At 69.9% G+C, this 48,197-nt stretch carries 47 protein-coding genes; 17 read left to right on the top strand and 30 right to left on the bottom strand.

Annotated elements, in window-relative coordinates:
- Window positions 1–157 precede the first annotated feature (157 nt).
- The 6 genes from AVR91_RS13050 to AVR91_RS13025 form a co-directional block, all read right to left on the bottom strand.
- Window positions 158–1,480, bottom strand: coding sequence for an MCE family protein (locus AVR91_RS13050; protein WP_063275105.1), 1,323 nt, complete (start codon window positions 1,478–1,480; stop codon window positions 158–160).
- 8 nt (window positions 1,481–1,488) lie between these two features.
- The gene (locus AVR91_RS13045; protein WP_016332769.1) at window positions 1,489–2,337 is read right to left on the bottom strand and encodes an MlaE family ABC transporter permease; all 849 of its coding nucleotides are present in this window, start codon (window positions 2,335–2,337) and stop codon (window positions 1,489–1,491) included.
- Window position 2,338: 1 nt separating this feature from the next.
- Window positions 2,339–3,124 (bottom strand): MlaE family ABC transporter permease, encoded by a 786-nt coding sequence (locus AVR91_RS13040; protein ID WP_125688226.1) that lies wholly within the window; start codon window positions 3,122–3,124, stop codon window positions 2,339–2,341.
- Between the two features lie 91 nt (window positions 3,125–3,215).
- Window positions 3,216–3,977: a glucose 1-dehydrogenase gene (locus AVR91_RS13035; protein WP_063275043.1), complete on the bottom strand. Its 762-nt coding sequence runs from the start codon at window positions 3,975–3,977 to the stop codon at window positions 3,216–3,218.
- A 16-nt stretch (window positions 3,978–3,993) separates the two neighbouring features.
- Entirely contained in the window at window positions 3,994–4,878 is an 885-nt protein-coding gene (locus AVR91_RS13030; protein WP_063275042.1) for a 3-oxoacyl-ACP reductase, read from the bottom strand.
- Window positions 4,879–4,949: 71 nt separating this feature from the next.
- Complete coding sequence (locus AVR91_RS13025; protein ID WP_063275041.1) at window positions 4,950–5,141, bottom strand: ferredoxin; 192 nt, start codon at window positions 5,139–5,141, stop codon at window positions 4,950–4,952.
- A 103-nt stretch (window positions 5,142–5,244) separates the two neighbouring features.
- Between AVR91_RS13025 and AVR91_RS13020 the strand changes: the two genes are divergently transcribed.
- The 4 genes from AVR91_RS13020 to AVR91_RS13005 all read left to right on the top strand — a co-directional run bounded on the left by AVR91_RS13020 (window position 5,245) and on the right by AVR91_RS13005 (window position 10,181).
- Window positions 5,245–6,426 (top strand): acyl-CoA dehydrogenase family protein, encoded by a 1,182-nt coding sequence (locus AVR91_RS13020; protein ID WP_063275040.1) that lies wholly within the window; start codon window positions 5,245–5,247, stop codon window positions 6,424–6,426.
- A 9-nt stretch (window positions 6,427–6,435) separates the two neighbouring features.
- Entirely contained in the window at window positions 6,436–7,509 is a 1,074-nt protein-coding gene (locus AVR91_RS13015; protein WP_063275039.1) for an acyl-CoA dehydrogenase family protein, read from the top strand.
- On the top strand, window positions 7,506–9,017 hold the full coding sequence (locus tag AVR91_RS13010; RefSeq protein ID WP_063275038.1) for a long-chain-fatty-acid--CoA ligase: 1,512 nt from the start codon (window positions 7,506–7,508) through the stop codon (window positions 9,015–9,017). The genes AVR91_RS13015 and AVR91_RS13010 overlap by 4 nt, the downstream gene beginning before the upstream one ends.
- A 66-nt stretch (window positions 9,018–9,083) precedes the next feature.
- Window positions 9,084–10,181: an alpha/beta hydrolase family protein gene (locus AVR91_RS13005; RefSeq protein ID WP_063275037.1), complete on the top strand. Its 1,098-nt coding sequence runs from the start codon at window positions 9,084–9,086 to the stop codon at window positions 10,179–10,181.
- On the opposite strand, the gene AVR91_RS13000 is transcribed toward AVR91_RS13005, so the two are convergent.
- On the bottom strand, window positions 10,133–10,738 hold the full coding sequence (locus AVR91_RS13000; RefSeq protein ID WP_063275036.1) for a TetR/AcrR family transcriptional regulator: 606 nt from the start codon (window positions 10,736–10,738) through the stop codon (window positions 10,133–10,135). The genes AVR91_RS13005 and AVR91_RS13000 overlap by 49 nt on opposite strands.
- 63 nt (window positions 10,739–10,801) lie before the next feature.
- On the opposite strand from AVR91_RS13000, the gene AVR91_RS12995 reads away from it, so the two are divergent.
- A complete protein-coding gene (locus tag AVR91_RS12995) occupies window positions 10,802–11,239 on the top strand; it encodes an SgcJ/EcaC family oxidoreductase (RefSeq protein WP_063275035.1) in 438 nt (145 codons plus the stop codon).
- Here the strand turns inward: AVR91_RS12995 and AVR91_RS12990 are convergent.
- From AVR91_RS12990 to AVR91_RS12980, 3 genes are all read right to left on the bottom strand, one after another.
- Window positions 11,223–13,916 (bottom strand): bifunctional acetate--CoA ligase family protein/GNAT family N-acetyltransferase, encoded by a 2,694-nt coding sequence (locus AVR91_RS12990; RefSeq protein WP_063275034.1) that lies wholly within the window; start codon window positions 13,914–13,916, stop codon window positions 11,223–11,225. The two genes, AVR91_RS12995 and AVR91_RS12990, sit on opposite strands and share 17 nt — an antisense overlap.
- 2 nt (window positions 13,917–13,918) lie before the next feature.
- Window positions 13,919–15,091 (bottom strand): acetoin utilization protein AcuC, encoded by a 1,173-nt coding sequence (locus tag AVR91_RS12985; RefSeq protein WP_016332757.1) that lies wholly within the window; start codon window positions 15,089–15,091, stop codon window positions 13,919–13,921.
- Between the two features lie 211 nt (window positions 15,092–15,302).
- Window positions 15,303–16,151 (bottom strand): sulfurtransferase, encoded by an 849-nt coding sequence (locus AVR91_RS12980; RefSeq protein ID WP_063275033.1) that lies wholly within the window; start codon window positions 16,149–16,151, stop codon window positions 15,303–15,305.
- A 108-nt stretch (window positions 16,152–16,259) separates the two neighbouring features.
- Between AVR91_RS12980 and AVR91_RS12975 the strand changes: the two genes are divergently transcribed.
- The 3 genes from AVR91_RS12975 to galE all read left to right on the top strand — a co-directional run bounded on the left by AVR91_RS12975 (window position 16,260) and on the right by galE (window position 19,228).
- A complete protein-coding gene (locus AVR91_RS12975; RefSeq protein ID WP_083715628.1) occupies window positions 16,260–16,979 on the top strand; it encodes a metal-dependent transcriptional regulator in 720 nt (239 codons plus the stop codon).
- Window positions 16,976–18,157 (top strand): galactokinase, encoded by a 1,182-nt coding sequence (gene galK, locus AVR91_RS12970; RefSeq protein ID WP_063275032.1) that lies wholly within the window; start codon window positions 16,976–16,978, stop codon window positions 18,155–18,157. Before AVR91_RS12975 ends, galK begins: the two co-directional genes overlap by 4 nt.
- A gap of 117 nt (window positions 18,158–18,274) precedes the next feature.
- Window positions 18,275–19,228, top strand: a complete 954-nt coding sequence (gene galE / locus AVR91_RS12965; RefSeq protein ID WP_143253999.1) for a UDP-glucose 4-epimerase GalE — start codon at window positions 18,275–18,277, stop codon at window positions 19,226–19,228.
- 164 nt (window positions 19,229–19,392) lie between these two features.
- Here the strand turns inward: galE and AVR91_RS12960 are convergent, their stop codons facing one another.
- The 3 genes from AVR91_RS12960 to AVR91_RS12950 form a co-directional block, all read right to left on the bottom strand.
- Window positions 19,393–20,442, bottom strand: a complete 1,050-nt coding sequence (locus AVR91_RS12960) for a DUF4192 domain-containing protein (protein ID WP_063823167.1) — start codon at window positions 20,440–20,442, stop codon at window positions 19,393–19,395.
- Between the two features lie 149 nt (window positions 20,443–20,591).
- Window positions 20,592–21,446, bottom strand: coding sequence for a M23 family metallopeptidase (locus tag AVR91_RS12955; protein ID WP_038516271.1), 855 nt, complete (start codon window positions 21,444–21,446; stop codon window positions 20,592–20,594).
- A gap of 290 nt (window positions 21,447–21,736) precedes the next feature.
- Window positions 21,737–23,548 carry a Xaa-Pro dipeptidyl-peptidase gene (locus AVR91_RS12950; RefSeq protein WP_063275030.1) on the bottom strand — a complete coding sequence of 604 codons (1,812 nt, stop codon included), beginning with the start codon at window positions 23,546–23,548 and terminating at the stop codon, window positions 21,737–21,739.
- 83 nt (window positions 23,549–23,631) lie between these two features.
- On the opposite strand from AVR91_RS12950, the gene AVR91_RS12945 reads away from it, so the two are divergent.
- A complete protein-coding gene (locus AVR91_RS12945) occupies window positions 23,632–25,197 on the top strand; it encodes a DUF4139 domain-containing protein (RefSeq protein ID WP_063275029.1) in 1,566 nt (521 codons plus the stop codon).
- A gap of 81 nt (window positions 25,198–25,278) precedes the next feature.
- Here AVR91_RS12945 and AVR91_RS12940 read toward each other — a convergent pair whose 3' ends face one another.
- The 3 genes from AVR91_RS12940 to AVR91_RS12930 are packed head-to-tail and all read right to left on the bottom strand — an operon-like array spanning window position 25,279 to window position 27,157.
- Window positions 25,279–25,710: a CBS domain-containing protein gene (locus AVR91_RS12940; protein WP_016332748.1), complete on the bottom strand. Its 432-nt coding sequence runs from the start codon at window positions 25,708–25,710 to the stop codon at window positions 25,279–25,281.
- Window positions 25,711–25,739: 29 nt separating this feature from the next.
- The gene (locus AVR91_RS12935; RefSeq protein WP_063275028.1) at window positions 25,740–26,240 is read right to left on the bottom strand and encodes a hypothetical protein; all 501 of its coding nucleotides are present in this window, start codon (window positions 26,238–26,240) and stop codon (window positions 25,740–25,742) included.
- The gene (locus AVR91_RS12930; protein ID WP_063275027.1) at window positions 26,237–27,157 is read right to left on the bottom strand and encodes a neutral zinc metallopeptidase; all 921 of its coding nucleotides are present in this window, start codon (window positions 27,155–27,157) and stop codon (window positions 26,237–26,239) included. The genes AVR91_RS12935 and AVR91_RS12930 overlap by 4 nt, the downstream gene beginning before the upstream one ends.
- Before the next feature lie 85 nt (window positions 27,158–27,242).
- On the opposite strand from AVR91_RS12930, the gene AVR91_RS12925 reads away from it, so the two are divergent.
- Window positions 27,243–29,249: a prolyl oligopeptidase family serine peptidase gene (locus tag AVR91_RS12925; protein ID WP_063275026.1), complete on the top strand. Its 2,007-nt coding sequence runs from the start codon at window positions 27,243–27,245 to the stop codon at window positions 29,247–29,249.
- 65 nt (window positions 29,250–29,314) lie between these two features.
- Here the strand turns inward: AVR91_RS12925 and AVR91_RS12920 are convergent, their stop codons facing one another.
- Together AVR91_RS12920 and AVR91_RS12915 are read right to left on the bottom strand one after the other, a co-directional pair.
- Window positions 29,315–29,629, bottom strand: coding sequence for a DMT family transporter (locus tag AVR91_RS12920; protein WP_063275025.1), 315 nt, complete (start codon window positions 29,627–29,629; stop codon window positions 29,315–29,317).
- Complete coding sequence (locus AVR91_RS12915; RefSeq protein ID WP_063275024.1) at window positions 29,629–30,276, bottom strand: FMN-dependent NADH-azoreductase; 648 nt, start codon at window positions 30,274–30,276, stop codon at window positions 29,629–29,631. Before AVR91_RS12915 ends, AVR91_RS12920 begins: the two co-directional genes overlap by 1 nt.
- 94 nt (window positions 30,277–30,370) lie before the next feature.
- On the opposite strand from AVR91_RS12915, the gene AVR91_RS12910 reads away from it, so the two are divergent.
- Complete coding sequence (locus tag AVR91_RS12910; RefSeq protein ID WP_063275023.1) at window positions 30,371–30,955, top strand: TetR/AcrR family transcriptional regulator; 585 nt, start codon at window positions 30,371–30,373, stop codon at window positions 30,953–30,955.
- Here the strand turns inward: AVR91_RS12910 and AVR91_RS12905 are convergent, their stop codons facing one another.
- On the bottom strand, window positions 30,956–31,354 hold the full coding sequence (locus AVR91_RS12905; protein ID WP_063275022.1) for an SRPBCC domain-containing protein: 399 nt from the start codon (window positions 31,352–31,354) through the stop codon (window positions 30,956–30,958).
- Window positions 31,355–31,409: 55 nt separating this feature from the next.
- On the opposite strand from AVR91_RS12905, the gene AVR91_RS12900 reads away from it, so the two are divergent.
- Genes AVR91_RS12900 through AVR91_RS12890 form a run of 3 tightly spaced genes read left to right on the top strand, consistent with a single transcriptional unit; the run spans window position 31,410 to window position 33,473 of the window.
- On the top strand, window positions 31,410–32,009 hold the full coding sequence (locus AVR91_RS12900) for a CGNR zinc finger domain-containing protein (protein ID WP_063275021.1): 600 nt from the start codon (window positions 31,410–31,412) through the stop codon (window positions 32,007–32,009).
- Window positions 32,010–32,027: 18 nt separating this feature from the next.
- Entirely contained in the window at window positions 32,028–33,077 is a 1,050-nt protein-coding gene (locus tag AVR91_RS12895; protein ID WP_063275020.1) for a DUF2293 domain-containing protein, read from the top strand.
- 39 nt (window positions 33,078–33,116) lie between these two features.
- Window positions 33,117–33,473, top strand: coding sequence for a DoxX family protein (locus AVR91_RS12890; protein ID WP_063275019.1), 357 nt, complete (start codon window positions 33,117–33,119; stop codon window positions 33,471–33,473).
- Here the strand turns inward: AVR91_RS12890 and AVR91_RS12885 are convergent.
- From AVR91_RS12885 to AVR91_RS43775, 4 genes are all read right to left on the bottom strand, one after another.
- The gene (locus AVR91_RS12885; RefSeq protein WP_063275018.1) at window positions 33,461–34,111 is read right to left on the bottom strand and encodes a hypothetical protein; all 651 of its coding nucleotides are present in this window, start codon (window positions 34,109–34,111) and stop codon (window positions 33,461–33,463) included. The genes AVR91_RS12890 and AVR91_RS12885 overlap by 13 nt on opposite strands.
- Window positions 34,112–34,192: 81 nt before the next feature.
- On the bottom strand, window positions 34,193–37,009 hold the full coding sequence (locus AVR91_RS12880) for a vitamin B12-dependent ribonucleotide reductase (protein WP_063275017.1): 2,817 nt from the start codon (window positions 37,007–37,009) through the stop codon (window positions 34,193–34,195).
- 34 nt (window positions 37,010–37,043) lie between these two features.
- Window positions 37,044–37,532, bottom strand: a complete 489-nt coding sequence (gene nrdR, locus AVR91_RS12875; protein ID WP_034311932.1) for a transcriptional regulator NrdR — start codon at window positions 37,530–37,532, stop codon at window positions 37,044–37,046.
- Window positions 37,533–37,832: 300 nt separating this feature from the next.
- Window positions 37,833–38,327: a LysM peptidoglycan-binding domain-containing protein gene (locus tag AVR91_RS43775; RefSeq protein WP_063275016.1), complete on the bottom strand. Its 495-nt coding sequence runs from the start codon at window positions 38,325–38,327 to the stop codon at window positions 37,833–37,835.
- A 318-nt stretch (window positions 38,328–38,645) separates the two neighbouring features.
- Between AVR91_RS43775 and lexA the strand changes: the two genes are divergently transcribed.
- Complete coding sequence (gene lexA, locus AVR91_RS12865) at window positions 38,646–39,362, top strand: transcriptional repressor LexA (RefSeq protein WP_037343289.1); 717 nt, start codon at window positions 38,646–38,648, stop codon at window positions 39,360–39,362.
- An 82-nt stretch (window positions 39,363–39,444) separates the two neighbouring features.
- Here the strand turns inward: lexA and AVR91_RS12860 are convergent, their stop codons facing one another.
- The 4 genes from AVR91_RS12860 to AVR91_RS12845 all read right to left on the bottom strand — a co-directional run bounded on the left by AVR91_RS12860 (window position 39,445) and on the right by AVR91_RS12845 (window position 42,881).
- Window positions 39,445–40,458: an SdiA-regulated/phytase-like domain-containing protein gene (locus tag AVR91_RS12860; protein WP_063275015.1), complete on the bottom strand. Its 1,014-nt coding sequence runs from the start codon at window positions 40,456–40,458 to the stop codon at window positions 39,445–39,447.
- A 111-nt stretch (window positions 40,459–40,569) separates the two neighbouring features.
- Window positions 40,570–40,788, bottom strand: a complete 219-nt coding sequence (locus AVR91_RS12855; protein WP_063275014.1) for a hypothetical protein — start codon at window positions 40,786–40,788, stop codon at window positions 40,570–40,572.
- Window positions 40,789–40,906: 118 nt separating this feature from the next.
- Window positions 40,907–42,340, bottom strand: a complete 1,434-nt coding sequence (hflX, locus tag AVR91_RS12850) for a GTPase HflX (protein ID WP_016332733.1) — start codon at window positions 42,338–42,340, stop codon at window positions 40,907–40,909.
- A 43-nt stretch (window positions 42,341–42,383) separates the two neighbouring features.
- The gene (locus tag AVR91_RS12845; protein WP_016332732.1) at window positions 42,384–42,881 is read right to left on the bottom strand and encodes an ArsR/SmtB family transcription factor; all 498 of its coding nucleotides are present in this window, start codon (window positions 42,879–42,881) and stop codon (window positions 42,384–42,386) included.
- Window positions 42,882–42,942: 61 nt separating this feature from the next.
- Here AVR91_RS12845 and AVR91_RS12840 point away from each other — a divergent pair, with 61 nt between their 5' ends.
- The gene (locus tag AVR91_RS12840) at window positions 42,943–44,187 is read left to right on the top strand and encodes an MFS transporter (RefSeq protein ID WP_063275013.1); all 1,245 of its coding nucleotides are present in this window, start codon (window positions 42,943–42,945) and stop codon (window positions 44,185–44,187) included.
- Here AVR91_RS12840 and dapF read toward each other — a convergent pair.
- Genes dapF through AVR91_RS12825 form a run of 3 tightly spaced genes read right to left on the bottom strand, consistent with a single transcriptional unit; the run spans window position 44,184 to window position 46,604 of the window.
- Window positions 44,184–45,008, bottom strand: coding sequence for a diaminopimelate epimerase (gene dapF, locus AVR91_RS12835; RefSeq protein ID WP_076153667.1), 825 nt, complete (start codon window positions 45,006–45,008; stop codon window positions 44,184–44,186). The two genes, AVR91_RS12840 and dapF, sit on opposite strands and share 4 nt — an antisense overlap.
- Before the next feature lie 10 nt (window positions 45,009–45,018).
- Complete coding sequence (gene miaA, locus AVR91_RS12830; RefSeq protein ID WP_143253987.1) at window positions 45,019–45,921, bottom strand: tRNA (adenosine(37)-N6)-dimethylallyltransferase MiaA; 903 nt, start codon at window positions 45,919–45,921, stop codon at window positions 45,019–45,021.
- Window positions 45,918–46,604, bottom strand: coding sequence for a class III extradiol dioxygenase subunit B-like domain-containing protein (locus AVR91_RS12825; RefSeq protein WP_083737538.1), 687 nt, complete (start codon window positions 46,602–46,604; stop codon window positions 45,918–45,920). The genes miaA and AVR91_RS12825 overlap by 4 nt, the downstream gene beginning before the upstream one ends.
- Before the next feature lie 235 nt (window positions 46,605–46,839).
- On the opposite strand from AVR91_RS12825, the gene AVR91_RS12820 reads away from it, so the two are divergent.
- Entirely contained in the window at window positions 46,840–48,153 is a 1,314-nt protein-coding gene (locus AVR91_RS12820) for a DUF349 domain-containing protein (RefSeq protein ID WP_063275011.1), read from the top strand.
- Window positions 48,154–48,197: the final 44 nt, after the last annotated feature.

Genomic DNA, 48,197 nt, shown 5'->3' with positions numbered 1-48,197 from the left:
AAGTGGCTTTCGCGACACGGCCGAAGCGCACTGGCGGCGCCTGGCGAGGCCAAACCGCGCCCGAGCCCGAAGCAACGGTCCGTGAAGGCCTCCTTCCCTACGCTCAAGGTAGGGAAGGAGGCCTTCACGGACCCGGACCCCACGTTCGGCACAGTCCTCATCGCAGTTCCACCTCCGCCCCGCGGTACAGCGGCCCCACCAGCAGGCTGCCCCAGTTCGGCACCTGGTCCGGCGTCGTGCCCATCGCCGGCGACACGAGCAGGTCGATCAGCCGCTGCTCGTCCGGCGAGTTCACCACCGAACCACCCGCGTTCCCGCCCGCGGGAATGGTCCCGTTCGAGGGCAGGCTGCCGTCGGGGTCGCGCGGCGGCGCGGGCTTCGACGATCCGTCGTCGATGGCGCCGTCCGGCGGGTACTGCGGCCAGCGGCCCGGCGGCGGGACCTCCGGGTAGCACCGGGGGCCGCGTTTGTCGTTGTACTTCGGCTCGTCGACGCCGGGCAGGTACTTGCCCCGGCTCGGCGTGAACTCGATCGTCACCCGGCTGACCTCGGGATGCGCGGTGCCCTTGCCGAACGCGAGTTCCGCGCGCGGCACCGATCCGGCGAGCTGTTTGAGCAGGCACGGGTACTCCGGCGCGTATTTCGCGAGGACGTCCAAAGTGGGCTGGAGGTTGGTGGTGAGGCGGATCAGGTTGTCCTGGTTGACCTTCAGGAAGCTCGTCAGGTCGATGGACGCCGCCGTCACGGTCGAGTAGACGTCGGCGAGACCGCGCTGGCTCTCCACCAGCGTCTTGCTCGTGGTGGTCAGATCCGAAAGCGCCGCCAGCAGATCCGGCGCGGCCTTGTCGTAGATCGCGGCGGCGTCGGCGACCCCGGTGATGTCGGCCTTGAGATCCGGCAATGACGGGTTCACTTTGCCCAGATACTCCGAAAGTCCGGCCATCGTCGCGCCGAGCTGCTTGCCCTGACCGTCCAAAGCGGACGCGACGGCGTTGAGCGTGCTGGCCATCTTCTCCGGCTGGACGGCCTGCAGCAACGGCATCACGTTGCCGAGCACGGTTTCCAGCTCGATCGCGCTGCTGCTGCGGTCCTGCGGGATGACGTCGCCCTCGGCGATGTGCCGCTCCGGCTTCTCCGGTACCTGCAAAGCGACATACCGCTCGCCGAACAACGTCTTCGGCAGCAGCCGCGCGGACACGTTGGACGGGATGACCGACGTCTTGTCCGGTTGCAGCGCCAGATCCATCGTCGCGCGGTCACCGTGGGCCTGGATCGACCGGACCTCGCCGACGACCATCCCCCGCACCTTGACGTCCGCGCCCTCGCGCATCTGGTTGCCGATGCGGTCTGTCTCCAGTTTCACCAGGGTCACCGTGGTGAAGGCCTTCTGGTAGAAGGCGATGGTGGTGACGAAGAACAGCACGACCACCACGAGGAAGATCAGCCCCAGCACCTGGTGCCGGAGCCGCTGCAGCAGCATCCTCCTGTTCACCCGGAAATCCTCACTGTCGTGGTGGCGCCCCAGATCGCGAGGCTCAGGAAGAAATCGAGCACCGAGATCAGCACGATCGACGTCCGCACCGCGCGGCCGACCGCGACGCCGACCCCGGCGGGCCCACCGCTGGCCGTATAGCCGTAATAGCAATGGGACAGGATGACGAGCACGCTGAAGATGATCACCTTGAGGAACGACCAGAGCACGTCCTCGGGCGGCAGGAACAGCGTGAAGTAATGGTCGTAGGTACCCGCGGACTGGCCGTAGAGCCAGATGGTGATCTGCCGCGAGGCGAGATAGGACGAGAGCAGGCCGACGGCGTAGAGCGGGATGACCGCGGTGACGCCGGCGATCACCCGCGTCGTCACGAGATACGGCATGCTCGGCACGCCCATCACTTCGAGCGCGTCGATCTCCTCGGAGATCTTCATCGCGCCGAGTTGCGCGGTGAACCCGCATCCGACGGTGGCCGAAAGCGCGAGCCCGGCCGAAAGCGGCGCGACCTCACGGGTGTTGAAGTAGGCCGAGATGAATCCGGTGAGCGCGGCGGTGCCGAGCTGGTTCAGCGCCGAATAGCCCTGCAGGCCGACGATGAGACCGGTGAACAGCGTCATCCCGATCATCACGCCGAGCGTCCCGCCGATCACCGCGAGCGCGCCGGTGCCGAAGCTGACCTCGGTCAGCAGGCGGAAGATCTCGCGGCCGTAGCGCCGGATCGTGCGCGGGGTCCAGGCCAGCGCGCGGAAGTAGAACGACAGCTGGCCGCCGAAACCTTCCAGCATCGCACCGGGACGCGCGATGATTTCGAGCGTCCGGTCGGAGACAGCGGGTTCGCCTGCCATGTCACATCGCCTTCGGCGGCACGATCCGCAGGTAGATCGCGGTCAGCACGACGTTGATCAGGAACAGCAGCAGGAACGTGATGACCACGGCCTGGTTCACCGCGTCGCCGACGCCCTTCGGCCCGCCCGCCGGGTTCAGCCCGCGGAACGCCGCGACCACCCCGGCGACGAAGCCGTAGAGGAACGCCTTGATCTCGCTGATCCACAGGTCCGGCACTTGCGCGAGCGCGTTGAAGCTGGCGAGGTACGCACCCGGCGTGCCGCCCTGCATGACGACGTTGAAGAAGTAACCGCCGAGCACGCCGACGACGCTGACCAAACCGTTCAGCAGCACCGAAACCACGATCGCGGCGAGCACGCGGGGCACGATCAGGCGCTGGATCGGGTTGACCCCGAGTACCTCCATCGCGTCGATCTCTTCGCGGATCTTGCGGGCGCCGATGTCGGCGCAGACCGCGCTGCCGCCCGCACCGGCCACCAGCAGCGCGGTGATCAGCGGGCTCGCCTGCTGCACGATCGCGAGCGCGCTCGCCGCGCCGGTGAACGACTGCGCGCCGATCTGCTGCGTCAGCGAACCCAGCTGCAACGCGATGACCGCGCCGAACGGGATCGCCACCAGTGCTGTCGGCAGGATGGTGACACTGGCGAAGAACCAGCACTGCTGGATCCATTCGCGGAACTGGAACGGTCGTTTGAAGATCGCGCGCAGCACTTCCCACGACAGGGTCGCGAGCCTGCCGACCTGTGTGAGCGCACCCGTACCGGGGACGGACACCGTCGCTCCCACAGAACCTCCCAGTCGCCTGCCCCGAGTCTTACTCCACCTGTCAACGCCCCATTGCGTTAGCGGTGTTCACTTTGCTCTCGGCACCTCCGCGTCAGAACTTGAGAGCGTGCGTCGCGGTCGCGCCGCCGTCGGCGACGAACTCCGCGCCCGTGCTGTACGAACTTTCGTCACTGGCCAGGAACAACACGAGTTTCGCGATGTCCTCCGGCTGCCCGACGCGGCCGAGGGCGACCTTCTTGCCCACCCACGACATGTCGACTTTCTGCCCGCCCGCGGCGGCGGCGACCATCGGGGTGTCGATCGCGCCGGGGTGGACCGAATTGACCCGGATGTTCTTCGCACCGAGTTCGAGCGCGGCGACCTTGGTCATCCCGCGGATCGCGAACTTGCTCGCGGTGTAGGCGACGAGGAACGGCATCCCGGCGAGCCCCTCCACTGAGGACACGTTGACGATGGAGCCGCCTCCGGCCCCGGTCATCGGTTCAACGACCGAGCGCATCCCGAGAAACGCCCCGATCTGGTTGACCCGGATGACGCGCTCGTAGTCGGCGAGCGTGGTCTTGCCCAGTTCCGAGAAGTGCAGGATGCCCGCGTTGTTGACCAGCACCGTCGGCGGGCCGAACTCCGCGTGGGTGCGCTCGATCGCCGCGCCCCATTCGGCCTCGTCGCCGACGTCGAGGTGCTGGTAGACGGCCGATTCGCCGAGATCGGCGGCGAGTTTCTTGCCGTCGAGGTCGTTGATGTCGGCGATCACCACACGCGCGCCCTCGGCGACGAACAGCCGTGCGGCCGCCTCGCCCTGTCCGCGGGCGCCGCCGGTGATCAGCGCTACCTTGCCGTCGAGCCTGCCCATCGTCATCTCCTCTGATTCACGGCAGCGACATGATCTCGGAGGCGGAGAACATCCGTTCCGGGTCGCGGTCGGCGAAGTAGCCGCCCACGCTGGTGGCGAGTTCGTCGGCGGTCCAGGTGCCGTTGACGGTGTCGAACCGCTGTTCCACCGACGGCGGCCGCATCAGCGCGACCATCCCGCCGTAGACGAGGAACACCTGGCCGTTGACGCGATCGGCGTCCGGCGAGCAGAGGAAGGACACGAACGGCGCGACGTGGTCGACCGAAAGCGGGTCGATCCCCTCCGGCGCGTCGGCGCCGAAGACGCCTTCGGTCATCGCCGTGCGGGCGCGCGGGCAGATCGCGTTGGCGCGGACACCGTAGCGGGAGAGGCCGCGCGCGGTGGAGACGGTCAGCGCGGCGATGCCCGCCTTGGCCGCGCCGTAGTTCGGCTGGCCGGGGGCGCCGAGCAGGAACGACTCCGACGCGGTGTTGACCACCCTGCCGTACACCGGCGCGCCGTCCACTTTGGACTTGTCACGCCAGTACGCCCCGGCGTTGCGCGAAAGCAGGAAATGCCCGCGCAGGTGGACGCGGAGCACCGTGTCCCATTCGTCGTCGGTCATCGAGAAGAGCATCCGGTCGCGCAGCACGCCCGCGTTGTTGACCAGCACGTGCAGCCCGCCGAAGTGGTCGACGGCGGCGGTGAGCAGCGCGTCGGCCGTCGCGGATTCCGACACGTCGCCGGTGACCGCGATGACCTTGCCGCCCTCGGCCTCGATCTCGTCGGCCACCGCCTGTGCGGCGGCGGACACGTCGTTGACCACGACCGACGCTCCCGCGGCGGCCAGCGCCAGCGCCTCGGCCCGGCCGAGTCCCGCGCCGGCGCCGGTCACGATGGCCGTCTTGCCGTCCAAACTCACTCCAGGCCTCCTTGCCTCTCCGCACACACTAGAATCTGTTCTTGCTCGATGCAAGCATTAAATGAACGGTGCTAACCACGTATGAGCAGGGCGTTCTTCGGACAGCTCGCCACAGCTTGAGTAACACGTTCTACTTGATTCTGCGGAACTTCTCCCGACGCGAGGACCAGCTCCTCGTCGTCGTCGAGATCGAAGACCTCGGGCGCGAAGCCGACACAGATCGCGTTCGCCTCGCAGAGCGAGCGATCGACGCCGATCTCCATATTCCCTCCTCGCCGCCACACCTGGTACAACTAGAACAGGTTCTACCCTACCGCCGCGAGCGGCCATGGCACCAGTAACGAGCACCGACGGCAGAGGTGACGGATGCGGATCGACTACACGCCGGAGCAGCGGGCACTGGCGGGCGAACTCCGGGAGTACTTCGCCGGGCTGATGACCCCGGAGCGCCGCGAAGCTCTGGCCGGCGACGGCGGCGAGTACGGCAACGGCCTGGTGTACAAGGAAATCGTTCGCGACCTCGGCCGTACGGGCTGGCTCGCGATCGGCTGGCCGCGCGAGTACGGCGGGCAGGACCGGCCGATGCTCGACCAGCTCATCTTCACCGACGAGGCGGCCGCGGCCGGGGTGCCCGTCCCGTTCCTCACGGTGAACACCGTCGGACCGACGATCATGCGTTACGGCACCGAAGAACAGAAGGCGTTCTACCTGCCGAAGATCGCCGCGGGCGAGCTGCACTTCGCGATCGGCTACTCCGAACCGGGCGCGGGCACCGATCTGGCGGCGCTGCGCACCCGCGCGATCCGCGACGGCGACGACTACGTCATCAACGGCCAGAAGATGTGGACGAGCCTGATCGAGTACGCCGACTACATCTGGCTGGCCGCCCGCACCGATCCCGACGCGCATCGGCACAAGGGCCTGAGCATGCTGATCGTGCCGACGTCGGCCCCCGGTTTCTCCTGGACGAAGGTGCACACGGTCGCCGGACCGGGCACGAGCGCCACCTACTACGACGACGTCCGCGTCCCGGTGACCTCCCGGGTCGCCGGGGAGAACGAGGGCTGGCCGCTCATCACGAACCAGCTCAACCACGAGCGGGTCGCGCTGACCTCGGCCGCGCCGATCCAGACGTCGCTGCGCGAGGTGCGCGCCTGGGCGCAGACCACGAAGCTGCCCGACGGCACCCGCGTCGCCGACCAGCCGTGGGTGCGGCTGCACCTGGCGCGGATCCACGCCCACGCCGAGTACCTCAAACTGCGGAACTGGCGGATCGCCTGGGCCGCCGCGAGCAGCGAGCTGGGCCCCGAGGAGGCGTCGGCGACCAAGGTGTTCGGCACGGAGTTCGCGACCGAGGCCTACCGGCTGATGATGGAGATCCTCGGCGCGGGCGCGGTGGTCCGCGAGGGCTCCCCCGGCGCCCAGCTGCGCGGCCGCGTCGAACGGCTGCACCGCTCGTCGCTGATCCTCACCTTCGGCGGCGGCGCCAACGAGATCCAGCGGGACATGATCGCCGCGACCGCCCTCGGCCTGCCCGTCACGCGCTAGGAGATATCGATGGACTTCACGCTCACGGAAGCGCAGCGGGACCTCGCGTCGCTCACGCGCCGGATCCTGACGGACAAGGTCACCCCAGAGGTGCTGGGACCACACGGTTCCGGCGGCTTCGACGCTCCACTGTGGACTTCCTTGGCCCAGGCGGGCGTGCTCGACGCGGCGCTCCCGCAGTCGGTCGGTGGAGGCGGGTTCGGGCTGCTGGAGCAGTGTTCGGTACTGGCCGAAATCGGCCGCGCGGTCGCGCCCGTGCCGTATCTGACCTCGGTGGTCATGGGCGCGGCGGCGGTCGCGGAATTCGGGGACGGACAGCTCGCCGAACGCTGGATCGTCCCGGTCCTGCGCGGTGACCACGTCCTCGCGGTGGCGTTGCCGGATTACGGCGTGCCGTGCGGTTTCACCGCCGAGGCCGACGGCGACGGCTGGCGGCTGACCGGCGCGCAGACCGCGGTGGCGTCGGGCGCGTTCGCGCACGGGTTCCTCGTCGAAGCCGCCATCGACGGCGGTCGTCAGGTGTTCCTGCTCGACCGGGACGCCGCGACGGTCTCGCCGCAGCGGACCGTCGATCATGCCGACGCGGCGCTCGTCGAACTGTCCGGCGCGAAGGCCACGGCCTCGCTGGGCGACGTCGGCGAATGGCTGCGGCTCCGGGGCACGGTCGGCGTCTGCGCGCAGCAGCTCGGCGTCGTCGAACGGGCGCTGGAGCTGACCGCGGCGTACGCGCGGGAACGCAAGCAGTTCGGGCACCTGATCGGGAGCTTCCAGGCGGTGCGGCAGCGGCTCGCCGACGCCTACGTCGACGTCGAAGCCGTCCGGCTGACGTTGTGGCAGGCCGCCTGGCGGCTGAGCGAAGGGCTTCCGGCGGCCGAAGAGGTCGCGACCGCGAAGTTCTGGGCGGCCGAGGCCGGGCACCGTGTCGCACACACCGCCGTGCACATCCACGGCGGGGTCGGCATCGACGTCGACCACACGCTGCATCGCTACTTCGTCGCGGCGAAACGGCTCGAGTTCACCCTCGGCGGGGCGACCGCGCAGCTGGGCGGGCTCGGCGATCTCCTGGCCGCGGCCCCGGCATGACCCCCACGGTCACGGAACTCCTGCTCGCGCGGGCGGAGGACCGCTCGACCGGGTTGCTGTTCGAGGACCGGCGCTGGACCTGGGCCGAACATGTCCAGGCCTGCGCCGGCCACGCGGCCGCGCTCGCCGGGGCCCTGCGTCCCGGCGGACATTTCGGCTTGCTGGCGGACAACGTCCCCGAGTTCTCGTTCCTGCTCGGCGGGGCGGCGCTCTCGGGGCACGTGCTGGTCGGCCTGAACCCGACGCGCCGGGGCGCGGCGCTGGCCCGTGACATCGCGCTGGCCGACTGCGAGCTGGTGTTCGCCGAGGAGAAGTACCTTCCGCTGCTGTCCGAAGCCGGCGTTCCGGTGCTTCCGCTGAGCGATCTCGAACCGGCCCGCGAGGCCGTCGTGCCGGTGACCGCGAAACCCGAAGACCTGCTCATGCTGATCTTCACCTCCGGCACCAGCGGCGACCCGAAGGCCGTCCGGTGCACCCACGGCAAGATCGCCTACCCCGGCGAGATGCTGGCGACGCGATTCGGTCTGTCCACAGAGGACACCGTCTACGTGTCGATGCCGATGTTCCATTCCAACGCCATCATGGCGGGCTGGTCGGTCGGGCTCGCGGCGGGTGCGGGGATCGCGCTGCGACGGCGGTTCTCCGCCTCCGGCTTCCTTCCGGACGTCCGGAAGTTCGGGGCGACATACGCCAACTACGTCGGCAAGCCATTGTCCTATGTGCTCACCACCCCCGCACGGGACGACGACGCCGACAACCCGCTGAAACTGGTCTACGGCAACGAAGGCGCGGAAGCCGACCTCGCCGCCTTCGGCAGGCGGTTCGGCTGCCACGTGGTCGACGCCTTCGGCTCGACCGAAGGCGGAGTGAACTTCGGCAGGGACGCCACCACCCCGCCGGGTTCGCTCGGCCGCCTGCTCGACGGCGTGGCCGTCCTTCATCCGGAGACCGGGAAACCCTGTCCCCCGGCGGAATTCGGCGAAGGCGGGAAGTTGCTCAACGCCGCCGAAGCGGTCGGCGAACTGGTCAACACCGGTGGCCCCGGATTCTTCGCCGGGTACTACGGCGATCCCGAGGCCGAGGCCGAGCGGATGCGCGACGGGATGTACCACACCGGCGACCTGGCGTACCTCGACGCGGACGGTTACTGCTATTTCGCGGGCAGGCTCGGCGATTGGCTGCGTGTCGACGGCGAGAACCTCGGCACCGCCCCGATCGAACGCGCGCTCCTGCGGCATCCCGCCGTCAGCGAGGCGGCCGTGTACGGCGTCCCGGATCCGCGAGTCGGCGACCAGGTGATGGCCGCACTGGTCTGCCGGGCACCGATCGACGCGGACGAGTTCGCCGCTTTCGTCGCCGCACAAGGTGATCTGGGTCCGAAGCAGCGACCGAGGTTCGTCCGCGTGCTCGACGCGCTGCCGCGGACGGCCACGCACAAGGTGCTCAAACGGGAACTGGCCGCGGACGGCACGACCGACGCCTGGGAAGTCCGCTACCCCCGGCGCTGATCCCAGGGTCGGGACCGGTGATCTTCCCGATGTCCGCGGCCGGGCGCGCTCCCTACGTTCGGTGCCATGAAACGAACAACGCGCCGCATCGGCGTCCTCGCCACCATGCTCGCCCTCCCCGCCGTCCTCCTCGCACCGTCCGCGTCGGCGGCGCCCGTCCGCTTGAGCCTGCCCGCGCCGACCGGCCCGTTCGCGGTCGGCAGCACCGACCTCCACCTGATCGACCACTCCCGCCAGGACCCGTGGGTTCCCGGCACCACAAGGGAATTGATGGTCACCGTCCGGTACCCGGCACTGCCGAGCGGGAAGCCGAAAGCACCGTACATGGCGCCAGGCGTCGCGAAGGTGGTAGCCGAAGGCGACGCCGCCAAACTGGGCATGCCGTCGGACCGCCTCGACTACCGCTTCCCCACCCACTCCCGCGTCGGTGCGCCCGCGATCGGCGGCAAGCGGCCTGTCGTGCTGTATTCGCCCGGGGGCACGTTGTCGCGTTCGCACGGCACCACGCACCAGGAACAGCTCGCGAGCGAGGGCTACGTCGTGGTGGCCATCGACCACACCCACGAAGCGGAAGCGGTGGAGTTCCCGGGCGGCCACGTCGAGAAGAAGGCCCTGCCGCCGTCGAGTATCGAGGTGTCGAAACGCGTGATCGAGACCCGCGTACGAGACACGCGTTTCGTCCTCGACTCGCTCGGCCTCACCCAGGCCGGCATGTTCGGACACTCCGCCGGCGGATTCACCGCGGGCGAGACCATGGTGAGCGATCGGCGCGTCGTCGCCGGGGCGAACCTGGACGGCAGTATGGCCCACTCACAGTCTCAGCGGATCTTCGGCCGTGTCGCCGACGAGGGACTGGACCGGCCCTTCCTGCTGATGAGCGCCGGCGACCACAGCGCGGCGTCGGACGCGTCCTGGCAGGAGTTCCAGCGCAATCAGCGCGGCTGGACCGGGGAAACGCGGCTGCCGGACGGTGAGCACTTCAGCTTCACCGACTATCAGACTCTGCTGCCGCAACTGGGGAACGCCCCGGCCGCGTTCGTCGGCACCATCGACCCGGCGCGAAGCGTCGCCGTCCAGCGTGCCCGGCTCTCGGCGTTCTTCGCCGAGCACCTGCGTCACCGAAGCAGCGACGCGACCAAGGTCTCCTTGAGCCAGGCTTCGTAGTCGTCGTGACTCCACCCGGCCTCGGCGACGAGGCTGGTGTGGACGTCGGCGCTCATCAGCGCCACGGCGATGTCCGTGGCCCTCGGCGCCAGGCTGCGGCCGCTCTTCCGGACGCGGTCCATGACCATCTCGACGCCGAGCCGGTTGCGCCGCGCGCCCTCCGCCTGGGTCGCGGCGATGTCCGGATCGACGGCGGCACCGGAGCTCAGCATCGCGACGATGTCCCCGCAGCGTTCCCGGACCTGGCGGGCGACCGTGGCCAGCAGGCCGAGCAGCGCGACCGGATCCTCGGTCCGCTGCGCCTCGGCGACGAGGTCGGGAATCCCGGCCTCGTCGTCGAGGAGGTCGACGAGACCGCCGAGGACACCGGCCTTCGACCCGAAGTGCGCGTAGATGGTCTGCGGGGCGACCCCCGCTTCCTGGGCGATGAGGCGGATCGGCGTCCGCGCGTACCCACGCTCGGCGAACAGGCCGCGGGCCGCCGTCAGGATCGTGCGCAGCGTCAGCGCCTCACGCCGATCGCGCAACCGGACGATGCCGGGAAGGTCCGCCGACATGTATGCTCCTCGAAAGTTGGAACGTTGTTCTAAATAATGGATCGTTGTTACAGGAGGATAGCGATGACCACCGAGGAGATCATCACCGCACTGGAATGTGCCTGGAACGCGGGCGACGGCGAGGCGTGGGCGGCGAACTTCGCCGAGGACGCGGATTTCGTCGACGTCGTCGGCCGGATCCAGCGCGGCCGCGCGACGATCGCGCGCGAGAGCCAGAACATCTTCGACACCATCTACCGGGGAAGCACGCTGCGGATCCGCCAGGTGTCGAGCCGCCCGCTCGGCGGCGGGTTCGACCTCGTGCACACCGCGACCGTGCTGACCATCCCCGCCGGCCCCCTCGCCGGGGAGAAACAGGCGGTGCAGACGAAACTCGTCCGTGACGGGCGGATCGTCGCGTTCCACAACACCATCCGGGGCGATATCGCGACGTTCACCCATCACGACGAGGACCTCGCGGCCCGCGCGCCCCAAGAGTGGGAGCTCAAGCAGGGGCGTTGATCGGCCGCAGCCGTCGCGGCCCGGTGTCGGGACGGGACGGTGGCGGGCCGAGCACGATCCGGGCGTTGGCCACGAAAGCGCCGTCCGGCGAGGCGAGGATCGGGTCGAGCGTCATCGACCGGACCTCGGGGTTGTCCTCGGCGAGCGCCGCGACGCGCAGCACGATGTCCTGGAGCGCGGCCAGATCCGCCGGTTCGTCGCCGCGGTAGCCGGTGAGCAGCGGTGACGTCCGCGGTTCGCGCAGCAGGGTGGCTGCGTCGACGTCGGTCAGCGGGACGGCGCGGTAGGCCCGGTCCCCCAGCAGCGTGCTGACCAGACCGGAGAGCCCGAACGACACGAGCGTGCCGAACGACGGGTCGTCCTGCAGCCCGATCACGCAGGACAGCCCCTTGGGCGCCATCCGCTGGACGTAGACGTCGTCGTCGCCGGAGATCTCCCGCAGGTCGAGGTACGCCCGGCGCACTCCGTCCACAGAGGACAGATCGAGCCGCACCCCGGCGAGGTCCGGCCTGCCGCGCAGCCGTTCGTCGACGGCCTTGAGGGTGACCGGGAAGCCCAGGTCCTTGGCCGCTTTCACCGCTTCGTCCGCGGACGTCACGACCCGGAACGGGACGACGTCGATGCCGTAGCAGCCCAGGAGCCGGACCACGTCGTCGTCGGAGAGCAGCGTGGTCTTGCCGTCCTCGGCCGCCAGCAGTTCGCCGACGATCACCTGCGCCTGCTCGGCGTGCAGGCCGGCGGGCCGCACCAGGTTGCCCTGCGGCCGCTGCCGCCAGGCGGCGTAGCGCACGACCCGCGCGAGCGCGTTCACCGCGCGTTCCGGGCTCGGGTACGACGGGACCGAACCCCGCGTCGGCACGCCGTCCTCCGACAGCACGGCCAGCTCGTCCGGCACACCCTCGACGGCGAGGAAGGTCGACACGATCGGCTTGTTCTTGTCCATCTCGACCACGGCTTCTCGCAGCGCACGGGCGTAGGCGGTGCCGGGGATCGCCAGAGGCGGCACGAAGACCACGACGAGCGCGTCGGTCTCCGGGGAGTTGAGCGCCTCGCGCACGGCGGCGGCGAATTCCTCCGGGCTCGCCTGCGGCCCGACGTCGACCGGATCGGCGGTCAGCCGGAGACCGTGTGCCCGCGCGGTGTCGGCGGCGAGCAGCCCGATGGCGCTGGAGTTGCCCACGATGGCGATCCGCGGGCCGGCGGGCAGCGGCTGGTGGGCGAAGACCAGCGCGGTGTCGAAGAGTTGCGCGAGGGTGTCGACGCGGACGACGCCCGCCTGCTCGAACAGGGCCTGGACGCTGGACTCGTCGACCTCCGCCGAGGTCGCGGCGAGCTGCGGGCGGACGGCGTGCCTGCCGGATTTCACCGCCACCACCGGCTTCGTCCGCGCCAGCCGCCGCGCGAGCCGCGCGAACTTGCGCGGGTTGCCGAACGATTCCAGGTACAGCAGGACGAGGTCGGTCGCCGGATCGGTCTCCCAGTACTGGAGCAGGTCGTTGCCCGAGACGTCGGCCCGGTTCCCCGCCGAGACGAAGGTGGAAAGCCCGAGGCCGCGTGCTTCGGCGTCGGCCAGGATCGCGGTGCCCAGCGCGCCGGACTGGCAGAAGAACCCGGTGCGGCCACGCGCGGGCAGCCGGGGCGCGAGGGTGGCGTTGAGCCGGACCGAGGCGTCGGTGTTGAGCACACCCAGCGCGTTCGGGCCGACGACGCGCATTCCGTGCGCCCTGGCTTCCCCGACCAGCCTCAGTTCCGCGTGCAGCCCGTGCGGCCCGGCCTCGGCGAACCCGCCGGAGACGATCAGGAGGGTCTTGACCCCCTTGGCCAGCGCACCGTCCAAAACGGACTCGACGGCCTCGGCGGGGACGGCGACCAGCGCGAGGTCGACGTCTTCCGGGATGTCCACGACGGACGGATAGGCACGGACACCGCGGACGGATTTGTGCTCCGGGTTGACCGGGTAGACCGTGCCGGCGAAGTCGGCGCTGAGCAGGTTGGTCAGGGCGACGTAGCCGATCTTCGTCGGATCGGTGGACGCGCCGATCACCGCGACCGACTTCGGATGCAGCAGGTTGTGCACGCTGCGGGCCTCCGCGGCCTGCTCCCGGGAACGGGCGACCGCGAGCGACTCCTCGGTCGGGTCGATGTCGAACTCCAGGTGCAGCACGCCTTCTTCGATCTCGCGGCTGACCTGGTAGCCCGCGTCACGGAACACCCGGACCATGCCCGCGTTCTCGGCGAGCACCTCGGCGACGAAGCGGCGCAGCCCGGATTCCGAGGCGGCCGCGGCCAGATGCTCCAGCAGGATCGACCCGAGCCCGCGGCCCTGGTGGGCGTCGTCGACGACGAACGCGACCTCGGCCGACGGTCCCTGTTCGAGCCGTTCGTACCGGCCGACCGCGACGATGTCGTCGCCCAGCAACGCGACGAACGCGACCCGGTCGTGGTGGTCGACGACGGAGAACCGTTCGAGGTCGCGCTGCGGGATCCGCGGATAGGCACCGAAGTACCGGAAGTACCGGGTGCGTTCGGACAGCCGGCCGTGGAAGGCGACCAGCCCGTCGGCGTCGCTCGGGATCACCGGGCGCAGGTGCACCGTGCCGCCGTCGGAGAGCAGGACGTCGGCCTCCCACTCACGCGGGTAGTCGTAGGGGTCGCGCTTGGTGTCCTCACTGGCCATGTTCAGTCCCTCGGATCGTCCGGATCGAGGCCGTGCAGGGGGAAGATCGCGCGGCGGGTGTCGCGGATGGCGATGTCCACCGGCTCGTCCTCTCCGTCCCCCCAGGGGACGAAGGCGGTGTCGCGGTCGTCGGACATGCCGGGCGGGATCTCGGCCTTCGGCGCCGCCCTGGTGATCGACGCGACCCAGTTCGGCGGCAGCGACGTCGCCGGGTCGACGTCGCGGTCGAGCACGGTGGCGAGCAGATGGGTCCAGGACCGCGGCACCACCCGGATCAGCTGGTAGCCACCGCCGCCCACGGCCAGCCAGCGGCCGCCGGTGTGCGTCTCGGCCAGTTCGCGCAACCGCCGGTAGATCGCGCGATGGCCGTCCACGGAGAGCGAGAGATCCGCCAGCGGGTCTTCCTCGTGCGAGTCGACGCCGCACTGGGTGACGAGGATCTGCGGCCGGAACTGCTCCAGCAGCGACGGCACCACCGCCTCGAACGCCCGCAGCCAGCCACCGTCACGGGTGCCGGGCGGCAGCGGCAGGTTGACCGAGGTGCCCTCGGCCCCACCCTTGCCGATCTCCGCCGAGTAGCCCGTACCCGGCCACAGCGTGAACGGGTGTTGGTGCAGCGAAACGGTCAGCACCCGCGGGTCGTCGTAGAACGCCGTCTGCACACCGTCGCCGTGATGGACGTCGGTGTCGACGTACGCGACGCGCTCGAAGCCGTGGTCCAGCAACCACGAGATCGCCACCGAGCAGTCGTTGTAGACACAGAAGCCCGACGCCTTGCCCGGCATCGCGTGGTGCAGCCCGCCGGCGATGTTCACCGCCCTGGTCGCCTCGCCCTCGGCGATCTTCCGCGCGGCCAGCAGCGTCGACCCGACGACCAGCGCGGAAGCCTCGTGCATCCCGGTGAACACCGGGTTGTCCTCGGTGCCGAGCCCGTGCGCGAAGTCGGCACCGGTCATCGGCGCCTGCCGGACGGCCTCGATGTACTCGCCGAGGTGCACGCGGCGCAACTCGTCCTCGCCCGCCGGGCCGGGGATCAGCAGTTCGACCCCGTCGAGCACGCCGAGTTCGGTGGCGAGCCGGATGGTCAGTTCGAGCCGCACCGGATTGAACGGATGCTCGCCGCCGAGGTCGTAACCCAGCAGCGAGGAGTCCCATACGACGGCCGGTGCTCGCATGGTCCGAACTCTAGTGCCCTGCGCCGGAAATACGGTGCTTATCCCGGTGGATCCAGGTTTCCGACGGCAAGGCGCCGGTTCGTCCTCGTACCGGGTCGTACTCGGGCGAACCGGCGACGCGGCCGTCGGGAAGCTGGGCCGCCGGGATACGCGCCGGATTTCCGACGCAGGGCACCAGTGCCCGAACGCGGCTCGTGCGCCGTTCCGCGGGTCAGCCGGGCAGATCCCCCGTGGCCACCGGGCGCTCCGGATCGCGGGACCAGTGCGACCACGAACCCGCGTACAGCGCGGCCGGCTCCGGGTGACCGGCGACCTCCAGCGCGAGCACGACCGACGAGGCGGTGACGCCCGATCCACAGTAGACACCGACCGGTGTCTCCGGGGCCACGCCGAGCCCCTCGAACCGCTCGGCCAGCTCCGAGGCGTCCCGCCAGCGGCCGTCCTCCCCGACGTGCCCGGAGAAGGGCGCGTTGACCGCGCCGGGGATATGCCCGGCGCGCGGGTCGATCGGCTCGGTCTCCCCCGCGTACCTCGGCCGCGCCCGCGCGTCGAAGAGCAGCCCGTCCCTGGCGAGCGTGGCGGCCTCGGCCGCGTCGAGCACCGGCATGCCGCCAGGCTCGACGACGATGTCGCCCTCCTCGGGGGACGGGACCTCGTCGGTGAGCGGGCGCTCTTCCCCGGCCCACGCGGCGAACCCGCCGTCCAGCACGGCGACCTCGGTGTGCCCGGCCCAGCGCAGCAGCCACCACGCCCGGGCCGCGACCGAACCGTCGGAGTCGTCGTAGACCACCACCGGGTGACCGGCGCGGACGCCGGCCGCCCGCAGATGCCGCTGCAGCGTCTCCGGTTCGGGCAGCGGGTGACGGCCGCCCTCCCCCGGCTCCCCGGCGAGCGCCGTGTCGAGATCGACGTACACCGCGCCCGGGAGGTGTGCCTCGCGGTAGGAATCGGCGCCGGGCGGCCCGGCGAGCCGCCAGCGGACGTCGAGGATTACTGAGCGTGCGGATTCCGGCCCGGAGAGCTGCTCGGCGAGTTCGCTGGTGGTGATCATGGGGCGCATGGGCCCATCTTCCCGTGACACACGGCTCCATGCCCAGCTTGGGGGACTTTTCCCGCCTCGGCGCTTGTTCTCCCCACGCCTGCGTCGCTGTCGGTGCCAGCGACTACGATGAGCAACGCGGACGAAGGGGACAGCGTGAACGATCTCATCGACACCACAGAGATGTACTTGCGTACCATCTACGAGCTCGAAGAAGAAGGTGTCGTCCCGCTGCGGGCCCGGATCGCGGAGCGGCTGCAGCAGAGCGGCCCGACCGTGAGCCAGACCGTCGCCAGGATGGAGCGCGACGGACTGGTCGTGGTCGCGGACGACAGGCACCTGCAGCTGACCGAGCACGGTCGCGAACTCGCCATCGCGGTCATGCGCAAGCACCGGCTGGCCGAGCGCCTCCTGGTCGATGTCATCGGCCTGGAATGGGAGCACGTCCACAACGAGGCCTGCCGCTGGGAACACGTGATGAGCGAGGCCGTCGAGCGCAAGCTGGTCAAGCTGCTCGACCACCCCACCACGTCGCCCTACGGCAACCCGATCCCGGGGCTGGACAAGCTCGGTGACGGCGATCCCGCCCCGCCCGCCGAGGCCGACCTCGTGCGGCTCGACGAGTTCGCCCGCATGGGTGGCGGCGAGGTCGAGATCCGCCGTATCGCCGAGCACGTGCAGCTGGACGAGACGCTGATGACGGAGCTCAAGTCGGTCGGCATCGTGCCCGGCAGCCGGGTGAAGGTCGGCAAGACGGCGCCCGGCGGGACCATCGAGGTCACCGGCGGGACCAGCACCGCGCAGGTGCCCGTCTCGGCGTTGCACGCCGTGCTGGCGCAGGCCAGGTGAGCGCCGCGTCCGACGCCGCGGAGACCTTCCAGGCCCTCCACGGCCGGGCTCCGGCCGGCGTCTGGTCCGCACCGGGCCGGGTGAACCTGATCGGTGAGCACACCGACTACAACGACGGTTTCGTGCTGCCGTTCGCCCTCCCGCACCGGCTCGCCGCTGCGGCGACGCCGCGCGAGGACGGTGTGCTGACCGTGGCCACCCTCGGCTCGGACGGCCGGGTGCAGGAATCCGGCCCGCTCACCATCGCAGATCTGCGGCCCGGCTCGGTCGAGGGGTGGGCCGCGTACCCGGCCGGGGTCGCGTGGGTCCTGCGGGACCAGGGCCTCGGCGGCGGCGCGGACGTGGTGATCGCGGGGGACGTGCCCTCGGGGGCGGGCCTGTCCTCCTCCCACGCGCTCGAATGCGCGGTCGCGCTCGCCCTCCTGGGGCTGGCGGGCATCACCCCGGGGACCGGCGCGGGCGCGCCGACCCTGCACGAGGTGGCCCGCTGGGTGCAGCGTTCGGAGAACGACTTCGTCGGGGCGCCGACCGGCCTGCTCGACCAGACCGCTTCCCTGTGCTGCACGGAATCGAACGTGCTGTTCCTCGACGTCCGCTCCGGCGAGATGGAGCAGGTGCCGTTCCCACTGGAGGAATCCGGCGTCCGGATCCTGATCATGGACAGCCGCACGAAACATTCGCACGCCGAAGGCGGCTACGGCGAACGTCGCAGGGGCTGTGAACGCGCCGCGGAACTGCTCGGGGTGAAGGCGCTGAGGGACATCGGCGTCGACGGGCTGGACACCGCGCTCGCCAAGCTGCCGGACGAGCTCGTGCCGCTGGTGCGCCACGTGGTGACGGAGAACCAGCGCGTCCTCGACACCGTGGACCTGTTGCGCGCGGGCCGGATCACCGAGATCGGCCCTCAGCTGGACGCCTCGCACATGAGCATGCGCGACGACTACCGGATCTCCACCCGCGAGCTCGACCTCGCCGTCGATTCGGCCCGCGAGGCCGGGGCGCTCGGCGCGCGGATGACCGGCGGCGGCTTCGGCGGATCGGCGATCGCACTGGTCCGGGAGTCCGATGTGGACACCGTGGGCCGAGCGGTGAAGGCCGCGTACGAAGCCGCGGATCTGCGCCACCCCAGGCTGTTCACCGCCGTGCCGTCGCGTGGCGCGGGCCGCGACGGGCTTTAGCCGCCGCACCACCCCCGGGCGCGCAGCGTGCCCGGGGGCGAGGACACTGGGCCGCGACCGCATCCGCAGCAGAAAGGCGCGAACGTGACCGACGAACCGACCAAGACCCTGAAGCTGATGGTGACGGGCGGAGCCGGTTATGTGGGCAGTGTCTGCGCGGCCCGCCTCATCGAGGCCGGGCACGACGTCACCGTGGTCGACGACCTCTCCACCGGGCACGCCGACGCGGTGCACCCGGACGCGACCTTCGTCGAGGGCGACGCCGCCGAGGTCGCCGGGCGCCTGCTCGGCGACGGCTTCGACGGTGTCCTCCACTTCGCCGCCAAGTCGCTGGTCGGCGAATCGATGACGGATCCGGCGAAGTACTGGGAAGGCAACGTCCTGACCTCGCTCCGCCTGCTCGAAGCGATGCGCGACCACGGCACGAAGCGGCTGGTGTTCTCCTCCACCGCGGCCACCTACGGCGAACCCGAGTCCTCCCCCATCCCGGAGACGGCGCCGACCCAGCCGACCAACACCTACGGCGCGACGAAGCTGGCCATCGACCACGCGATCACGTCGTTCTCGCGCGCCCACGGCATCGCCGCGGTCAGCCTCCGGTACTTCAACGTCGCCGGTGCCTACGGCTCCTTCGGCGAGCGGCACACCACCGAAACCCACCTGATCCCCCTCGTGCTCCAGGTCGCCACCGGGGACCGCGAGCGGATCCAGATCTTCGGTGACGACTACCCGACCGCGGACGGCACCGCCATCCGCGACTACATCCACGTGGTCGACCTCGCCGACGCGCACCTGCTGGCCCTGCGGCACGCGGCTGACGGCGAACACCGCATCTACAACCTCGGCAGCGGCACCGGTTTCTCGGTGCTCGAGGTGATCGAGGCCTGCCGCCGGACCACCGGTCACGAGATCCCCGCCGCGGTCGCGCCGCGCCGCGCGGGCGACCCGTCGGTGCTCGTGGCCTCCAGCGAGCGGGCCGGTGACGAACTCGGCTGGAAGCCCGAGCGCACCGACCTCGACGGCATCGTGGCCGACGCGTGGGCGTTCACCCGGTCCCGCCGGAACGTCTGAGTGCCTGTTGGTGAACCCGCGTCCGCGATCGACGTCGGCAGGGCGCGACCTGGTCGTCCACGTCACGGATGCGTACGAGGCGCCCTGCCACCGCGATAGCGGGGCCTTCGGCCGGGCGGGTTCACGCGTCTGGCGACTTTCCGGACGTAACCTCAGCTCCGCCATCAGGCTCTGAGCCTGATCTCCGGTGGCCCTTCGGCCTGCTGCCGCAGGACCACCTCGATCAGGTCGGCCGGCGGCACCATCGCGTTGAGGGCCGTGCTCAGCAGCTTCGCCAGCCCGTGCCCGGGGTCGGCCTCACCGGCCCTGGCCAAGGCCATCCCGGCGGTCGCCAGGTCGCCTCGGACATAGGCGGCGTGCGCCTTCAGGACGAGCGCCTCGGCCGCTTCGGGTGCCGGGAGCTCCCGGGCCAGGGTGAGCCAGAGGTCCTCCGCCGCGCGGGCGAGCGCCGAATCCGCCGGGACGGCCGTGAGCAGGCAGGCGCCACGGACCTCGACCAGGGAAAGCGCCCAGGCCAGCCGGACGGCCTGGTCGTCGGTGATCACCCGGTCCCCGCCGTCGGCACGGGTGAGGGCGGCGTTCACCTCGGCGACTCCGGCCGGGACGGGATCTGCCCCTCGCCACGGCGGATCGGCCATCCTGGTGAGGAGATCGGCCCGTCTGGCGAGGGTCTCCGGCTCGACGGGGTCGAAGAGCCGCTCGACCTCGTCCCGGCTCGTATGGGTGACGTGCCCGGCACCGGTGACGACCGCGGCGGCCACCGAGTCACGAGGATCCGGCAGGAGACCGCCACAGGTTCTTTCCCGGTAGCAGCCCCAGCGCACGTCGGCGGCGATCCGGGGCGCCCACACCGAATGCGTCACCGAGATCTCGTACTCGGCCAGCGCGGCTTCCAGGCGGCGGACGAACCGGCGGCGCGGGGGCCGTCCCGCCTTGTTCGCGGTGCCACCGCCGACCACCGCGAGGGTGGCACCGGTGTGACCGGACACGGCGAGCCTGATCGCCAGGTCACGCGCCTGGTCTTGTTCCAGGCCGGGCGGCGGCAGGTCCACGCGCATGACGAGGCCTTGTTTCATCCGTCCCGGGCCGCGCAGGCCGAAGACGACGACGGAATCCTCGGGGTGGAATCCGAGGAGGTACGGGATCGCGGCGAGCAGGTCCGCCGGATCCGTGAGATCGACCTTGGTCCTGCCGGTCGGGGTGGAAGTGGTCATGCCCCCACCCTGCGGCGGGAATGGGGCCGCTGGGTGGGGGCAGGACAGATCTGTGGACAGCCGGGACCGTTGTGGACAACCGCCGCGGGACCGATCGAGGGACGCCGATCCTGTCGGTGGGTTGCCCTACAGTGCCCGGCCCCACGGGATCAGTCGCAGTGTTCGAACGGGCTCTCGTAGGCGTTCGACCCGACCGAACCGCCCCACTTGACGCAGGTCGAGGCGGCCGTCTTCTTCACCGGCCCGGCGTAGTAGGTGAAGCTGCCGGAGTCGGTCACACGAGCCGAGCCCTGCACCTCGAGGAACGCCGAAACCGGCGAAGCGGTGCCGAGCGAAACGGCCTTCAGCGTGGTGACGCAGTTGGCCTTGGTCGAGGCGTTGTACAGCAGGTACGCGGTCCCCGAACCGTTCGCGAGGCCCTGGGAGTCGACGACCGAGAAGCCGCTGCCGCACACCTCGGTGGCCTCGTAGGGGTTGCCGCCGCACGAGTTCTTGCTGGTGAAGTTCGTGTGGCCGTAGTACGGCACCGCGACCCCGTTCAGCACCGCCTTCTGTGCCACCCCGTTGAGCCGCTCTTCGAAGTGCAGGTGGGGGCCGGTGACGCCACCGGTCGCGCCGGCCGTGCCGATCTGCTTGCCGAGGCTGACGGCCTGGCCGACCGAGACGGACTGCGTCGAAAGGTGGGCGTACCGGGTACGCCAGCCGCCGCCGTGGTCGATCTCGACCCAGCGCCCGTAGCTCGTGCTGCCTTCGTTCGCGACCCGGGTGACGGTGCCGCCCGCCGACGCCAGCACCGGCATCCCGGTGATCCCCGACTTCTGGAAGTCGACCGAGTTCGCCGGGCTGTGCCCGCTGAACGTCGCCGCCGTGACCGTGACGCCGCATTTGAAGGGGACCTGGAAGTTCGGGGCGGCCGATGCCTGCGTCGTACCGGCGAGGGTCAGGCCGAGCGCGGGGAGAACGGCGGCCGCGGCGAGCACTGCGAAACGGCGCAACCTGGACATGGAGACCTCCATCAGGTGGGGAAGCCGGACAGGACGGAGCAAAGCCGGGGGAAATACATTTTCCGTACAAGCCCGAGGTCGGGTCGGCGTTTTCCCACCGGATTCCGGCGGTGGTCGATGGCCACGGTGTGACGTTGCGAAAGCCACTTTCGCAACGTTGGAGGTTGCGAAAGTGGCTTTCGCAACACGCCCTCAGCCTCAGCGCCGCCAACGGCACATCGGCGACGTAGTGAAGGCCTCCTTCCTTACCTTGAGGGTAGGGAAGGAGGCCTTCACGGAAGTCGCCTCGCTCAGCCGAAGGCGGCACGCAGCGCGGGCTTGCCGCCCGCCACCGGCAACACCAGCGAAGTGCGGTTCAGTTCGACCGAGACACCGGCGCCCGGCTTCGGGCGGAGCGTGTAGTCGTGGTCGCTGGACGCCACCAGGAACTCGATCTTGTGCCCGGCCGCGAGCAGGTAGTCCTTCGCGACCAGTTCCACCTCGACCTTGTAGTTCTCCCCGGGGGTGATCGGGTCGGTGCGGGCGGGGTCGCGCCGGTTCTGCGGGTCGGTCCAGCCCCGGGTGATCACCTTCGCCGTCCCGTCCGGAGCGCGGTCGAGGAGCACGGCGGTCACGTTCGCGGCCGGCTTGTCGAAGGACAGCGACAGGTCGGTCTTCACGGTTCCGGAAAGCCGCACGGGCTGCTTCGCCGCGGTGGTCGAGTACAGCAGGCGGTTGCCCGACGACGCGGCGGCCGCCAGCTGTTCGATCGTCTTGCTCGCGTCGTCCGCCAGCGTCTCGACGGCGGCCTTGCCCGGGACGGGGTTACGCGTGTCGAGCTTGCCCTTCGAAGAACCGCCGGGCCACGGGTAGAGCTTGACGTCCTGGGTGCCGGGCAGCGGCCACTCCGGCTCGTCCACCCACGACTTGTCCTCACGCTGGATGGTGGCCTTCGGCTCGCGCTCGATGCCGTTGTCGATGCCGTAGAGGTAGTGCGACATCCACTTGTTCAGCGTGGCGAGCCAGACGTCGCGGCGGAGGCTGTACGGGTCGGCGTGCCCGGCCTGGTGCAGCCAGATCTTGTGCTCGACCCCGCGCGCCTTGAGCATTTCGTACCAGCGGGTGCCCTGGTCGGTCTTGACGTTCCAGTCGCCGAGGCCGTGCACCACGAGCACCGAGGCCCGCACCTTGTTCACGTCGTTGCGGTAGTTCCGCACGTCCCAGAAGCGGCTGTAGTCACCGGTCACCCGGTCCTGGTCCACCCCGATCCGGTCGATCAGCGGGCGGCAGACGGCGCGGTCCTGGCGCGTGTAGACGTAGTCCGCGAGCACGTCGGCGTCCTCGCCCTGGAAACCGCCGGCCGCGACGACGGCGCCGTCGTTGCGGTAGTAGTCGTACCAGCTGGAGATCGCCGCGATCGGGACGATCGTCTCCAGCCCCTCGACCCCGGTGCTGGCCACCGCGTTGGGCAGCGTGCCGTTGTAGGAGACGCCCGTCATGCCGGTCTTGCCGGTGCTCCAGTCCGCGACCGCGGCCTTGCCCGCCGCGTCGCGCGCCGTCGCGCGGCCGTTCAGCCAGTCCACAATGGACTTCGCGCCGATGGTCTCGTTGACGTCGCCGGTGCTCGGGCAGCCGGTGGACTGACCGCTGCCGAGCGACTCCCCGTACACCACGGCGAACCCGCGGGCGGTGAAGTAGTCCTGGTAACGCCAGCTGATCGGGGCCGCGTTGGGGCCGACGGTCTTCGTCGCGATCCGCGGTCCCGCCGGGGCGCGCTTCGCGCCGGGCACGTACAGCTCCACGTCGACGTTGTGGTTCGCGACGTCGTTGCCACCCGCGTAGTAGGGGCTGGCCTGGTAGACGACCGGGACCTTCATGCCCTGTTGCGTCGCGCGGGGCCGCACGACCTCCGCGTGCACGAGGTCGTCCTTGCCGTCGTGGTCACTGTCGACCGGCGCGGTGACCCAGACGTTCTCCCGGATGACGTCCGCCGGATCGAACACCGGCTGGGCTTGGCCGTCCTTGAAGACCGGCGCCGGCGGCGCGTCGGCTTGGGCGGGCAACGCCGTCGCCGGAAGGACCAGGACGGCGGTGAACAGGGCGGCGAGCCTGGCGACTCTCACAAGACCCCCAAAAGGCTGGTGGGCAAGACGAAGCTGAGGCTTCCGGCCACCCGAACGGGTGTCAAGAGACTAACGTCGGAGGCATGCCGAGCACCCTGGAAGCACCGATCGTCGCCGTCACCGTCTACCCGCACCACGCCCGGATCACGAGGCGGGCTTCGGCGGCCCTCGACGGGGAAACGCGTTTCGCCTTCGCGGGCCTGCCGTGGAACCTGGACACGGATTCGGTCCGCGTCACCGGTTCAGGTCCGGCGGTCATCGCCGGGGTCGACGTCGCCGTCGAGCGCCATCCCGCGCCGGCGGACGCTTCACTGCGCGCGCTGGCCGAACAGCGCAAGGCCGATCAGGCGGTGATCGACGAGGTCGCGGACGCGGTCTCCGCCGAGACGGCGAAGGTCGACCTGCTGACCGGCCTGGCGACGCGCAGCGGCAGGAGTTTCGCGAAAGCGCTCGCGGCGGGCACGGCGGAGCCGCCCCGCGTCGCCGAGGTCACCGACGCGCTCGGCGCGCAACTGGCCGAGGCGCTGGGCAAGCGCCGCGAACTCGGCATCCGCCTCGCCCGGCTCCGTGACGACCTCAAGGCCCTGGACCGCGAGATCGAGACGAAACGAGGGGCGTCCGAAGTGGACAGCGCGACGGTCACGGTCGAGCTGGAGCCCGGGGAGGACGGCGCGGAGATCGGCCTCGAACTGTCCTATGTGGTCGCGAACGCGAGCTGGGAACCAGGCTACGACGTGCGTGTCCGCGGCGAGGACGTCTCGCTGACCTGGTACGGGCGGATCACCCAGCACACCGGCGAGGACTGGCCGGAATGCGAACTGGCCCTCTCGACCGCGCGGCCGGCGAACACCGTCGAGGTACCGGAACTCGAACCCTGGTTCCTCGACCGCGTGCGTCCGGTCCAGCCGCTGATGGCGCGCGCGGCGTACGGCAGCGCGGCACCCGCGGGTGGCGGGATGCCGGAGGCGGCGGGCCTGCCTGCCCCGGCCGCTCCGGCGATGGCCGTGCGGACCGCGTCCGTCGAACAGGGCACCACCGCGGTCACCTACCGGCCGGGCCGCCCGGTGGCGGTGCCGTCGGGAGCGCAGGGCCACCGCACGACGCTCGCGCAGCTGGAGCTGACGGCGAAACTGGGCTACGTCACCGCTCCGGCGGTGTCCCCGGAGGCGTTCCTGCGGGCGACCGTGGTCAACACTTCGGAGCACACACTGCGGCCGGGGAAGGCGTCGGTGTTCCACGAGACGGAGTTCGTCGGCACCACGCGGCTGGACGTCTGGGCGCCGGGCGAGGAACTCGAACTCGCCCTCGGCGTGGACGACCGGATCCGGATCGAGCGCGAGCTCACGCACCGCACGGCGAGCAAGGCGACGCTGTCCGGCGTGCGCAAGCGGGAAGCCGCCTACACCACGACGATCGTCAACCACAGTCCGCGCGAAGCCGTCGTGACCGTGTTGGACCAGGCGCCGGTCTCCCGGGACGACGCGATCACCGTCCGGGACGTGCGCACCACGCCGGAGCCGGTGGAGCGGACCGAGCTGGGCGAGTTCACCTGGCGGCTGACGCTCGCTTCGGGCGCGAAGGGCGTTGTGACGCTCGGGTACCGGGTGGACGTCGCGAAGGGGGTCGAGCTGTCGGGGTGGCGCGAGTAGCCGCCTCCGGATGTCATGAAAGGGTCGTTCAGGACATCTTCCGTCCTGAACGACCCTTTCATGACATTTGGCGGACCGGGATCAGCCCTGCGAGATGTACGCCTCCAGCTGTTCCTGACTCTTCTCCAGCTGTTCCATCCGGGTCTTCACGACGTCGCCGATGCTCACGATCCCCGCGAGCCTGCCGTCCACCACCACCGGGACGTGCCGGATGCGGCGTTCGGTCATCAGGACCGACAGCTGGTCCACCGAGTCCTCGGGGGTGCAGCTCGCGACCATCTTGGTCATGATCGCGGACACCGATCCGTCGAGCAGCTGGGGCCCGCGCTCGTTGAGCCGTCGCACCACGTCCCGTTCGGAGACGATCCCGACGATCCCGCCCTCGGGGTCGACCACCACCAAGGCGCCGACGTTGTGCTCCGCCAGTCTCTCGAGCAGTTCGGTTACGTTCGTCTCCGGCGAGACGGTCGCGACGGCCGCCCCCTTGTTCCGCAACAGATCGGAAATCCGCATACGCGCTCCTCCCGGATGGGTGACCTGAGTCACTCCAGGTTATGGCCTCGCCGCCGAGCGCGAAAGTCCGGAGAGTCCGGTTCGAGACCGAGCCGTTCGGCGAGCGCGTCGTACGCCTCGATGATCCCGAGGCCGTAGGGGTCGTCGCCGAGCGCGCCGAGTGCCCCCCGCCCGATCTCCCAGTGCTTCTTCGCGGACTCGTGATCGCCGAGTTTGCGGTAGTCCTCGGCGAGGTTGAGGTGCAGCGAGGGGTAGAACCCGCGCACGGCGAGCGTCGCGTGGTACTCCTTGGCGCGTTCGTCGGTGAGGGAATCGGCCGCGGCGAGCGCGCGGAGATCCCAGGCGAGTTCGTCGGCCGGATCGTCCTGGACGTCGGCCATGTAGTGGGCGAGCGCGCACCGGTGCAGCGGGTCGCCGTCCTCGCCGATCCGTTCCCACAACGCCGCGAACTTCTCGCGCGCGCCTGCCCGGTCGCCGGAGATGTGCAGCTGGAGGCCGGTATTGATCTCGGCCATCACCTCGTCGGTCATTTGACGTCCGAGGCAGGCGCCGCCCAGGTGTTGCACGCCGACGTCGTCTTCCCGGAGAACCCGGCCTTCGCCCATTTCAGCTGGTTGCGACGGCTGCCGTGGGTGTCGCTGTCGTCGGCGCGGCCGTAGTCGTCGAGGGCCGCGTTGGCCAGCGACTTGCTGATCGAGCCGCGCCCGGCGGCGGCCGCTAGGGCGAGCGCGCCGAAACAGTTCGCCTGCAGTTCGATGCGGCGGACCAGTTCCTTGTCGGCCGGGCTGTCCTCACCCGGCGACGACATCTTCTCCGCGGCCGCCGACAGGATCCCGCTGGACCGCTGGACGTGGTGCCCGTACTCGTGGGCCATCGTCGCGAGGTGACGAGACCGTTCGAGGCCCGCGTCGCCCAGCATCCACTCGGTCGGCGCGTAGATCGTCGTGTCGCCGCCGCAGTAGTAGGCGACGGCCTCGTTCTCGCTCGGCGCCTTCCCGCACGCGCTGGTCTCGGGCAGCGTCACCTGCACGGTCGCCGTCAGCGTGGGCTCGTTCGCCTGTTCCAAGGCGGGTTTCCAGGATTCGGCGAGGCAGGACACCAAGGTCTTGTAGTACGTCTCCAGTTTCGCGGGTTCGCGGCTGATCGCGGGCAGGCGGCAGGTGACGGCGCCGAGTGCGATCCCCTCCGCCAGCAGCGGGTTCGTCTCCAGCTCCCGCACCTCCTTCGGCGCGGGTTTCGCGTTCCCGGCGGGCGCTTTGGCCCCTTCGGAGGCGTACGCGCCGGACGCCGGGAGTGCCTGGCCGTCGATCTGCCGCGGTCCGCCCGCCATCGCCATCCCGGTGGTGGTCAAGGCGGCGACGATGAGCACACCGACCACGGCCGCCCCGGGGTTCCGGCGAGGCGGCGAAGGCGCGAACGGTCTGGGTACCTCGTCGGTGCCGGTCATGGTGTCCCCCAAACGTGCGAGCCAACAGCATACGGAATGCCACACCTGGTGGCGCCGGGACGGAGTGCCCGGCGAGACTGTGGGCATGAGTGACGAGGACCCGTACCTGTGGTTGGAAGACGTGACCGGCGACGAACCGCTGGACTGGGTGCGAGCCCGCAACGCCGAGGCGCTGGCGGAACTGGCAGGCGGTGAGCGGTTCGCCGGGATCCGCGACGAGGTCCGCGAGGTCCTCGACGCCGACGACCGCATCCCGTACGTCCGCCGCCGCGGCGAGTACCTGTACAACTTCTGGCAGGACTCGGCCAACCCTCGCGGCCTGTGGCGCCGCACCACCCTGGAGCAGTACCGGCTCGACACGCCGGAGTGGGAACTGCTGCTCGACGTCGACGCCCTGGCCGAGGCCGACGGCGAGAACTGGGTGTGGCAGGGCGCGGCCGTCCTCCGTCCGGGGTATCACCGCGCGCTGGTCGAGCTGTCGCGCGGGGGCGCCGACGCGACCGTCGTCCGCGAGTACGACCTCGACGAGCGCCGTTTCGTCGACGACGGGTTCTACGTCCCCGAGGCCAAGACCAGGATCGGCTGGATCGACCAGGACCGCGTGTACATCGGCACCGATTTCGGTCCGGGGACGCTGACCAGTTCGGGCTATCCGAGGCTGGCGAAGGAATGGCGCCGCGGCACGCCGCTCGAAGAGGCGACGGTGGTCTTCGAGGGCAAACCGGACGACGTCTCGGTGTCCGCGCACCACGACCCGACCGAGGGCTGGGAACGCGACTTCGTCTACCGGTCGATCGACTTCTACCGCACGGAAAGGTACGTCCGGACGGCCGCCGGTCTCGACCGCATCGAGGTCCCCGAAGACGCCCAGACGTCCTCGCACCGCGAGTGGCTGCTGATCCGGCTTCGCTCGGACTGGACCGTCGAAGGCACGACGTACCCCTCCGGCACCCTGCTCGCCTCCGGTTTCGACGCGTTCATGGCGGGCGAGCGCACCTTCACGACCCTCTTCACCCCGGACGCGCACACGTCGCTGGAGTACTGGGTGTGGACGCACAACCACCTGCTGCTCTCCACGCTGTCCGACGTCCGGACGGAACTGCGTGTGCTCACGCCGTCCGACGGCTGGACCTCGCGGCCGCTCGCCGGCGCCCCCGAACTGGGCACCGCCCAGATCACCGGCACCGACCCCGACGTCAGCGACGAATACCTGCTCGACTCCAGCGGTTACACCCAGCCGTCGACGCTGAGCTACGGGCACGTCGGCGGTGACGTCGAGGTTCTCAAGCGCGCTCCGTCGTTCTTCGACAGCGAAGAAATGACCGTCTCGCAGTACTTCGCGACGTCCGAAGACGGCACGAAGATCCCGTACTTCGTCGTACGCCCCTCCGGTGCCGAAGGCGGCCCGACGCTGCTGACCGGCTACGGCGGCTTCGAGGTCTCACTGACCCCCGGCTACAGCGGAGTCATCGGCCGCGGCTGGCTCGCGCGGGGCGGCACCTACGTCGTCGCGAACATCCGCGGTGGCGGCGAATACGGGCCGGACTGGCACACGTCGGTGACGAAAGCCAAGCGGTACAAGGTCTACGAGGACTTCTCGGCCGTCGCCGCCGACCTCGTCGAGCGCGGGATCAGCGAGCCGTCCCGGCTCGGGATCCAGGGCGGCAGCAACGGCGGGCTGCTGATGGGTGTCATGCTGACGCGCTACCCGCACCTCTTCGGTGCGATCGTGAGCCAGGTGCCGCTACTGGACATGAAGCGGTATCACAAGCTCCTCGCGGGCGCGTCGTGGATGGCCGAGTACGGCGACCCCGACGATCCGGCGGAATGGGACTTCATCGGGAAGTACTCGCCGTACCAGAACGTCCACGCCGGCCGTGAGTACCCGCCGGTCCTGTTCGTCACCTCCACCCGGGACGACCGGGTGCATCCCGCGCACGCCCGCAAGATGGTCGCGCGGATGGTGGAGCAGGGGCACGACGTGCGATACCACGAGAACATCGAGGGCGGCCACGGCGCGGCCGCCGACAACGAGCAGCTGGCGTTCAAATGGGCGCTGATGTTCGAATTCCTGTGGGAGAAGCTCGCCTGACGTGTCATGAAAGGGTCGTTCAGGACATCTTTCGTCCTGAACGACCCTTTCATGACATCCGGGGCTCACTCGGTCACCTTGGCGAGCACCACCCCTCCCACGATCAGCGCCATCGCGGCGAACCGGCCGAGGCTGAGCGGGTCCTTGTGGATCACGATGCCGAACACGATCGCGCCCACCGCCCCGATTCCGGTGAAGACGGCGTACGCGGTCCCCACCGGGATCGAGTCCATCGCCTTCGACAGCAGGTACACCGCGGCGACGCCGAGCACGAAGCACAGCACGGTCGGCCAGAACCGGGTGAAGTTCTCCGTCGGCTTGATGCTCTGCGACCAGGCGACCTCGACGGCTCCCGCCAGCAGCAGGATTCCCCAGCCCATCAGACCTCCCTTCCGGCTTTTTCGGCGCCGAGGAGCGCCTGTTCCCGCGACGCGATCCGGTCGGGATCACGCGGGCTCAGCCGAGGGTCGACCAGGGCGTTCGTCAGTTCGGAGTGCAGGAACGTGACGTCCCGGACGTCGTAATGCCCGGCGAAGAAGTCGCGCAGGTAGCGCTCGTGGTGGTCGACCGGCTCGCGCGGCGTGCCCGGCAGGTAGGTGCCGCCACGCGCTCCCGCGACCACGAAAGCCTTGCCCGCCAACGACATCTTCGGGAACGTCACCTGGTCGATCCACAGCTTGAGCGTCGCGGGGATCGAAAAGTTGTACATCGGCGCGCCGATCAGCACGACGTCGGCGGCGAGCAGTTCGGCCAGCAACGGCTCGATGACCGCCCATGCCTCGCGCTGTTCCGGCGTCTTCACGACGGAGGCGTACCCGGCCGGATCCGTGATCCCCGTCTGAAGGAGGGCGTCGCAGATCTCGGTCCAGGCCTGGCCGATCGGCGGCACCGGGTCGGCGGCCACGTCGCGGTAGGTGTAGCCCGCGCCCGGGTTCGCGGCGCGCCAGGCGCCGGCGAACCGAGCGCTCAGCTCGCGGGAGAACGACGCGCTGCGGGCACTGGAGTCGAGGTGGAGAAGGTGGCTCATCGGGGCCTCCCGGACCAGGAAGTGGACACGTCGTCCACTTGCTTCGCCGGGTACAAGTGGACGCCGCGTCCGGATATTCCCTAGGCTGCGGACCATGCCGGAAGATCTGCTCGCGAACGGCCCGGGACGGGAACGCTCGGACGCCGCCCGTAACCGCGCGAAGATCCTGAAGGCAGCCGAAGAGCTCTTCGCCGCACGTCCGGCGGCCGACGTCACCATGGAGGACATCGCCAAGGCGGCCGGAGTCGGCCGCGCCACGTTGTACCGCCGCTACCCGGACCGCTCGGCGATCGCCGTCGCCCTGCTGGACGAGCACGAGCGGGAACTCCAGGAGCGGCTGCTCACCGGCCCTCCCCCGCTGGGCCCCGGCGCTGCGCCCGCCGAGCGGCTGGCCGCGTTCTACGCGGCGATGACCGGCCTGCTCGCCCGGCACGCGCATCTCGTCCTCGGCACCGAGGTCGGGCACTCGCGGTTCACGACCGGGCCGTACCGGCTGTGGCGTACCCATGTCCGCCATCTCGCCGAGCAGGCGAGCGCCCCGGATCCGGACGTGCTCGCCGACGTCCTGCTGGCGCCGCTCGCCGTCGAGGTGTTCCTGCATCAAACAGGCGAGCTCGGCCTGAGCGTCGAACGGATCACCGACACCCTGGCCGAGCTCGCCCGGCGAACGTTCTCCTGATCAGCCGGCGAGGCCGTCGACGACCAGCTTCATCACGGCCTGCCAGTGCTCGCGCTGCGCGGCCCGCTCTTCCGGACCGGTGAGCCGCTCCTGATGGAAGACCACGGTCGTCTTGCCCGGTCCGGCCGGACGGAGGCCGACCTGGACCGTGCTCTCGTGGTCCCAGTCCTTCGGCCGCCAGGTGAGGCGGATCTTCTCGCGTTCGCGGTACCCGCGGACCTCGCCGACGGTGCCCTCGGCCGTCTCGTACGGCGCACCCTTCTCCGGCTCCAGCGACACTTCGCCCAGCCAGGCCACCAGGCCCGGACCCGAGAGGTACTCCCAAACCTCCTCCAGCGGATACGCCACCGTCTTGGACACGCCGATCTCCCAGCCCGCGTCCTTCGTCTTGCCGATCATCACGCCTCCGCTGTAACCGTCTTACCTGGTTTCCGAAACCGACTATAGTGGTTACATGACTCCGGGAACAAGACTGCTCGTCAACGCCCAGGGCGAGCGGTACCGCTTCGATCCGGGCAGCCTCAGCCTCGAACTCATGCTGACCGGCGGGCCCGGCCCGTACGAGCGCTACGAGATCGCGCATACGCCGTCCGCCCTCGCCGACTGGTTCACCGGCTCCCGGCTGGCGCTGACCGCTCCCCTGACCGATGTCCGGATCCGGCCCGCCGAGCTCACCGCGCTCAAGGAACTGCGGGACACGCTCTACCGCGTCGCACCCACCCTCGCCCGGGGCGAAGCACCGACGGCCGGCGACCTCGCCGTGCTGAACAGCGCGACCGAAGCCACCCCGAGGCCACTCGTCGACCCGGAGACGCGTCGGCTCGCCTGGGCGCCGCCCGTCACCGGGAAGCAACTCCTCGGCGCCGTCGCCCGCGACGCCATCGGCCTGGTCGCGGGCGAACGCTCCGGCCGCGTCCGCGAATGTTCCGCGAGCGACTGCTACCTGCTGTTCTTCGACACCTCGCGGTCGGGCAACCGCCGCTGGTGCTCGATGGAGCGCTGCGGCAACCGCGCCAAGATCCGGGCGTACCGGGCCCGCACCGAAACCGCGTGATCGCTAGGATTCCCGGCGATGCAGGGTGAAGCGAAACTGGAGCAACGCGTCGTCGAGACGGCGGAAAAGCTGCTGGCCAAAAAGAAGTCGGTGACCGCGCTCGGCATCCTCACCGGCATCGGCTGGCTATCGGAGAACGTCGTCGACGCCTGGCAGCGCGGCCGGATCCCCGACCTGTCGACGGCGCTGCCGGTGACGCCGGAGAAGCTGACCTTCGCGCTCGGGGCCCTGCAACGCTGGGTCGCGGCGAACAACCTCGAAGGGTCGGAGATCGAGCACGTCGGCGCGACCCGGGACCGGGCGGCCCTGCGAGTGACCTCCGGCGAACTCGCCGGTCTCGAACCGCTGTTCCGGACGCACTGGATCATGCCGGGGCTGTCCGAAGCCAAACGAGCGCAAGTCGAGGCCAGGCAACGGAAAGCACCCGACCTCGTCGTCTCGGTGGCACTCCAGGACTGGACCTGCGCCGACTGCGGCGGCACCGGCGATCTGCGGTTCCTGGAGAACGAAAAGCCCCATTGCCTCGACTGCGCCGACCTCGGCCACCTGGTCTTCCTGCCCTCCGGCGACGCCACCCTGACCCGCCGGGCGAAGAAGGCGAGCCGGCTTTCCGCCGTCGTCACCAAGTTCAACCGGTCCCGGAAACGTCATGAGCGGCAAGGGATCCTGGTCGAAGAAGCGGCACTGCGCGACGCCGAGGAGCAGTGCCTCGCCGACGAGGACGTCCGGGAACGGCGCCGCGGCCGCGACCGCGAACGCCGCGCTCACGAAGACGTCGAGTTCACCGCCCGGTTCCACACCGCGATCGTCGAGTTGTTCCCCGGCTGCCCGCCGGAGCGGGCCCGCGCCATCGCCGAACACGCCGGTCTGCGCGGCAGCGGCCGGGTGGGCCGGTCCGCCGCGGGACGGGAACTGGCCGAACGAGCGGTGTTCCTCGCCGTCGTCGCCTCGATCCGGCATCTGGACACCGAGTACGACGACCTCCTCATGGCGGGCGTGGAACGCCAGGCCGCCCGCGACCGCATCCGGCCGACCATCGACGCGGTACTCGAACGCTGGCGTTCCTGACCGCTGTCACGTTCCGGGCCCGGGCCTCGTCCACGGGGCATGTTCACCGCATACCTCATCGTGACCATCGTGACGATCGCGATCAACGCCGGGATCGCCGCCGCCGACTTCGCACGGATCCCATTCGTGCTCAAGAACTCCGCCGAGGTCGACGTCCCACCGTCCTGGATCCCGCCGCTGGCCTCGCTGAAGGCCGCGGGCGCGGCCGGGCTGCTGCTCGGCCTGTTCGGGGTGCCGTACATCGGGACCGCGGCGGCCGCCGGGCTCGTGCTGTTCTACCTCGGCGCCGTCATCACCCATTTGCGGGCGCGCGTCCTCTACAACATCGCCTTCCCCGGTGGATTCCTCGCGCTGGCGGTGGCGGCCTTCGTCCTCGATCTCGCTCAGACCAGGTAGGGACCGAAGTGTTCGGCGACGACGTCCGCGACCACTTCGGCGTCTCTTGAGCCATCGATTTCCAGTACGCGGATACCGAGACTCTTCGCCGTGCGGACGGCGTCTTCGGCGACAAGACGGTCTCGCGCGATCCGGTTGCGCTGCGCGCGCTCGGGATCGCTGACCCGTTGCGCCATCGCGGCGGCACGGGGCAGCACCCGAAGCTGGTGCTCGCGGAACTCGTCCGTGGGCACCAGCACGATCATCCGCCGGGGTGAATCCAGGAGAGGTGCGACCAGTTCCGGGCGCAACCCCCAGCCCTCAGCGAGGATGGGGCGCCCGGACACCAGCGCGCGCAGGTCGTCCAGAGCCCACTCGAACCGCAGCGGGAAACCGGCGATCGTGTCGGCGGCCATCCGCTCGGGTGTGGGCTCGACCCACACGGTGTCGGGGTCGGGATCCTCGGCGGGCGAACCGTTCCGGACGCGGTGGGCGACGCGGCGGTCCTGATGGGCGCGGGCGTCGTGGAAGTCGTAGTGGTAGACGGTGATGCCGTGGCGGCGTGCGAGCAGACGGGAGGCGGTGGACTTGCCCGCCCATTGACCGCCGCAGATCCAGAGCGCCTGGCCGAGTGTGCCGAAAGGATCAACGATGGTCACGCACGCGCCTCCGGTGTCATGAAAAGGGTCGTTCAGGACATATATCGTCCTGAACGACCCTTTCATGACATTCGCTCTGACCTAGCTGCAGCCGGAGGTCGCTCCGCATCCTTCACAGGCGTAGCACGAACCGGCGGGCCGCATCTTCGTGCCGCAGGTCATGCAGAGCGGCGCGTCGGAAGCGGTGCCGAGGTTCAGCTCCACGAGTTCCGCCGTCGAGTGCGCGACCTTGGCGGGCTCCGCGGACGAAGAGTCCACAGTGGACCGGAGGGCGTCGATGTCGACGTTCTCCGGTTCCGCGACGGGCGCACCGCCGTAGCTCGCCTCGACCTGTGCCGAACGTTCGTCGGCGGTGAAGATGCCCAGCTGCGAACGCTTCTCGTACGGCAGGTAGTCCAGCGCCAGCCTGCGGAACAGATAGTCCATGACGCTGGTGGCGATCCGGATGTCCGGGTCGTCGGTCATGCCGGCGGGCTCGAAGCGCAGGTTGGAGAACTTCGAAACGTAGAACTCCAGCGGGATCCCGTGCTGCAGGCCGACGGAGATCGACATCGAGAACGCGTCCATCACGCCCGAGAGGGTCGATCCCTGTTTGCCGAGCTTCACGAAGATCTCGCCGAGGCCGTCGTCCGGGTACGAACCGGCGTGCAGGTAGCCCTCGGCACCGCCGACGGTGAACGACACCGTCTGGCTCGGGCGCTTCTTCGGCAGGCGCTTGCGGACCGGCCGGTACTCGACGACCTTTTCGGCCTCGGGCTCGGCCTTCTCCTTCTTGCCGCTGGACAGCGGCTGGCCGACCTTGCAGTTGTCGCGATAGATCGCGAGCGCCTTGAGGCCGTACTTCCAGCCCTGGAAGTAGATCTCCTCGACCTCTTCGACGGTCGCCGACTCCGGCATGTTGACCGTCTTCGAGATCGCGCCCGACAGGAACGGCTGCACCGCGGCCATCATCCGGACGTGCCCCATCGGCGCGATGGACCGCTCCCCCACCGCGCAATCGAACACCTCGTAGTGCTCCTGGCGCAGGCCGGGGGCGTCGACGACGTGGCCGTGCTGGGCGATGTACTCGACGATCGCTTCGATCTGCTCGCCCTGGTAGCCGAGTGCGGCCAGCGCGCGCGGGATCGTCTGGTTCACGATCTGCATCGAGCCGCCGCCGACCAGCTTCTTGAACTTGACCAGCGAGAAGTCCGGCTCGATGCCGGTCGTGTCGCAGTCCATCATGAAACCGATGGTGCCGGTGGGCGCGAGCACGGAGGCCTGCGCGTTACGCCAGCCGCTCTTCTCGCCCAGCTCGATGCCGTGCTTCCATTCCTGGGTCGCGAGCGCGCGGACCGCGGCGTCGTTCGAGTGGTAGGTCCGCACCAGTTCGTTGGCGGCGGCGTGCTTGCGCATGACCCGCTGGTGCGCCTCGGCGTTGCGCGCGTAGCCCTCGTACGGCCCGACGACCGCGGCGAGTTCCGCGGAACGCCGGTACGAGACACCGGTCATCAGCGACGTGATCGCGGCGGCGAGCGCGCGGCCGCCGTCGGAGTCGTACGCGTGCCCGAGCGCCATCAGCAGCGCGCCGAGGTTCGCGTACCCGATGCCCAGCTGGCGGAACTTGCGGGTGGTGTCGCCGATCGCCTCGGTCGGGAAGTCGGCGAAGCAGATCGAGATGTCCATCGCGGTGATGACCAGCTCGACGGCCTTCGCGAACAGCGGCGCGTCGAAACCGCCGTCCTCGGTGGCGAACTTGAGCAGGTTCAGCGAGGCGAGGTTGCAGCTGGAGTTGTCCAGGTGCATGTACTCCGAACACGGGTTGGACGCGGTGATCCGGCCCGATTCGGGGCAGGTGTGCCAGTCGTTGATCGTGTCGTCGTACTGCAGCCCCGGGTCGGCGCATTCCCAGGCGGCCTGCGCGATGGTGCGGAACAGCTTCTTGGCGTCGACCCGGTCGATGACCTCGCCGGTGGTCCGGGACCGCAGGCCGAAGTCGCCCTCGGTCTCGACGGCCTGCATGAACTCGTCGGAGACGCGGACCGAGTTGTTCGCGTTCTGGTACTGGACGGAGGCGATGTCCGAGCCGGAAAGGTCCATGTCGAACCCGGCGTCGCGGAGGACCTTGATCTTCTCCTCTTCGCGAGCCTTGGTCTGCACGAACTCCTCGACGTCCGGGTGGTCGACGTCGAGCACGACCATCTTCGCCGCGCGACGGGTGGCACCGCCGGATTTGATGGTGCCCGCGGAGGCGTCGGCGCCGCGCATGAAGGAGACCGGGCCGGACGCGGTGCCGCCGGAGGACAGCAGCTCACGCGAGGACCGGATGCGGGAGAGGTTCAAGCCGGCACCGGAGCCGCCCTTGAAGATCAGGCCCTCTTCGCGGTACCAGTTGAGGATCGACTCCATGGTGTCGTCGACCGCGAGGATGAAGCAGGCGCTGACCTGCTGCTTCGACGTCGTGCCGACGTTGAACCACACCGGCGAGTTGAAGCTGAACACCTGGTGCAACAGCATCCAGGTCAGCTCGTGCTCGAAGACCTCGGCGTCGGCGGGGCTCGCGAAGTAGCCGTGTTCGCGGCCGGCGTTGACGTAGGAGTGGACGACGCGGTCGATCAGCTGCTTCAGGCTCTGCTCGCGCTGCGGCGTGCCCACGGCACCGCGGAAGTACTTGCTCGTGACGATGTTCGTCGCGTTGACCGACCAGAAGCCGGGGAACTCGACACCGCGTTGCTCGAAGTTGACCGTGCCGTCGCGCCAGTTCGTCATCACGACGTCCCGGTTCTCCCAGGTGACCTGGTCGTACGGGTGGACGCCCTCGGTGGTGAAGACGCGGCGCACGGTGAGCCCGCCCACCTGCTTCTTCTTCCCGTTCGTCCGCGCTGTGGCCGGGTTGCCTGTTCCCACGGTTTCGGTCATGGGTCTTTCCCTCACTCCCACGCGGGAGGCGGCATCAGCCGTCTTTCGCGTCTTGATCGCTCTCGTCCGGTGTGGCAGCCATGGCCTCGCGGAGGTCCGAGATCTCCTTCTCGAAGTCCTCGACCGAGGAGAAGGAGCGGTAGACACTGGCGAACCGGAGATAGGCGACGCCGTCGAGTTCGCGCAGGGGGCCCAGGATCGCCAGGCCGACCTCGTGACTCGGGATCTCCGCCAGCCCCGCCGACCGGATCGACTCCTCGACTCGCTGCGCGAGCTGCTGCAACGCGTCGTCGTCGACCGGCCTGCCCTGGCAGGCGCGGCGCACCCCCCGGACCACCTTGTCCCGGCTGAACTGCTCGGTGACCCCGGATCGTTTGACGACGGCGAGCACCATCGTCTCCGAAGTGGTGAAGCGCCGGCCGCAAGCGGCGCAGGAGCGCCTCCGCCGGATCGCCTGACCCTCATCCACCTCTCGGGAGTCGACGACCCGAGAGTCCGCATGCCGGCAGAACGGGCACCTCATCCGCCGATCACCTTCCCCTCCGCGCCGGCCGGGCCCGAGTGGACGTCCGCCCCCGTCGCCACGCAACGACGGAAAGATCGACATGTGGATCGATCTGTGGACATCCGGTGGGTGAACACCGGCCAGCTGTGGACAACTGGTACCGAGTCTACCCCAAGCTATGGACCAACTACAGCCATGTAACTACTACATATAGCGGTGGAGACTAGATCGCTGGTCGGACGCACGCAAGCGCTACGGGCGGGTCGATCAGACACGAAAGAGGAGCTCACCCACGACGGGTGAGAGCACCCTCCGGGATCACCTCCCACCTTCCGCGACCTCGGCCGCGACGGGGACCGTGAGCGGCAGCCCGGGCACGAGGACGGCGTTTTCCAGGGAGTTGAGCTCCTTGATCCTGGCGACGACCGCGCCGGTGTCACTGCCTGGCGCGAATCGCGCCGCGAGATCCGTCAGCGTTTCGCCCGCGGAAACCGACACCGTGGTGGTCCGTTCGGGCACCGCGGCGCCGGGAACACCGGCCAAGAACAGACCCAATCCGGTGATGACCCCGGCGACGAGCAAGGCCATCCCGGCGAGCGACGGCCACCTGAGCGGGAGCCGCCGCGGCGCCGGGCACGCCGGGGCGACGGTGGCGACGCCGGGGCGGCGGCCCGCCACGACCCGCGCCCTGGTCGGCGGACGCAGGGGCTCGGCACGCCTGCCCCGTACCACCCGCACGGGCCTGGTCGCCCTTGCCGGAACGGGCCCGGGGGAACTGGGCCGCACCAGTCCTCGATCGGCCAGAATCGACATCGGAACCTCCTCGCAGTCCTGCTGCACTCGCCGCCGGGCCGGGACCCGGCATCAAGATCGAACACGCGTTCTATCGAACGCCCGTGCGAATGTGTACCACCTCCCACCGACAAAAATCGAGCGACACGGCGTGTCCATCGAACAGATGTTTGAAATCGTCGTCCCGGCGGGCTAACGTCGTTGACCAGGGCGTCTGCTGCGCGGACGCCGCCGGTGCCGTGGGCGGGGAAGATCGTCCGCCACCGGCGAAGACACGCGAAGTCGGTCCGGGCGACCGGACGTGCTGGGAGGCGACGCAGGAGATGAAGGAGCGAGACGGTGGCTAAGGAGAGCAAGGCGGGGAACGCGCCTAGGGGCTCGGGCAAGGTGCGCGCCTTGCCCGAGGTCTACGAGGTGGACGAGACCCTGACCGTGCGGCAGCAGCAGGTGCTCGACGTGATCAAACTGTGGGTGAGCCGGTTCGGCTACCCGCCGAGTGTGCGTGAGATCGGCGAGGCGGTCGGGCTGACCTCCACTTCGTCGGTGTCGCACCAGTTGCAGGCCCTGCAGCGCAAGGGTTATCTGCGACGCGACCCGAACCGCCCGCGTGCGGTGGGGGTGCTCGCCACGACGGACGACAACCCGATGGGCATCGACGTCGAGCAGCCGCAGTCGGCCGCGAAGGCCGCGTACGTACCGCTCGTCGGCCGGATCGCGGCCGGTGGCCCGGTGCTGGCGGAGCAGGCGATCGAAGACGTCTTCCCGTTGCCGAGGGAGATCGTCGGCGAGGGTGAGCTGTTCCTGCTCAGCGTCACCGGTGACTCGATGGTCGACGCCGCCATCACCGACGGCGACTGGGTCGTCGTACGCCAGCAGCCCACGGCGGACCCGGGCGAGATCGTGGCGGCGATGATCGACGGCGAAGCGACGGTCAAGACGTTCAAGCGCAAGGACGGCCACATCTGGCTGATGCCGCACAACGAGGCGTACGAGCCCATCCCGGGTGACGACGCCACGATCCTCGGCAAGGTCGTCGCCGTTCTTCGCAGGCTGTAGCCCCAAGCCGGAGCACGCCGGGATCCCGGGTCAGCCGACCCGGGTCAGGCTCGGCAGCTTCGGCAGCCCTTCCGCTTCTCGGTCAAGCACGCCGCTTGCGCAGCCTGCCGACCAGCAGAAGGCCGCCGATCACGACGACCGCGGCGATACCGACCTGCACGTACGGGAAGTCGGACCCCTGGCCCGTGCCACCGGCCGCGGAGGTCCCGCCCGACGTGCTGCCCTCGGATTTCGCCGCCTCCACCGCGAGCGCCGCCGCGCCCTTCACCGCCCGGATCTGCTCGCCGACGCCCTCCCCGCCGGACAGCAGCGTCCCGTCCGGGTCGAAGGCGATCGCCTCTCCCTGCTTCTCGTTCGGCAGAGGCACGCGCACGGGCTCGCGCTGCAACGCGCTCTTGAGGTCTCCGTCGGTGACGGCGTAGAGGTAGGCGTCGGTGTAGGTGCGCAACGCGACCACCGAGCCGTCGGCCGTCGACGCCGCGCCGGTGACGGTCATCGAGCCGATCGATCCGGCGGGGCCGCCGGGTGTCGAGGTCTCTTTGATCTGCAATGACCCCACGCTCTCCAGCGGGGTCGGCCCGGGACTGGCGAGCGGCCCCGTCGGCCGGTACACCTTCGAGTTGCCGAAGAAGTCTTTGGTGATCAGGTACGGCGTGCCGGAGCGGTCCATGATCAGCGCCTCGACGTCGTGCTGCCCGTCGGGGTAGGTGAGCCGGTGCAGTGTCGCTTTGCCTTGCGGCGTCAGCGAGATCAGCGCGACCGTGTCCCGCCGCTTGCGGTTGTCGCCGGTGTCGGAAAGCCAGAAGGTGCCGTCCGCCGTCCGGGCGAGGTCTTCGGGGTCGTACGGGTCCGTGGCCGCCGAGATGACCTTCTGGACCTTGCAGTCGCGGCCGAGCACGAAGACCTGCGTCTTGGTCCCGCCGTCGTTGAGGGCGTACAGGTGCTCGCCGTCGGAAACCAGGCCGGAGAGCTCGCTGAGCCGGGATTCGCCGTTCTTGCACACCGGCTGCGGCGCCGGGACCTCCTGCGCCAGGGCGGGAGCCGTCCCGCCGATGAACGCCGCCAGCACGACCGCCGCCGCGACAATCCCCCGCACATCCACCTCCGTACCGTGGAACCCCTGAAGCCCCACACTACGGAGACGTGCGGGACGGCGCGCAGTTCGGTGCGGACGCCGAGATGGGGCGGAATGTCGCGAAGACCACTTTCAGCGGTGAGCGTCGAACTCCTCCAGCCATGCCCGGAAGTCGGCCGGGCCATGCAGGTAACTCGACGGCGAGGCCATCAGGTCGGCACCGAACAGCCAGCCGAGTCCCTGCAGGACCAGCTCGTCCTCGATCCGGATGCCGCCCTCGACCATCCAGCGACGCGCCCAGTCGTCGGCTTGCGCAGGCGTGATCGCGCCGTCGACGAGAGCCTGCAGCATTTCGCGAACCTCAGTGCGGGTCGGCACGGTCACCGATCCACCACCACCGTCAGAAAGGTACGTGAAGGCCCCCTTCACTGCGTCCAGCGCAGTGAAGGGGGGGCCTTCACGTACTTGCCTACAGAGCCGAACCGTTCGTCTGGAAGTCGCTCAGCGCCGCGGCCAGCTCGGGCCTGCCGCGGACGACCAGCCGGGTACCGGTCTCGACGTGCTCTTCCTCCAGCACCTCGCCGTCGGCGTGGGCGCGGGAGACGAGTTCGCCCCGCGAGTACGGGATCAGCACCTCGACCACGACCTCCGGCCTCGGCAGCCGCTCCGCGATCACCTCCGCCAGCTCCGTGATGCCGGTACCGGTCCGCGCCGACACCTGCACCGAACCGGCCATCTGGTGCCGCAACCGGGCCAGCGACACCTCGTCGGCGGCGTCGGCCTTGTTGATCACCAGCAGCTCCGGCGGGAGCGGCTCGGAACGGCGCTTCGTGATCTCGGCGAGCACTTCACGCACCGCGTTGACCTGCTCTTCCGGCGTCGGGTCGGAACCGTCGACGACGTGCACGAGCAGGTCGGCGCTCGCCGCCTCCTCCAGCGTCGACCGGAACGCGTCCACCAGCTGGTGCGGCAGGTGCCGGACGAAACCGACGGTGTCGGTCAGCGTGTAGGTGCGGCCGTCGGGCGTCTGCGCCCGCCGGGTCGTCGGATCCAGCGTGGCGAACAGCGCGTCCTCCACGAGCACCCCCGCGCCGGTCAGCGCGTTGAGCAGGCTCGACTTGCCGGCGTTGGTGTAGCCGACGATCGCGACGCTCGGCACCTCGTTGGCCACCCGGCGACCGCGTTTGGTCTCGCGGATGGTGTCCATCGCGGCGATCTCGCGGCGCAGCTTGGCCACGCGCTTGTTGATCCGGCGGCGGTCGGTTTCGAGCTTCGTCTCACCGGGACCGCGCAGACCCACACCACCGTTGGCGCCGCCCGCCCGGCCACCGGCCTGCCGGGACAGCGCCGCACCCCACCCGCGAAGCCGCGGGATCAGATACTGCAGCTGGGCCAGCTCGACCTGCGCCTTGCCCTCCTTGGAGCGGGCGTGCTGCGCGAAGATGTCGAGGATCAGGGCGGTGCGGTCGATGACCTTCACCTTGACCTTCTCCTCCAGTTGGCGCAGCTGGCCCGGCGAGAGTTCACCGTCGCAGATCACCGTGTCGGCACCGGTGGCCGCCACGATCCCGCGCAGTTCCTTGACCTTGCCCGAGCCGATGTAGGTGGCGGGATCCGGGCGGATCCGCCGCTGCACCAGACCTTCCAGCACCTCGGAGCCCGCCGTTTCGGCGAGCCGCGCGAGTTCGGCGAGCGAGGCCTCGGACTGGAGGGCGCTGCCCTCGGTCCACACACCGACCAGAACGACGCGCTCCAGGCGCAACTGCCGGTATTCGACCTCGGTGACATCCGCGAGTTCGGTGGACAGGCCCGCTACCCGGCGGAGCGAGGCGCGGTCCTCGAGCTCCAGTTCGCCGGTCGAAGGGTCCATGTCGTTCAGATCGTTGTGTGTCAGTTCCGTCATCGTGCCTCCATGGTCCCACGTTTCGGCGGCGGGACCGAATTCATTACCTGCTGGGATACTTCGACAGGTAGATGGCCGTGCGTTTCGCTTCCGGGTCGACCGGCCGTGCCATGAAGTCGTCGACGAGCTCCATCAGCCGCGTTTCGAACTCGGTGATCTGCTCGTCAGGCACCTGGACGACCAGGCGCGTCTGCTGCACCTCGTCGAATCCCACGTCGGCGATCTCGGCCAGATAAGCCTCGAAGATCGCCTGATCGATCCCCCTGTCGCGGGAATCAAGATGCCATGACAACCCGGTCGAGCGATACGGAATTTCTTTCGCACCGCGCGTGCCGCGTCGCGGCGGGAGCGCTTCGAGAAACCCTGTGTCGACGAGCTTGCGCACGTGGTGCAGCGTCGTCGCCGGGTCGCGATCGAGCCGTTCGGCGAGTTCCTTGTTGGTCAGCGCCTCGGAATAGGTCAACCGGATGATGCGCAGCCTTATTCCGGAGGCCATCGCGGCGATCTCGGCCTCGGTGGCGGCACGTCGTGGAGTGGGCACCGGGACAGCCTAGAGCGATAAGTGATTGACAGTTTCCAATCACTCGCGCCAAGGTGGCGTCGTGCGCAGAGACTCCCTCTTCTTCCACGCGGACTTCCGGCGGCTCTGGGCGGGTGACACGGCCAGCCAGGTGGGCGCCTTCGCCGGTCACACCGTGATTCCCCTGCTCGCGGCCACCGTGCTGGCCGCGACGCCGTTCCAGATGGGGCTGCTGACCGCCGCCGAGACCATCGCGTTCCTGATCATCGGGCTGCCCGCCGGGGTGTGGGTCGACCGGATGCGACGCCGGGTCTTGATGCTGCGGGCCGACTTCGTGCGCGCCGCGCTGCTCTTCAGCATTCCGCTGGCGTGGTGGGCGGGGATCCTGTCGCTGACGCAGCTGATCATCGTCGCCACGCTCGTCGGCGTCGCGACGGTGTTCTTCGACGTCGCCTACCAGTCGTATCTGCCGTCGCTGGTCGGCCGCGAGCACCTCCTCGAAGGCAACGCGAAACTCCAGGCGAGCCAGTCGGTCGCGTTCCTGACCGGGCCGGGCATCGGCGGCGGGCTCGTGCAGCTGGCGGGCGCGGCCAACGCCGTGCTGATGACCGGCGTGGGCTTCCTGACCTCGGCGCTGTGCCTGCTGCGGATCCGCACCGTCGAGGAGGTTCCTGAGCGAAACGAGGATGCGAAGCTGCTTCCCCAGATCGCCGAGGGACTGCGATTCGTCTTCAAAGACCCCGCGCTGCGTTCGATCGTCGCCTGCACCGGGACGTGCAACCTGTTCAACGGCGCCTTCACCGCGGTGCAGATCCTGTTCCTGAACCGGACGCTCGGGCTGCCGCCGGCCGCCGTCGGCATCGTTCTCGCGATCGGTGGCGTCGGCGGGATCGTCGGCGCCGTCGTCGCGGGCAGGATCACGGCGCGGCTCGGGCAGGCACGGTCGATCTGGCTGGTACCGCTGCTGACCTGGCCGCTGCAACTGCTGATCCCGCTGGCGGAGCCCGGCTGGATGGTCGCGCTGATTCCCGGGGCGCTGCTCTTCACGGGCTTCGGGATCATCATCTACAACGTCGCGCAGGTGTCCTACCGGCAGGCCGTCTGCCCGGACCGGCTGCTCGGGCGGATGAACGCGAGCGTGCGGTTCATCGTCTGGGGCATGCTGCCGCTGGGCGGGCTGCTCGGCGGCGCGCTCGGGGAGGCGATCGGGATCCGCGCCACCGTGTGGTTCGCGATCATCGGCGAGTCGGCCGCGGTGCTGTGGGTGGTCTTCTCACCGATCCGGAAGCTTCGCGACCTTCCGAAGGAGCCGATCGCGGTCGGCTAACCGAGCCCGGCCCACCAGGTTTCGTCGAGTTCCCCGCGGGCGACGATCTCCGCCGGGCCGGTCAGCGTGGACCCGCCGCGGCGGACCTCGACCACCACGCGGCCGCCGGGGATGTCGACGGTCGCCTCACCGGTGTCGGTGCCCGCGAGGTGCAGGGCGGCGGCGACCGCGGCGACCGTGCCGGTGCCGCAGGACCGCGTCTCGCCGACACCGCGTTCGTGCACGCGCATCTTCAGCGCGTCCTCGCCCAGGAGGTTGATGAACTCGAGGTTCACGCCGTCGGGGAACACGTCGGAGTCGAAGTCGGGCTGGTCGCGCAGGTCGAGCACGTCGACGTCGTCGTCGACGACCGACACCAGGTGCGGGTTGCCGACGTTCACGGCGACCCCGGAGAACGGCTTGCCCGCGACCACGGTGACCGACGTGCCGGTGATCGTGGCCGGGCCCATCTGCACGGTCACCGATCCGTCGGCGTGCATCCGCACCGGACGGTCACCGGCGCGGGTGCCGATGACGAAGTCGCGTTCGGGCACGAGCCCGGAATCGACGAGGTGGCGGACGAAGACCCGGACGCCGTTGCCGCACATCTCCGCGATGGACCCGTCGGCGTTGCGGTAGTCCATGAACCATTCGCCGCCGGACTCGGCACCCAGTGCGGCCGACCGCACGATCCGGAGCACACCGTCGGCACCGAGACCACGCTGGCGGTCGCACAACGCGGCCACCCGCGCTTCGGTCAGATCGAGGCGGCCGTCGGGGTCGGGAAGCAGCACGAAATCGTTCTGTGTGCCGTGTCCCTTGAGGAATTCGATGCCGCCCATGGCCCCAAGATTACTGGGCCACCGCTTCGAGGACGCGCTCGGCCAGCCGCTCCGAACCGCCGTCGAACCACTGGATGCGCTTGTCCCGCCGGAACCAGGAACGTTGCCTCCGCACGAACCTCCGGGTGGCCTGTGCGGTGGCCGCCGAGGCGGCCGAGAAGTCGCCGTCGCCGTCGAGCGCGGCGATCACTTGTTGGTAGCCCAGCGCCCTCGAAGCGGTGAGCCCGTCACGGAGTCCCTGGCCCAGCAACGTCCGGACCTCGTCGACGAGCCCGGCTTCGAACATGAGCTCCACGCGGCGGTCGACGCGGGCGTCGAGTTCCGCCGGTTCGCGGTCGATGCCGATCAAAACCGTGTCGTAGCGCGCGGGACCCGGTTTCGGCAGGTTCGCCGAGAACGGTTCGCCGGTGATCTCGATGACCTCCAGCGCGCGCACGATCCGGCGGCTGTTGGTCGGCAGGATGGCCGTGGCGGCGACGGGGTCCAGCTCCGTGAGCCGGGCGTGCATCGCGGCGACGCCGATTTCGTCGGTCTCGGCGGTCAGCCGGGCGCGCACGTCCGGATCGGTGCCCGGGAACTTGAGGTCGTCGAGCACGGCTTGGACGTAGAGGCCCGAGCCGCCGGTGAGGATCGGGACGCGGCCGGCGTCGAGTAGTTCTTCGACGCGCTGACGTGCGTCGCGCTGGTACGCGGCGACGGACGCCGTCTCGGTGACGTCGAGGACGTCGAGCAGGTGATGCGGCACGCCGCGCCGCTCCTCGACGGTCGCCTTGGCCGTCCCGATGTCCATCCCGCGGTAGAGCTGCAGAGCGTCGGCGTTGACCACCTCGCCCCCGAGGGTGAGGGCGAGTTCGACCGCCAGCGCGGTCTTCCCGGTCGCCGTGGGTCCGACGACCGCGACCGGCCGGATCACGCGCGTTCCCAGACCGCGACGTGGTAGCCGACGCCGAACGGCGCGGCCGAGTAGAGGACCTCGGCGGTCCAATCCCCGTCGGCAAGACCGGCGAGGACCTGCCAGGGCGCGCGGCCGCCGGCCCCGAGTTCGGCGGCCAAGGCGGGGTCGAGCGCGGCCAGCGCCCCCGTGTCGGCCTTGGCCAGCGCGTCGCGGATCCCGGCGTCGAACCCTTCCGCGCGCGCGTCCTCGCCACCGGGGGAACGGGGACCGTGCCTGCTCGAACCGTCGCCGAGAACGAGCACGGCGGCGTGGTCCCCCACCGCGCGGGCGAACTGTTCGCACTGGTCGGCGGGAGTGGCGGGATCGACGAGGTGGACGCGGACGGACGACGCGCCGCCCTGCTCACGAAGCCAGCCGGCGACGAGCGCGGGCAACGGCAGCTCGGTTTCGGGCGCCATCACCCGGCTGAGTGAGACTCCGAGGTCGACGCCGAAACCGCGGAAAGAGCCGCTCGCGTGTTCCGGCACTTCGGGCGCACCGGCGGCCGCGCCGATGACGACCCAGTCCGGTGAGGCGCTGGTCAGGCGCCTAGCCGCGGCGAGGCAGGCTTCGCGCAGCTCGGCGCACTCGTCGGCCGCTCCGGCGGCCAGTTCGGGGATGAGCAGCGGGGGTTGCGGGAGCACGGCGACACGGCGGATCACGGCCGCCGACGTTACCTTCCCCGCCATCCACGACCCGCAACCGACCGACACGGAGGGTCCTCCGGAAGTAGGATCACTGCCCTCTGGTGGTTCATCCGGTTCCACGGTGGACGCTGAGCTGCTTGAATGCCGCAAGGGGCTGATGCCCCGGAAGCAAGACGGCAACGCATTACCCGGCCCCGCCGCTAGGCGGGGCGCCCGCGCCAGCGGGCGTACAGGCGATAAGGAGCCTGCGATGGCCCAGGAGAACACGTCCACCGGTACCCCGGCACCGCACCCGGTACCGCACGCGCTCGGTGGCGGGCATCCCGCACCCCCCGTGCCGCCCGCCGAGCCCAGCCCGTCCGCTTGGGGCAGGGTCGACGAAGAAGGAACGGTCTACGTCACCACACCCGACGGCGAGCGCGCGGTCGGTGTCTGGCAGGCCGGGAGCCCGGACGAGGGTCTGCTCCACTACGCGCGCCGCTTCGACGACCTGCGCACCGAGGTCGAGCTGCTCGAAACCCGGCTGGAGTCCGGCGCGGGCGACCCGAAGCACGCGCTGGCGACGGCCACGCAGCTGCGTGACGGCCTCGCCGAAGCCGCCGTCGTCGGCGACATCGCCGCGCTGAGCGGTCGCATCGAGCAGGTCATCGCCCACGCCGAGAAGGCGCTGGCCTCGGCCAAGCAGGAGCGCGAGGAGGCCCGCGCGGCCGCCGTCGTCCGCAAGCAGGCCCTCGCCGACGAGGCCGAGAAGCTCGCCGCCGAGTCGACGCAGTGGAAGGCCGCCGGCGACCGGCTGCGCGCGATCCTGGACGAGTGGAAGACCGTCAAGGGCGTCGACCGCAAGACCGACGACGAGCTGTGGAAGCGGTTCTCCAAGGCCCGTGAGGCGTTCAACCGCCGCCGCGGCTCGCATTTCGCCGAGCTCGACAAGCAGCGCGCGGGCGCCAAGCACCGCAAGGAAGAGCTGATCGCCGAGGCGGAATCGCTCTCGGAGTCGTCGGACTGGGGCGAGACGGCGGGCCGCTACAAGGACCTGATGACCGAGTGGAAGGCCGCCGGACGCGCTCCCAAGGACAGCGACGAGGCGCTCTGGCAGCGGTTCCGCGCCGCGCAGGACAAGTTCTTCGCCCGGCGGTCCGCGGTGTTCTCCGAGCGGGACGCCGAGTTCGCGACCAACGCGCAGCAGAAGGAAGAACTCCTCGTCGAGGCCGAGAAGATCGATCCCGCGGCGAACCTGGAGGCGGCGAAGCAGCACATGCGCCGCATCCAGGACCAGTGGGACGAGATCGGCAAGGTCCCGCGCGAGCGCATCCGCGAGCTGGACGGGCGCCTGAAGGCCGTGCAGGACGCGATCAAGTCGGCCGAGGACAGCAAGTGGCGGCGGACCGACCCGGAGGCTCAGGCCAGGGCGGCGCAGTTCCGCGAGCGGGTCGAGCAGTTCGAGTCGCAGGCGGCCAAGGCCCGTGCGGCGGGTGACGAGCGGCGCGCGAAGAAGGCGGACGAGCAGGCCGCGCAGTGGCGTGAGTGGCTCGAGGCGGCGGAAGCGGCCATCGCGGACCGGTAGGTCTTCGGCGTTCTGTAGTGCCATGAACGGTCCGTTCCTTGCAA

Origin of the sequence: Amycolatopsis keratiniphila subsp. keratiniphila, assembly GCF_001620365.2 — a bacterium.
Taxonomy (GTDB): Bacteria; Actinomycetota; Actinomycetes; order Mycobacteriales; family Pseudonocardiaceae; genus Amycolatopsis; species Amycolatopsis keratiniphila.
Note: the sequence above shows the minus strand (reverse complement) of the source record. Positions and strands in the feature narration are given on the sequence as shown.

Coding starts and splice junctions, on each gene's coding strand:
- AVR91_RS12975 (WP_083715628.1), top strand. CDS start 16,260: ATGAGCAACGCGGACGAAGGGGACAGCGTGAACGATCTCATCGACACC.
- AVR91_RS13010 (WP_063275038.1), top strand. CDS start 7,506: ATGACCCCCACGGTCACGGAACTCCTGCTCGCGCGGGCGGAGGACCGC.
- AVR91_RS43775 (WP_063275016.1), bottom strand. CDS start 38,327: ATGTCGATTCTGGCCGATCGAGGACTGGTGCGGCCCAGTTCCCCCGGG.
- AVR91_RS12980 (WP_063275033.1), bottom strand. CDS start 16,151: ATGCGCCCCATGATCACCACCAGCGAACTCGCCGAGCAGCTCTCCGGG.
- AVR91_RS13005 (WP_063275037.1), top strand. CDS start 9,084: ATGAAACGAACAACGCGCCGCATCGGCGTCCTCGCCACCATGCTCGCC.
- AVR91_RS12940 (WP_016332748.1), bottom strand. CDS start 25,710: ATGCGGATTTCCGATCTGTTGCGGAACAAGGGGGCGGCCGTCGCGACC.
- galE (WP_143253999.1), top strand. CDS start 18,275: ATGGTGACGGGCGGAGCCGGTTATGTGGGCAGTGTCTGCGCGGCCCGC.
- AVR91_RS12995 (WP_063275035.1), top strand. CDS start 10,802: ATGACCACCGAGGAGATCATCACCGCACTGGAATGTGCCTGGAACGCG.
- AVR91_RS12855 (WP_063275014.1), bottom strand. CDS start 40,788: ATGCTGCAGGCTCTCGTCGACGGCGCGATCACGCCTGCGCAAGCCGAC.
- AVR91_RS12910 (WP_063275023.1), top strand. CDS start 30,371: ATGCCGGAAGATCTGCTCGCGAACGGCCCGGGACGGGAACGCTCGGAC.
- AVR91_RS12925 (WP_063275026.1), top strand. CDS start 27,243: ATGAGTGACGAGGACCCGTACCTGTGGTTGGAAGACGTGACCGGCGAC.
- AVR91_RS13045 (WP_016332769.1), bottom strand. CDS start 2,337: ATGGCAGGCGAACCCGCTGTCTCCGACCGGACGCTCGAAATCATCGCG.
- AVR91_RS12890 (WP_063275019.1), top strand. CDS start 33,117: ATGTTCACCGCATACCTCATCGTGACCATCGTGACGATCGCGATCAAC.
- AVR91_RS12955 (WP_038516271.1), bottom strand. CDS start 21,446: ATGTCCAGGTTGCGCCGTTTCGCAGTGCTCGCCGCGGCCGCCGTTCTC.
- AVR91_RS12920 (WP_063275025.1), bottom strand. CDS start 29,629: ATGGGCTGGGGAATCCTGCTGCTGGCGGGAGCCGTCGAGGTCGCCTGG.
- AVR91_RS12945 (WP_063275029.1), top strand. CDS start 23,632: ATGCCGAGCACCCTGGAAGCACCGATCGTCGCCGTCACCGTCTACCCG.
- AVR91_RS12820 (WP_063275011.1), top strand. CDS start 46,840: ATGGCCCAGGAGAACACGTCCACCGGTACCCCGGCACCGCACCCGGTA.
- AVR91_RS12960 (WP_063823167.1), bottom strand. CDS start 20,442: ATGACCACTTCCACCCCGACCGGCAGGACCAAGGTCGATCTCACGGAT.
- AVR91_RS12905 (WP_063275022.1), bottom strand. CDS start 31,354: ATGATCGGCAAGACGAAGGACGCGGGCTGGGAGATCGGCGTGTCCAAG.
- AVR91_RS12880 (WP_063275017.1), bottom strand. CDS start 37,009: ATGACCGAAACCGTGGGAACAGGCAACCCGGCCACAGCGCGGACGAAC.
- AVR91_RS12895 (WP_063275020.1), top strand. CDS start 32,028: ATGCAGGGTGAAGCGAAACTGGAGCAACGCGTCGTCGAGACGGCGGAA.
- AVR91_RS13035 (WP_063275043.1), bottom strand. CDS start 3,977: ATGGGCAGGCTCGACGGCAAGGTAGCGCTGATCACCGGCGGCGCCCGC.
- AVR91_RS13050 (WP_063275105.1), bottom strand. CDS start 1,480: ATGCTGCTGCAGCGGCTCCGGCACCAGGTGCTGGGGCTGATCTTCCTC.
- AVR91_RS13025 (WP_063275041.1), bottom strand. CDS start 5,141: ATGGAGATCGGCGTCGATCGCTCGCTCTGCGAGGCGAACGCGATCTGT.
- AVR91_RS12930 (WP_063275027.1), bottom strand. CDS start 27,157: ATGACCGGCACCGACGAGGTACCCAGACCGTTCGCGCCTTCGCCGCCT.
- AVR91_RS12985 (WP_016332757.1), bottom strand. CDS start 15,091: ATGCGAGCACCGGCCGTCGTATGGGACTCCTCGCTGCTGGGTTACGAC.
- AVR91_RS12990 (WP_063275034.1), bottom strand. CDS start 13,916: ATGGCCAGTGAGGACACCAAGCGCGACCCCTACGACTACCCGCGTGAG.
- AVR91_RS12900 (WP_063275021.1), top strand. CDS start 31,410: ATGACTCCGGGAACAAGACTGCTCGTCAACGCCCAGGGCGAGCGGTAC.
- dapF (WP_076153667.1), bottom strand. CDS start 45,008: ATGGGCGGCATCGAATTCCTCAAGGGACACGGCACACAGAACGATTTC.
- AVR91_RS13015 (WP_063275039.1), top strand. CDS start 6,436: ATGGACTTCACGCTCACGGAAGCGCAGCGGGACCTCGCGTCGCTCACG.
- AVR91_RS12915 (WP_063275024.1), bottom strand. CDS start 30,276: ATGAGCCACCTTCTCCACCTCGACTCCAGTGCCCGCAGCGCGTCGTTC.
- hflX (WP_016332733.1), bottom strand. CDS start 42,340: ATGACGGAACTGACACACAACGATCTGAACGACATGGACCCTTCGACC.
- AVR91_RS13020 (WP_063275040.1), top strand. CDS start 5,245: ATGCGGATCGACTACACGCCGGAGCAGCGGGCACTGGCGGGCGAACTC.
- AVR91_RS13000 (WP_063275036.1), bottom strand. CDS start 10,738: ATGTCGGCGGACCTTCCCGGCATCGTCCGGTTGCGCGATCGGCGTGAG.
- nrdR (WP_034311932.1), bottom strand. CDS start 37,532: ATGAGGTGCCCGTTCTGCCGGCATGCGGACTCTCGGGTCGTCGACTCC.
- AVR91_RS12935 (WP_063275028.1), bottom strand. CDS start 26,240: ATGACCGACGAGGTGATGGCCGAGATCAATACCGGCCTCCAGCTGCAC.